The following is a 57,671-nucleotide window of genomic DNA, read 5'->3' on the forward strand; positions in this document are numbered from 1 at the left end:
TCACGATGATCGTGCCGTTCGTGGACCGGCTGGCCAAGGTCAACATGCAGATCGTCACGCTGCCGATCCCGGCGCAGGAGGGCATCACCCGGGACAACGTGACCGTGCGCGTGGACGCCGTCGTCTACTTCAAGGTCATCGACGCGGCGGCGGCGCTCGTCAACGTCGAGGACTACAAGTTCGCCGTGTCGCAGATGGCGCAGACGTCGCTGCGCTCGATCATCGGCAAGAGCGACCTCGACGACCTGCTCTCCAACCGGGAGAAGCTCAACCAGGGCCTGGAGCTGATGATCGACAGCCCGGCCATCGGCTGGGGCGTGCAGATCGACCGCGTGGAGATCAAGGACGTGTCGCTGCCGGAGTCGATGAAGCGCTCCATGGCCCGCCAGGCCGAGGCCGACCGCGAGCGCCGGGCCCGCATCATCAACGCCGACGCCGAACTCCAGGCCTCCAAGAAGCTCGCCGAGGCAGCCAAGGAGATGTCCGAGCAGCCCGCCGCACTGCAACTGCGGCTGCTGCAGACGGTGGTCGCCGTCGCCGCCGAGAAGAACTCGACGCTGGTGCTGCCCTTCCCGGTGGAGCTGCTCCGCTTCCTGGAGAGGGCCCAGGAACAGCACCCGCCCAAACCCCAGCTGGAGAAGTGACGGGTGCCGCGCGGTACGGACCGCGGCCTCGCGATCGTGGCCCTCGCGGCGCTGACGGGGCTCGTGTCGGCCTGCGGGGACGGCGGAGGGGGCACGTCCGTCCCCGCGCCCAGCGCCGCGCACCGCATCGCCGTGTCCAGTCCCGCCTTCGACGACGGCGGCACGATCCCGCGCCGCCACACCTGCGACGGCGAGGACGTCTCCCCTCCCCTGGCCTTCTCCGGCGTTCCCGCCACCGCCACCACCCTGGCCGTCCTGGTCCAGGACCCCGACGCCCCGCACGGCGCCTTCACCCACTGGCTGCTGTGGAACGCGGACGCGAGACGGACCAGCTGGCCGGCCGGGCAGGTGCCCACGGGGGCGGCACAGGGCCGCAACGGCTTCGGCAAGCAGGGGTACGGCGGCCCCTGCCCGCCCAAGGGCACCAGGGACAGCCCCCACCAGTACGTCTTCTCGGTCTACGCCACCGACCGCACCCTGCGCCTGCCCGCCGGCGCCTCGGCCGACGCGCTGAAGCGCGCGCTGACGGGCCACACCCTGGCAACAGGCACCCTGACGGGCCGTTACGGCCGCTGATCGCTGGCAACTCGCGCCCACAGACCGCAGGATCGAGGAAGACCGGACCGGAAGGGGTGTCCCGTGTCCCAGGACGGCAGGAAGCAGAAGGCCGCGACGGATCTCCGGACGCTGCTGCGCGTGCCCCGTGGCGAACAGATCGACCTGGCGGCGCACGACCCCCGGGCCGTCCCCGCCGGGCCCGGCGGCAAGTCCGCGGGCCGGGCGGCCACCGCCCGGCTGGGCAAGCGCCTCGCCGGCCTGCAGGAACGCCTCTGGGCCGCGGGCCTGACGGGCGACCGCCGCCGGGTGCTGCTGGTGCTGCAGGGCATGGACACCAGCGGCAAGGGCGGCACGATCAAACACGTGGTGGGGCTGCTCAACCCGGCCGGCTGCCGGGTGAAGGGCTTCCGCGCCCCCACCCCTGAGGAGCGCGAGCACCACTTCCTCTGGCGGATCGAACGCGAACTCCCCCGCCCCGGCGAAGTCGGCGCCTTCGACCGCTCGCACTACGAGGACGTCCTCGTCCCCCGCGTCCGCGCGCTGGTCCCCCGTGACGAGATCGAGCGCCGCTACGACGAGATCAACCGCTTCGAGCAGCGCCTGGTCGACGACCGGGTCACCGTCGTCAAGTGCTTCCTGCACATCTCCTACGAGGAGCAGTGCCGCCGCCTCCTCAGGCGCCTCGACCGCCCCGACAAGCGCTGGAAGTTCAGCCCCGGCGACATCGACGACCGCGCGCTGTGGCCCGCCTACCAGGAGGCGTACGAGATCGCGCTGCACCGCTGCTCGACGCCGTACGCCCCCTGGTACGTGATCCCGGCGGACCGCAAGTGGTACCGCGACTGGGCGATCGCCCGACTGCTCCTGGAGCACCTCCACGCGCTGGACCCGCGCTACCCGGAGCCGGACTACGACCTGGAGGAGTGCCGGGAGCGGCTGCTGAAAGGGGCTTGATGCCCGGCACGGGTGCGCCGGTCCGTAAATAGGGCGATTCGCCCCCTTATGTTCGTAGGGTGATCATTCGAGTACGACAAGTGGCGGCCGCCTGTGCGCTCGGCGCCGCCCTCACCGCCTGCGGGGCCCCCACCGCGCCCCATGCCGCCCACCCGGCACCCACGGCGACCGCCGCCCCCTCCAGGCCCCCGACGCTCGCCCCCGGCCCCACCGGTCTCACCCCCGTCTTCCGCAACGGCCCCCGCACCGACGGCCGGACGGTCGCGCTCACCTTCGACGCCGACATGACCGCCGACGAGGGCGCGCGGGCGGCACGCGGCGAACGCTTCGACAATCCGCAGCTCATCGCGACGCTGCGGGCGCTGAAGGTACCGGCGACCGTGTTCATGACGGGGCGCTGGGCCGACGAGTATCCGCTGCAGGCGCGGTCCATCGGCCGGGACCCGCTCTTCGAGATCGCCAACCACTCCTACAGCCACTACGCCTTCACCGGCGACTGCTACGGGTTGCCCACGGTGTCCGAGGACCACATGCGGGCGGACGTGGAGCGTGCGTACGCCGCCTTCCGCAGGGCCGGCGTGACGGACGCGATGCCGTACTTCCGCTTCCCCGGCGGGTGTTACGACCGAGCGGCCCTGAAGGCGCTCACCCCCACCGGCGTCACCGCCGTCCAGTGGGACGTGGTGAGCGGGGACGCGTTCGCCACGGACTCCGACGCGGTGGCCCGGCAGGTGCTGGAGGGGGTGCGACCGGGCTCGGTCGTCGTCATGCACTGCACCCGCAGCGCGGCCCCTGCGACCGAGCGGGCGGTGCGGAGAATCGTGCCGGAGCTGCGCGCGAAGGGCTACCGGTTCGTGAAGGTCTCCGAGCTGATCCGGGCCGCGGACGGGCAACGGTGAGCGGCTTACGCTGGAGACATGAGCGACGACGGTGACGGCTACTGCGCGATCGGCGACACCGCGAGACCGCCGGAGGCGGACGGGCCGCCGTACGCGGAGTGCGTGCTGTGCCGGGAGCCGACGGAGTATCCGGAGTCGTACAAGGGCATCACGCTGTGCCCTGTGTGTGAGTGGCAGGAGGCCCAGCGGGCCGCCTGTTCGGGGTGACCGGAGGGACGCGCGCCCGGCCCCTTAGGGTGGGCGGATGTGAGTCATACGTCGACGAGTGACAGTCCCTTCCAGTCCGAGCGCAACCCCCGTGACGAGGCGCCTCAGTTCGTGCTGCCCCTCGTCGTGCGGGTCGAGAAGGCCGCGCCGCCCGCTCGTACCGACGCCCTGGAGACCGCCGCGCGGGCCGTTCTGGTGATGCTCGCCGACGAGCGGTCCGTGGGCGACGGCGAGTGGGCCCAGGTCATGCGGGACTGGCAGGACGCCCGGATCCGGAAGGTGGTGCGCCGGGCCCGCGGGGCCGAGTGGCGGCGGGCCGAGGCGCTGGACGGGATCACCGTCGCCGGGAAGTCGGCCGAGGTGCGGGTGTTCCCGCCCGTTCCGCTCGACGGGTGGCCCAAGGACCTGGCCAGGCTGCAGGTGTCCGGTACCGATCTCGACGATCCGGAGCCGGTGGAGCGGGCCGAGCCGGGGGTGCCGGTGCTGTGGATGAACCCCGAGCTCGACATGTCGGCCGGGAAGGCGATGGCCCAGGCGGGGCACGGGGCTCAACTGGCCTGGTGGGAGCTGTCGGACGAGGAGCGGGCCGCCTGGCGCGACGCCGGTTTCCCGCTGGCCGTGCGGACCGCGGAGCCGGGGCGCTGGCGCGAACTGACCGGCAGCGGGCTGCCGTTGGTGCGGGACGCGGGGTTCACGGAGATCGCGCCCGGGTCGTGCACGGTGGTCGCCGATCATCCGGCGCTCCGCGCCCGTTGACCGACGCGGCTTTGCCTTCCGTTTGATTTCTTTTACCGCGCTTGAACATCGTGGTCCCGTCGCGCGTACCTCCTGGCGCCGGCCAACCACCAAGCAGCGACGCGCAGTCGGTTTCATCCGGGAGGCACCCTTGCGAGTGCGGATCAACGGTACGGCCTTTCTCATCGCGGCCCTCGTCGCCACCGTCGGAGCGTTGGCGTTCCCCGTCTGGTCGTACGCCGACCGCTCGGGCACGGGCCAGGCGAACCTGGCGGCGGGGACCGTGAACACCCAGTGGGGGCCGCTGACGGCCTCCGACCGCGATCTGATCGTGCGCGTGCGGCTGGCCGGACTGTGGGAGCTTCCCGCCGGACAGCAGGCCATGGAGCGGGCGCCGAGCCAGGCGATCAAGGAGGCCGGCGACCATCTCATCGTCGGCCACACCGACCTGGACAAGCGGGTGCGGATCGTCGCCGCGCAGCTGGGCGTGGAGCTGCCGAACCAGCCGAACGAGCAGCAGCAGGGCTGGCTGCGGGAGATGTCCGCGGCGAGCGGCGCGGAGTACGAGTACAAGTTCGTGAACCTGCTGCGGTCGGCCCACGGCAAGATCTTCCCGGCCATCGGCGCCGTCCGGAACTCCACCCGCAACACGCTCGTACGGCAGCTGGCCTCGGACGCCAACCAGACCGTGCTGGACCACATCACGATCCTGGAGAAGACCGGCAGGGTCGACTTCGACGCCATCGCCAACGACTCGGTGGCCGGCAGCACCGCGAGCCCCACCGGTCCCTCCGCGCCGGTGCCCGGCCAGGTGGCGCCCTCGGCACCGGCCGCCGAGGCCAGCGGTGACCTGGGGGCGACGTCCCGCCCGTCGCCGGGCGCGCCGGGCACGGTCAACACCGACCGGCCGGACCCGCAGGACTCGGCGGGCGTGCTGGGGTGAGACCGGCGGGTCCCGCGCCCGTTCCGCCCGAACCTCAAATGTTGCTCTGAAGGTGACCGGCGGGCGGTTCGGGTGCGGGCGCCGGGGCCATACCCCCGTCACGTTCTCGCGGGGAGACGGCAGGGAGGGGAAGACCATGGAGCGACTGGGGACGGGCATCGGATGGCGGCCGGAGATCGCCGACGCGGTGGAGCGGATGCCCGGCATCGACTGGGTCGAGGTCGTGGCCGAGAACGTGTGCCCGGGACATCTGCCCGAGTCGCTCGGGCGGCTGCGCGAGCGCGGGGTGACCGTGATCCCGCACGGTGTCTCGCTCGGCCTGGGCGGCGCGGAGCGGCCCGACGCCGGGCGCCTCGCGGCGCTCGCCGAACGCGCGGAGGCCCTCGGAGCCCCGCTGGTCACCGAGCACATCGCCTTCGTACGGGCCGGCGGCACCCGCACCGCCTCGCCCCTGCTGGAGGCCGGGCACCTGCTGCCCGTGCCCCGCACCCGGGACGCCCTCGACGTGCTGTGCGAGAACATCCGCGTCGCCCAGGACGCGCTGCCGGTGCCGCTCGCCGTGGAGAACATCGCCGCGCTGATCTCGTGGCCGGGCGAGGAGATGACCGAGGGGCAGTTCCTCTACGAACTGGCCGACCGCACCGGCGTGCGGCTCCTCGTCGACGTGGCCAACCTGCACACCAACCACGTCAACCGCGGCGAGGACCCGGCCAAGGCGCTCGCCGAGCTGCCCCTGGAGGCCATCGCCTACGTCCATGTCGCGGGCGGCTTCGAACGGGACGGCGTCTGGCACGACAGCCACGCCCACCCGGTCCCGGAACCCGTCCTCGAGGTGCTGGCCGACCTGGCGTCCCGGGTCTCGCCGCCGGGCGTGCTGCTGGAGAGGGACGAGAACTTCCCCGAACCGGCGGAGCTGGAGCGGGAGCTGGAGGCCATCCGGGGGGCACTGGAGAAGGGGGCCGCGGAACGGGGGGCCGCGCGGGCGACGGCCTCGGCGGCAGGGGATGCGGAGCCGGCGCGGGCGACGCGGCCCGGGGAGTCCACCGAGCCCGCCCGGCAGCGGCTCGCGCTCGCCCAGACCGCGCTGCTGTCCGCGCTGGTCGCCGGGACACCGGTGCCGGAGGGCTTCGACGGAGTGCGCCTCGGGGTGCAGGCACGGGCGCTCGCCGGGAAGCGGGCCGACGTGGTGGCGAAAATCGCACCCGAGTTGCCGGTGATCCTCGGCGAGCGGTACCGGAGCCTGTTCCTGGCGTACGCCCACGGGCACCCGATGACCGGCGGGTACCGGCGCGACGCGCTGGACTTCGCCGAGCACCTGCTCAGGTCGGAGGCCCTGGCGGAGGGCCCGGCGCGGCGGGAACTGCGCGCGTGGTGGCTGGAGCGGTCGGGGCCGGTGCCGCCTTCCCGCAGGCCCGTGGTCCGGGCGGTGCGAGCGGCGCGCAGGGTGCTGGCCCACCGGTGACCCCGGAGCGGTCGCCCCGCACCGCGAAGTAACATGCCAGTCCCGCACCCGATACCGACCAGCGTGCGGTGCCGTACCAGGAGGCACCATGCGACCGCGACCGCCCCTCAGGGGCCGAGGCATCATCAGTGGCACCGGCGTCATCATCGTCGGCCTGACGGCGACGCTGCTGGCACTGATCTTCCCCATCTTCTCGTACGCCGACCGTTCGGGCACCGGCGTGGACGTGCTCAGCGACCAGACGGTCGCCACGAGCTACGGGCCGCTGTCCGGGCTGGACCGGGACTTCGTCACCAAGGTCCGGCTGGCCGGCCTGTGGGAGCTGCCCGCCGGCCGGCAGGCGGAGCAGAAGGGCACCACCCCGGCCGTACGGACGGCGGGTGAGCACCTCGTCGAGGGGCACACCGCCCTCGACGAGCAGGTCCGGGACGTCGCCGGCAAGCTCGGGCTGCAACTGCCCGACCGGCCCAGCGACCAGCAGGAGCAGTGGCTCCAGACCCTGAACGCGGCGCAGGGCACGGACTACGACCGCGACTTCGTCAACATCGCGCGGCTGGCGCACGGCAAGGTGTTCTCGCTCGTCGCCGAGGTACGCGCCACCACCCGCAACTCGCTGGTGCGCTCCCTGGCCGACGACGCCAACACGACCGTCCTGGACCACATCAGGGCCCTGGAGGCCACCGGGTACGTCGACTGGGACGCGCTGGCCCGGGACATGGCCTCCGCGAGCACTCCCCCGCTGATCCCCTCCCCGGCCCCGCCCGGTCCGACCGCGGACCCCGCCCCGGCCGCCCCGCTCACCCCGGCGCCCTCGACGACGTACACGCTCCCGCCGGCCGAGTCCAGCCCGCCGCCGCAGCAGTAGTGCGCTTCCGGACAAGCGGAACGTCACGTACTGACAACACTCCGTCCGTATTGTGAACAGGGCATGGCGTTCGGGGAGGCCCTTGGCATAGAAACGCGGCATGTTCTGGGTCCTTCTCCTGCTGCTGGCCTGGGCCGTCGCGGGCACCGCGTGCACGCGGCTGTGCCTGGCCGCCGTCCGCTCCGCGGCCGACGACACGGATGCGCCCCAGCACGATCTGACGCTCTACGAAGCCGCCTTCCTGTCCGGCGGCCCCCGCCGGGTCGCCGATCTGACGATGGTCTCCATGGCCCGGCAGCGGCGGCTGCTGCTCGCCCACACCGGCTGGGCGACGGTGGTGGATCCGCGCGGGCGCGACGACATCGAGCGGTCCGTCATCGGGGCCATCGGGCCGGAGGGACAGAGCCGCATCGCCCCGGTGCGAGCCCGCGCGGCCTCCGCGGACGCCGTCGGCGACCTCGGCGAGCGCCTGGTCGACGCGGGACTGGCCGTGCCCGCCGACGCCCGCACCACGGTCGCGTCCGGGGTGCGCCAGGTGCGGCTCGCCGCACTGGCCGTCCTCGCGCTGGGCGCGATAGCTCTGCTGGTGCCCGCCCGGCCGGACATGCCCCGCGGGCTGGTCGCCCTGTGGTTCGCGCTGCCGCTCGCCCTGACGCTGAGCTGCCTGGCCATAGCCCGGGTCGAGGTCCACCCGTACTCGCGGTGGGCCTCCCCGGCGGGGCAGCGGCTGCTGGGCACCCTGGCCCGGCGGGCCGGCGGCGGCGACGACCGCACGTACCTCACCTCCGTCGCCGTACGCGGTGTCCGAGCGATCGGCGAACCGGACCTGCGAGCCGCCTTCACCCACCGCGACCAGCCCTAGGGCCCGCCGCCCGGACCGGCTCGGCGTCGCGGGCCCCGCGTGCCGGCGTGCATCGTGCGCCGGGGGCGCGTGGGGGCATTGGGGCCGACACCGGCGGGCGGTGCTTGCCTTCGTCGAGTGACGAACGAAACATCCCTTTTGTCGCCGCCGTGCACCGAAGGGATACGCGATGCGATCAGCCGCCCTCTACTCGGCCGCCGGATCCTTGCTCCTGACCACCCTCACCGCCGCCCCGGCCGGAGGTGCGTCCGTCGCCCCGGGGCTGGCCGAGCGGAGCGGCACGGCGGTGGCCGCCGCCCGGGCCATGGCCGCCGGAGTCGACTTCGGGAAGTGCTCCGACGCCCAGGACATGCCGGGCGGCCTGGAGTGCGGCACGGTGTCGGTGCCGCTCGACTACGCGAACCCGGACGGCAGACAGATCAAGCTGACCGTCAGCCGGGTGCGCGCGACGCACAAGGACCCGCACAACAGCAAGCGCCGGGTGCCCCGGCAGGGCGCCCTGGTCTACAACCCGGGCGGGCCCGGCGGCGACGGGCTGTACTTCCCGCTGGTCGGCTTCATGCCGCAGTGGAAACGCCTCGCGGCCGCCTACGACCTCGTCGGCTACTCACCGCGTGGAGTGGGCCGCTCGGCCCCGCTGTCCTGCCAGGACCCCAAGCGCTTCTACAAGGGGCCGTCGCTGTCGCCGACGTACCCCGACGCCTCGTACAAGAAGGAGCGCATCGCGCAGGCGAAGGCGTACGCGCGTGGGTGCGCGAAGCGGGCCGGGAGCGCGCTGCGGTACTACAACTCGCTCAACAACGCCCGCGACCTGGACGTCCTGCGGGCGGCCCTGGGCGAGGAGCGGCTGACGTTCATGGGGGCGTCGTACGGCACATACTTCGGCGCGGTGTACGCCACGCTGTTCCCCTCGCACGTGCGGCGCATGGTGTTCGACTCGGCGGTCGATCCCGATCCGGAGCGGGTCTGGTACCACGACAACCTCGCCCAGTCGGCCGCGTTCGAGGAGCGCTGGGCGGACTTCCGGGAGTGGATCGCCCGGCACGACGACGTGTACGGGCTGGGCGCCACGGCCGCCGCGGTGCAGCGCAGCTACGAGAAGGCGAGCGCGCGCCTCGCCGCCGAACCGGCCGGGGGCGAGGTGGGGCCGGCGCAGTTGCAGGGCGCCTTCCTGACGGCCGGGTACTTCGACGACTTCTGGCCGCAGCGGGCCGAGGCGCTCTCGGCGTATCTGAAGGGCGACCCGAAGCCGCTCGTCCAGCAGGCGGCGCCCGTGCGGGAGGCGGCCGCGGAGGCGGAGAACTCGAGCGCGGTGTACACGGCCGTGGAGTGCAACGACGCGCCCTGGCCGACGGACTTCCGGGTCTGGGACCGCGACAACACGCGGCTGGCGCGCGTGGCGCCCTTCGAGACCTGGGACAACGTATGGACGAACCTGCCGTGCGCGTACTGGGCGGCGCCGCGGCAGCGTCCGGTCGATGTGCGGACCGGCCCCGGCGAGCTGCCGCCCACGCTGATCCTGGCGGCCGAGCGGGACGCGGCCGCGCCGTACGAGGGGGCGCGGGAGCTGAACCGGCGGCTGTCGGGATCGGTGCTGGTGACCGAGCGGGACGCGGGGGCGCACGGGGTCGCGGGCGGGCCCAACCAGTGCGTCAACGCCTATCTGGACGCGTATCTGCTCGAGGGCAGGCTGCCGGTGCGGCGCGCGGCCTGCGCGCCGCACCGGGAACCCGAGCCGGTCGACCCGGCCCGGAAGGCGGCCCTGAGGCCCGCCCGTTGATCAGGCGAGGCCCGCGATGAGCTCCGCGACGTCCTTGCGGCGGCCCGTGTAGAACGGCACCTCCTCGCGGACGTGCCTGCGGGCCTCGGAGCCGCGCAGGTGGCGCATGAGGTCGACGATGCGGTACAGCTCGTCGGCCTCGAAGGCGAGGATCCACTCGTAGTCGCCGAGGGAGAACGAGGCGACCGTGTTGGCGCGGACGTCGGGGTAGCCGCGGGCCATCTTGCCGTGGTCGGCGAGCATGCGGCGGCGGTCCTCGTCGGGCAGCAGGTACCAGTCGTAGCTGCGCACGAAGGGGTAGACGCTGACGTAGTTGCGCGGCGTCTCGTCGGCGAGGAACGCCGGGATGTGCGAGCGGTTGAACTCGGCGGGGCGGTGCAGCGCCATGTTCGACCAGACCGGCTCCAGCGCGCGGCCGAGCTTCGTGCGGCGGAAGAGGTTGTACGCCTCCTGCAGCTGGTCGCTGGTCTCCGCGTGCCACCAGATCATGAGGTCGGCGTCGGCGCGCAGGCCGGAGACGTCGTACGTGCCGCGGATCGTCACGTCCTTCGCGGCGAGCTGGTCGAACAGCTCCTGGACCTCGTCGGCGTAGCCCGCGCGGTCCTCGGGCAGCACGTCCTTCAGCTTGAAGACGGACCACAGGGTGTAGCGGATGACCTCGTTGAGGTCCTTGGCCAGCTTGCCCTTGTTGGGGATGCGCGCGGCCTCGGTGGTGGGGGCGTCGTCACTCATGTCCCTCATTCTCCCGCTCCTCCGTGCAGGGACTGCACCGGGTTGGCGGTGAGCTCCTGCACACCGCCCAGGTCTCCGTCGAGCTGGTCCACGGCCGCGTACGCGCTCGCGATGCAGGCCGGGATGCCGACGCCGTCGTACTGCGCGCCGCAGACGGCGAGACCGGGCAGCTTGGCGAGGTGCTCGCGGACGCGGGCCACGCGCGCGTGGTGGCCGACCGGGTACTGGGGCAGGCCGTCGATCCAGCGGGTGACCCGCGTCTCGAGGGGGGTGGCGTCCAGGCCGGTGGCCGCATTCAGGTCGTGGCGGGAGACCTCCACCAGGCCGGCGTCGTCGCGCTGAAGGATCTCCGTCTCGCCGTAGCGGCCGACGGAGGTGCGCAGGACGACGACGTCCGGGTTCTCCTCGGCGATCCAGCCCCACTTCTGGGAGGCGAAGGTGGACGCCTTGATGGTGCGGCCGTCGACGGGCGGTACCAGGAAGCCGCTGCTGCCGTCCGGGAGGGCGGTGTCGGAGCGGCGGTAGGCGAGGGTGACCAGCGCCATCGACGCGTACTCGACGCCGGCGAGCTCGGCGGCGGCCTCGGGCGCTTCGGGGCGCAGCAGGCCGGCGGCGGCCGGGGCGGGAACGGCGACGATCACCGCGTCGGCCCGCAGGACGCGGTCCCCCGCGACGACCCGCCAGCCGCCGGAGGCCTCGCGGCGCAGCTCGGTGACCGGCGTGCCGGTGAGGATCTCGCCGCCCCGCGCGCGCACCGAGTCAGCGACGGCGAGCGGCAGGGTGCCGATGCCGCCGGTGATGCCCATGAAGACCGGCCCGCTCTGCCCGCCGGCCGACGTCTTCGCCTGGATCTCGCGCACGCCCTCGGTCAGCGAGGTGTGGGTCTTCGCGATCTGGAAGAGCTGCGGGACCGCCGAGCGCATCGAGATGCGGTACGCGTCGCCCGCGTACACGCCGCCGAGCAGGGGTTCGACGAGGCGGTCGACGACCTCTCGGCCCAGTCGCGCGGCCACGTACTCCCCGACCGCCACGTCGTCGCCGACCTCCGTGCGCGGCAGTTCGGCGTCGCGCTCGATACGGGCCAGGCCGTCGTCGGACAGGACGCCGGCGAGGGCGGACGCCGTGCCGGGGACGCCCATCACATGCCCCTTGGGCATGGGGCGCAGGGCGCCGCGGGTCCACAGGAAGGCCGTCGCGGTGGCCGGTGGCCGGAGCCGCTCCGCCAGGCCCACCTCGCGGGCCAGGCCGACCGCCTCCGGCCTGCGGGCCAGCATCGACTCGGCGCCGAGGTCCACGCGGGCGCCCGCGATCTCGCCGGGCAGCAGCTTGCCGCCGACCCGGTCCGACGCCTCCAGCACGGTCACCCGCGCGCCTCGCTGCAGCAGCCGGTGGGCGGCGGCCAGGCCCGCGATCCCGGCTCCGATGACGACGACCCGGCCCTCGGCCGGAGGTGATCCACTCATGGCTCCAGCCTCTCAGACGCCACCGACACCGACGCGAGGGCCATGTGGCCCTGAGGAGTCCCGACCGTGACCACATCGGAACCCGCCTTCGCCAACGTGCCGGACCGTCCGGGCGTCGAAGGAGCGTCATTTGTCACCGACCCTCGGGGGTGGACCCGCATGCGCGCACGACGTTCCGTACGACCTGTCCGGGCCGTGACCGGCATCCTGCTGGCCGCGGCGCTCGCGCTGACCGGATGCAGCGGTGCCGGCAGCGACTCGGGGGGCTCTTCCGCCGCCGACGGGGCCGCCAGGAGCGAGGCCAAGGGCTCCGCCCCCGGCGGTCAGAAGGACGCGTCCGGTGCCGCGGGGAACCGGACACCGAAGCTCACCGGGACCGACATCATCCGCACCGCCTCCCTCACCGTGCAGGTCCGGGACGTGCCGAAGGCCCTCGACGAGGCCCGCACCACCACCGAGAACGCGGGCGGCTACGTCGGCGACGAGACCACGACCCGGGATCCGCAGGGCCACGAGCGCACGCGCGTGGTGCTGCGCGTGCCGGTGGAGAAGTACGACGAAGTCCTGGCCGCCCTGCAGGGCAGCGGCAGGCTCGTCGAGCGCACCTCGAAGGCCGAGGACGTCACCGACCAGGTCGTCGACGTCGACAGCCGGGTCAGGTCGCAGCGGGCCAGCGTCGCCCGGATCCGCGAACTGATGGACCGGGCGACCAAGTTGAGCGACGTGGTCGAGCTGGAGGGCGAACTGGGCAGCCGGCAGTCCGACCTGGAGGCGCTGCTCGCGCAGCAGAAGTCCCTCCAGGACCGCACGAGCCTGGCCACCATCACGCTCTCCCTGTCCGGGACCCCGGCGAAGAAGGCCGCGAAGAACGACGACCCCGGCTTCGTGGACGCGCTGGCGGGCGGCTGGGGCGCGTTCGTGACGATGCTGCGCTGGCTGGCGGTGGCGTTCGGCGCGGTGCTGCCGTTCGCCGCGGTGGCGGCGCTGCTCGCGCTGGTGTGGCTGCGCCTGCTCCGGCCGGGCCGGCGGGAGAGCGGCGAGCGGGACTGAAATGCCCCGCCCCCGTAGCGTGTTCGCATGAGCATGAACGGTGCGAGGGAACGACTGGTGGTGATCGGCGGCGACGCCGCGGGGATGTCCGCGGCGTCACAGGCACGCCGGTCGAGGGGACCGGACGAGCTGGAGATCGTGGCGTTCGAACGCGGCCACTTCACCTCGTACTCGGCGTGCGGCATCCCGTACTGGGTCGGCGGCGACGTCTCCGACCGGGATCAGCTCATCGCACGCACCCCGCGGGAGCACCGCGAGCGGGACATCGACCTGCGGATGCGCACCGAGGTCACGGAGATCGACGTGGCGCGCGGCCGGGTACGCGCGCGTGACGCCGATTCCGGAGCCGAGTCCTGGACGTCGTACGACAAGCTCGTGATCGCCACCGGGGCCCGCCCGATCCGCCCGGACATGCCGGGCGCCGACGCCCCCGGCGTGCACGGGGTACAGACCCTGGACGACGGCCAGGCGCTCCTCGACTCGCTCACGCGCACGCGTGGCCGGCGCGCGGTCGTGGTGGGCGCGGGCTACATCGGCGTGGAGATGGCCGAGGCGCTCATCAACCGCGACTACGAGGTCACGGTCGTCAACCGCGGCAGCGAACCGATGTCCACCCTCGACCCGGACATGGGCCGTCTGGTGCACGAGGCCATGGAGGGCCTCGGCATCACGATGGTCAACGACACCGAGGTCACCAAGGTCCTCACCGGCGACGACGGCCGTGTCCGGGCGGTGGCCACCGAGGACGCCGAGTACCCGGCGGACGTGGTGGTCCTGGGCATCGGCGTCCGCCCCGAGACGTCCCTCGCGGCGGCCGCCGGACTTCCGCTGGGCGCCCACCGCGGCCTGCTCACCGACCTGGCCATGCGGGTCCGTGGCCACGAGAACATCTGGGCGGGCGGCGACTGCGTGGAGGTGCTGGACCTGGTCTCCGGCCAGGAACGCCACATCGCGCTGGGCACCCACGCCAACAAGCACGGCCAGGTCATCGGCACCAACGTCGGCGGCGGCTACGCGACCTTCCCGGGGGTGGTGGGCACCGCGGTCAGCAAGGTCTGCGACCTGGAGATCGCCCGTACGGGCCTGCGCGAGAAGGACGCGCGCAGGGTGGGCCTGCGGTTCGAGGCGGTGACCATCGAGTCGACGAGCCGGGCGGGCTACTACCCCGGCGCCTCCCCGATGACGGTGAAGATGCTCGCCGAGCGCCGCACGGGCCGTCTTCTGGGGGTGCAGATCGTCGGCCGGGAGGGCGCGGCCAAGAGGGTCGACATCGCCGCCGTCGCCCTCACGGCCGGGATGACGGTGGAACAGATGACGGCCCTGGACCTGGGCTACGCCCCGCCGTTCTCGCCGGTGTGGGACCCGGTGCTGGTGGCGGCCCGCAAGGCGTCGAAGGCGGTGCAGCGGCGCCCCTGAAGGGGCGCGGGGCCGTGTCGGTCCGCGGCCGCCGCGGGGCGCGAGCGACCCCGCGCGACCCGCACCCGGCAACGGGCCTTATGCCGACCCGTTGATCCGCTCGATGGCCTGCCGCGCCTGCTCCGCCGGGGGCCGCGGCGGCAGGGAGGACACGGAGGCCGTGGAGGTGACGGCGGGCGGCTGCTCCCCCGCGGGCTTCGCGTGCGCGGCGCTGCGCACGGTTCGCAGCCGGTGGCTCACCGCCTCGTCCAGGGTCACCGGCCGCTGCATCTGGGAGGCCAGCCGCCCGGCCTCCTGACCCAGCCGGGCCACGTCCTCCCACGGCAGCCTCACCACCAGGGAGAGCTCGGCCTCGCCGTCGGGGAGCGCCTGCATCGCAGGAGTAACTCGGTCGTTCATCGCCTGTTCCTCACGTCGTCCCCGCGGCCCGCCTTCCCCGTGCCGCGGACGGTTGACGAGACATACGCACGCGCGCGTGCGGGTGTTCACCGATTCGCCGAGCCCATCGGGGGCACTAATCCCTTGTGGTCATCCCCGTTCATGATGTGAACCCGGTGCGCCGCACCCCCTGGGTGACGTACGCGCTGATTGCCGCGAACGTCTTGGTGTTCCTGTCCACGCCCGGCATCGCCGGCTCCGTGGCGGGCGGCAGCGACCTGTCGCAGACGTGCCATCTGCAGGCGTTCCTGGACCACTACGCGGCGGTGCCGCGGGAGTTGATCCACCATCAGATGCAGCGGCTGGTCCCCACCGGTGACATCGGCAGAAGCGCGAGCGGCCATGTCGGCTGCGTGGTGGCCCCTCCGGGCTACGACAAGTCGCCGCCGCTGTCCGTCCTCACGGCGATGTTCCTGCACGGCAGCTGGCTGCACCTGCTGGGCAACATGCTGTTCCTGCTGATCTTCGGCAACAACGTCGAGGACCGCATGGGCCACATCCGCTTCACGCTGTTCTACGTCGTCTGCGGCTATGCGGCGGGCTACGGCTTCGCCGTCCTCAACGCCGACTCGGCCGACCCCCTGATCGGCGCCTCGGGAGCCATCGCGGGCGTGCTGGGCGCCTATCTGGTGCTGTATCCCAAGGCCCGGGTGTGGGTGCTGGTGCCGTTCCTGATCTTCCTGCCGCTGAGACTGCCGGCCTGGCTGGTGCTCGGCTTCTGGTTCGTGCTGCAGGCGTTCTACTCGGCGGGCGAGGGCGTCTCCGCAGCGGGCACGGTGGCGTACGCGGCGCACGTCGTGGGCTTCCTCGCCGGCATGGTGCTCGCCCTGCCCCTCAAGGCGGGTACTCCCCCGCCGCCGGAGCCGCGCGGCCTGCTGTTCGGCAGGCGCGCCCAGCCCCGGCACACGTGGTGAGTCAGCGCGCGGTCTGCGTGTGGACGTAGTCCACGAGCCGGGTCAGCGAGTCCGGGTCGGTGGACGGCATGACGCCGTGGCCGAGGTTGAACACGTGGCCCTCCAGTCCGGCGGCCGCGTCCAGCACCTCGCGGGTCTTGGCCTCGACGGCCTCCGGGGTGGTGAACAGGATCGTCGGGTCCAGGTTGCCCTGCAGCGCCTTGCCGGGGCCGACCCGGCGGGCGGCCTCGTCCAGCGGGACGCGCCAGTCGACGCCGACGACGTCCGCGCCGGCCTCGCCCATGAGGTTCAGCAGTTCGCCGGTGCCGACGCCGAAGTGGATGCGGGGGACGCCGTAGCCGGCGACGGCGTCGAAGACCTTCGCGGAGGCCGGCATCACCGAGCGGCGGTAGTCGGCGGGGGCGAGGGAGCCGACCCAGGAGTCGAACAGCTGGATCGCGGAGGCGCCGGCCTCGATCTGCACCTTGAGGAAGGCGGCCGTGATGTCGGCGAGGCGGTCGAGCAGGTCGGCCCAGAGTTCGGGGTCGCCGTACATCATCGCCTTGGCGTTCTCGTACGTGCGCGACGGGCCGCCCTCGATGAGGTAGCTCGCGAGGGTGAAGGGCGCGCCCGCGAAACCGATCAGCGGGGTGGTGCCGAGTTCGCGGGTGAGCAGGCCGATGGCCTCGGTGACGTAGGAGACGTCCTCGGGGGTGAGGTCCCGCAGCTGGGCGAGGTCGGCGCGGGTGCGGATCGGGCGGTCGACGACCGGGCCGACGCCGGGCTTGATCTCCAGGTCGATGCCGATGGCCTTGAGCGGGACGACGATGTCGCTGTAGTAGATCGCCGCGTCCACGTTGTGGCGGCGCACCGGCTGGAGGGTGATCTCGGTGACCAGCTCGGGGCGCATGCAGGACTCGAGCATCGGGATGCCCTCGCGGACCTTGCGGTACTCGGGCAGCGAGCGCCCGGCCTGCCGCATGAACCACACGGGGGTGTGCGGCACGGGTTCGCGCCGGCAGGCCCGGAGGAAGGCGGAGTCGTACGTCGCGGAGGTCTGCGGGGTGTCGTTGGCGCTCACGGGGCAAGTCTGACATGACGCCCGGGGAACTCCCGCCCGGGTGTCTTGCCCTGCGCCGAGCCGCGATTCCCCTAATCTTCCCGCATGGCTGCGGCTCAAGGACGACTGTCGGACGGCGCTGACGGAATGGACGACACCCAGGAGGGGGACGGGGATGGCATCGGTGCGGCTCCGCCGGCTTTTCAGGCCGCGGTGCAGGCCCTGCGCGGCAGTCGGCTGAGGCCGCAGATCGAGGTCGAGGCGACCCGCGCGCCGAAGCGGCTGGCGCCCTTCGCCTACGCGCTGGAGGCGACCGTCGTCGACGGTGAGCAGGACCTGGCCGACGGCCGGCTGGTGCTGCTGCACGACCCGGCCGGGCATGACGCCTGGCGGGGCACGTTCCGGCTGGTGACGCTGGTGCGGGCGGAGCTGGAGCCGGAGATGGCCGCGGACCCGCTGCTGCCGGAGGTGTGCTGGTCCTGGCTGACCGGGGCGCTGGCCGCGCGCGGGCTGTCGTACGGCGAACCGAGCGGGACCGTCACGCGCGCGAGCTCGCACTACTTCGGCGGGCTCGCGGAGCGCCCGGCCGCCTCGCAGATCGAGATCCGCGCCTCCTGGACGCCCCGTGAGGGCCTGGGCGGCGTTCCCGACACCGCGGCGCACCTGGCGTCGTGGTGCGATCTGCTGGCCCAGGTGGCGGGCCTGCCGCCGGCCGGGCCGGGCGACGCGTCGGTGGTGACGCTGCCGCAGCGGCGCGGGCCGCAGCAGTCCCGCTGATTCAGACGTTCGAGTCCACGGTGGCCGTTTGACCGTCACTTTGTCGATACGGCCACATTCAGTCAGGAATGAATCCTCGAACGAACCGATTCGTTCACCGAACGATCGACCACCTGTCCGATTTGAACTGATTGTTTCTCACTAAATCGTGATCTTTCTCTAAAGGACTCCAGGTTTGGTGCCGAAGACGGTTGTGACCTTGGAAAGCCGTCCCGCCCCCCAGGAGGCCTGGTGTCCGTTCTCCTCGAGCAGCCCGCAAGCCTGGTCGCCTACCGCCCGAACAAGCCGACCGCCATGGTGGTCGTGGCCGACCCGCGCGTCCGCTCCACCGTCACCCGCCACCTGTGGGCGCTCGGTGTGCGCGATGTCATCGAGGCCTCGTCCATCGCGGAGGCTCGTCCCCGCATCGGCAACCCCCGCGACATCTGTGTCGCCGACGTCCACCTGCCCGACGGCTCGGGCCTCACCATCCTCTCCGAGACCCGCGCGGCGGGCTGGCCCAACGGCCTGGCCCTGTCCGCCGCCGACGACATCGGCGCCGTGCGCAACGCCCTCGCGGGCGGCGTGAAGGGCTACGTCGTCACCGGCACCCGCACCAACGTCGGGCTCCCCACCCGACCCGGTGCCGCCCCCATCGGTGCCGCCGCGGCCCGTATGCACCGCCGCCCCCCGGGTGCCCCGAGCCACCCGGGCGGCTACCGCGAGCTCTCCGGCCGCGAGGTCGAGGTGCTCAGACTGGTGGCGGAGGGCCAGTCGAACAAGGCGATCGGCGTCTCCATGGGCCTGTCCGCGCTGACCGTCAAGAGCCACCTCGCCCGCATCGCCCGCAAGCTCGGCACCGGAGACCGGGCCGGAATGGTCGCCGTGGCCCTGCGTACCGGCATCATCCACTGAGTCCGACACCCCGCGAAGTTCACGCACGTGAACCAGAGCTGTCACCTGGCTGACTGGTTTGCGACCCCCCGGCGCCTGCCGACGGAACGTTCCGTCGGCAGGCGCCGTCCATACACGGATACCCTTGACATGTGACCGACGCCCAAGACACCGCAGCAGACGTTTCACTGCGAACCACCGGAGGCGCCCCTCCGGACGACGGCGGATCTTCTGCAGCGGAGGCGCCGATCCCCCTGCTGGAGCCGCGCGAGGGCATTCCGCCCGTCGTCGCCGACGCGGACGCGCTCGCCCGGGTGATCGCCGCGTTCGCGGCCGGCACCGGGCCCGTCGCCGTCGACGCCGAGCGGGCCTCCGGCTACCGCTACGGCCAGCGCGCCTATCTGGTGCAGCTGCGCCGCGAGGGCGCGGGGACCGCACTGATCGACCCCGTGGCCTGTCCCGATCTCTCCGGTCTCGGCGAGGCGCTGTCGGGCGTCGAGTGGGTGCTGCACGCCGCCACCCAGGACCTGCCCTGTCTGCGCGAAATAGGCATGATGCCGACGCGGCTGTTCGACACCGAGCTCGCGGGACGGCTGGCCGGCTTCCCCCGGGTCGGCCTCGGCGCGATGGTCGAGGGCGTCCTGGGCTTCGTACTGGAGAAGGGGCACTCCGCCGTCGACTGGTCGACGCGGCCGCTGCCCGAGCCGTGGCTCAGGTACGCGGCACTGGACGTGGAGCTGCTGGTCGATCTGCGGGACGCCCTGGAGAAGGAGCTGGACCGGCAGGGGAAGCTGGAGTGGGCGCGGCAGGAGTTCGCGGCGATCGCGGCCGCGCCGCCCGCCGAGCCGCGCAAGGACCCCTGGCGCCGGACGTCCGGGATGCACAAGGTGCGCCGGCGCCGGCAGCTCGCCGTCGTGCGGGAGCTGTGGCAGACCCGCGACCGGATCGCCCAGCGGCGGGACGTCTCGCCGGGCAAGGTGCTCAGCGACGCGGCCATCGTCGAGGCGGCGCTCGCCCTGCCGGCCGACGTGCAGGCGCTCACGGCGTTGAACGGCTTCGGCAACCGCATGGGGCGGCGGCAGCTGGAGCAGTGGCAGGCGGCGGTGGACCGGGCGAGGGCGCTGTCCGAGTCCCAGTTGCCGGCGCCCGGGCAGCCGGTGACCGGGCCCCCGCCGCCGCGGGCCTGGGCCGACAAGGACCCGGCCGCGGCCGCGCGACTGTCGGCCGCCAGGGCCGGGGTGTCGGCGCTGGCCGAGCGGCTGAACATGCCGCAGGAGAACCTGATCTCGCCGGACACCGTGCGGCGGGTCTGCTGGGAGCCGCCGAAGGCCGTGGACGCCGAGACGGTCGGGGGCGCGCTGGCCGGGCACGGGGCGCGGGGCTGGCAGGTCGAGCAGGTCACGCCGGTGCTGGTGGCCGCGCTGTCCGCCGGCGCCCCGCCCTCCTGAGCACTCCTCACCTGGTCGCTCCCCGTGTGAAGCCGTTGTAGATGTACCGCTGCAGGCACAGGAAGACGACCAGCGTGGGGAGGATGACCAGGATCGCCCCCGCCGAGATCGTCTCCCAGTGGGCACCGAACGGGCCCTTGAAGCGGAACAGGGACGTCGAGATCACGCCAAGATCCTGGTTCGGCATGTACAGGAAGGGGATGTAGAAGTCGTTGTAGACGGCGATCCCCTTCACGATCACCACGGTCGCGATCGCCGGCTTGAGCAGCGGGAAGATGATCCGCCAGTAGATCGTGAACGCGTTCGCGCCGTCCAGGCGGGCCGACTCGTCGAGGCTCACCGGGATCGAGCGGACGAACTGCAGGAAGATGTAGATCGAGACGATGTCCGTGCCCATGTAGAGGGCGATCGGGGCCCAGCGGGTGTCGAACATGCCGAAGCCGGTGACGATCCGGAAGGTCGCCACCTGGGTGGTGACCCCGGGGACCAGGGCGGCGATCAGGAACAGGGCCACCACCGGCTTCTTGAAGCGGAAGGTGAACCGGTCGATCGCGTAGGCCGTCATCGAGCCGATGAGGACCGTGCCGCCGACGGAGACGACCAGGATGAAGGCCGTGTTGCCGAACGCGGAGAGCATACGGCCGTCCTGGAACGCCGTGACGTAGTTGTGGAAGTTGAGCAGGTCGTGGGGCAGGCTGAGCGCCCCCGTGTCGTTCGACGTCTCCTGTTCGGTCTTCAGGGAGGTCAGCAGGACGACGACCAGCGGCAGCAGGACGACCACGCTCGCCGCGACCAGGGACAGGTAGACCAGGGTGCGGGCCACCGCTCGGCGTGTCATACGAGATCCACCTTGTCGTCGGGGACGAGGCGCCGCTGGATCCAGGTCACCAGGAGGATGATCAGCAGCAGGACGACGGCGGCCGCGGAGGCCAGGCCCGTCTTGTTGAACTGGAAGGCCAGCTTCACCGTCTGGATCACGAAGGTCTCGGTGCCGGTCGCCCCGCCGGTCATGATGTACGGGATCTCGAAGACCGACAGCGACCCGGAGACGGACAGGATCACGCTGAGGCTCAGCACCGGCCTGATGCCGGGCGCGATGATGTGCCGGAACTGCTGCCGGCGGTTGGCGCCGTCCAGTTCGGCGGCCTCGTACAGCTCCCCCGGGATGGACTGGATCGCGCCCAGGAACAGCACGAAGTTCAGGCCCGTGTAGCGCCAGACGGAGACCCCGGCCAGGGAGACGTTCGCGGAGACCGGGGTGCCCAGCCACGCGTGGTCGGAGTGGACGCCGAAGAGCGCGAGGACCGAGTCGAGGGTGCCGCCGTCCTGGAAGAAGTAGAGGAAGACGAAGCCGATCGCCACCCCGTTGATCAGGTACGGGAAGAACAGCACGCCCTTGAAGAGGTTCCGGAAGCGGACGTCGAAGCTGAGGATCGTGGCGAAGTAGAGGGCGACGCCGATCTGGACCACGGAGGCGGCCAGGTAGTAGCCGCTGACCCAGAAGACCTCGAACAGGTCGGGGCGGGTGAACAGTTCGGTGTAGTTGCCGATGCCCGTGTAGTGCAGTTCGGGGCTGAGTCCGTCCCAGTCGGTGAAGCTGTACGCCAGCATGTTGACGATCGGCGCGTAGGTGAAGGTGATCAGGAAGGCGAGCGGGACGAGGAGGAACAGCCAGGGGGTCAGGCCCCGCCACACGCGTGCGGCGCGCGGGGCGGGGGCCGGGAGGGGCGCGGTGGGCGGCGGTGCCATGGGGGCCCGCTCGGGCGCCTCGGGGGTGGTGTCCGTCATCTCAGGACCCCACGGTCTTCTGCGCCTCGGTCCACTTCCTGCTCAGGCCGGCCAGGAAGGAGTCCAGGCTGCCCTTCCTGGCGCCGCGCGCGAGGTCGACCAGGTCCTGGCGGTAGTCGGGCTTGTTGATGCCGACCTCGGACTGGTCGTCGATCGCCTTGACCTGGGCGCCCTTGGTGTCGTCGAGCTCGATGAGCCGCACGCCCTGGTCCTCGTAGGGCTTCAGCACATCGGGAAGCGGGGCGTTCTTCAGGGGGGAGATCGCCAGGTTGTCCCTGTCGTAGCCGGACTTGTCGGTGAACCAGTCGATCCAGGCGCGGGCCGCCTCCTTGTGCTTGGAGTGGACGTTGACGGCCTGGTTGTAGTCGGGGCCGACGACCGCGCAGAACGTGCCGTTCACCTGGGCGGGGAACGGCATGAAGCCGATGTCGTCGGGGTTCGCCCCGGCCTTCTTCGCGGCGTCCTGGAACTGGACGATCGCCCAGGTGCCGAGCCACTGCGTGGCGATCTTCCCCTTGGCCAACTGCGGCTTGGACAGCTCCCAGTTGGTGGTCGTCGGGTCCTTCTCGGCCAGGCCCTGGTGCACGATGTCGTACAGCAGGGTGTCGCCGACGCGCAGGTCGCTGCCCTTCGCCCAGGGGTCCCCGTCGGCCAGCTTCGTGGTGGCCCCGGTGTCGCAGCCGACCGAGCCGTTGACGAAGGTCCACGACGTCAGCGGCCACTGCGCGGCGAAGTTGGTGTAGTACGGGACGGCGTCCGTCCTGGACTTGATCGCCTTGAGGTCGCCGAGGAACTCGGCAGGTGTGGTGGGCCACTTGGTGACGCCGGCCTCGCGCCAGACCTTCTTGTTGTAGACGAAGCCGGGGGTCACGCCGATCGGGCTCTGGCCGTAGACCTTGCCGTCCACCGCGGTGAAGTCCGTGAAACGGTACTTCCTGCCGCGCTCCGCCCGCGTGCCGAGCGAGGCGAAGAACCTGGGGTAGTCGCTCTTCTTCACCACGCCCGGGATCATCAGGACGTCGCCGTAGTTCTCCGTGTTCATGCGGATCTTGACGTCGGCCTCGTAGTTGGTGAGGGCCTCGAACTCGACCTTGACCTTCGGGTACGTCCTGTTGAACGCGGCGGCGTATTTCTTCATCGTGCCGTCCTGCACGAGGTCGGTGCGCTGGGTGAGGACCTTGATGGTTCCGCTGACCTTCGACGGGTCGTCGGGCGCCTTGGCGTCCGCGCCCTTGGAGGCGGCTCCGGTGCCGGTGCAGGCCGTGAGGACGAGAGCGGCTCCGGCCGCGATGGCCAGGACTGTACGGCGGGACATGTGCATCAGCTCCGTTCATGGTTCGCGTTCATGGGACGGACGAGCACGAGCGGGTTGGCTGGTTCGGAACTCTGACAACGTTTTCTTAACCGGTAAAGTCTGTATTCCGCCAAGGCTGTCGAAAGCTTTTCGCTGACTGGACTGAAACGGTTTAGGGAGTGTGCATGCTGGAGGCGACACCGCTCACCGAGGGATGGGTCCTGCGGCACGAAGGGGAGGGACTTCCGGCAGCGGTGCCGGGCTGTGTGCACACCGACCTGCTGGCGGCCGGGGTGATCCCGGACCCCTTTCTCGGTGCGAACGAGACCGAGGTGGCGTGGGTCGCGCGGCGGGAGTGGACGTACGAGACCGAGCTGCGGGGCGGGGCGGAGGGCCACGAGCAGACCGACCTGGTCTTCGACGGGCTCGACACGGTCGCCGAGGTGACGGTCGACGGGCAGGTGCTGGGCCGGACCCGGAACATGCACCGCTCCTACCGCTTCGACGTCACCGGGCTTCAGGGGCGGCTGTCGGTGCGGTTCGTCTCCGCCTACGCCGAGGCGGAGGCGGTGCGCGGGCGGGTGGGCGAGCGGCCGGCCGCCTATCCGGAGCCGTACCAGTACGTGCGCAAGATGGCCTGCTCGTTCGGCTGGGACTGGGGTCCCACGCTGGTGACGGCCGGAATCTGGCGGCCGGTGCGGCTGGAGTCCTGGTCCACCGCCCGGATCGCCCGGGTGCGGCCCCTGGTGACGGTCGAGGACGGCGTGGGCGTGGTGGAGCTGCACGTCGAGGTCGAGCGCAGCCGGGTGGAGGCGCCGCTAGCCGTGGAGGCGACGGTCGGCGGGGCCCGGGTGCGCGGGGAGATCGAGGGGACGGCGGGGGTCGTCCGGCTCCGGGTGCCGGACGCGCGACTGTGGTGGCCGCGCGGGTACGGTGAACAGCCGCTGTACGACATCGAGTTGACGCTCGTGCACGACAGGGACGCGCTGGACGTGTGGCGGCGCCGGGTCGGCTTCCGGACCGTGCGGCTGGACACGTCCGCGGATGCGCACGGCACCCGCTTCACCCTGGTCGTCAACGGCGAGCGGCTCTTCGCGCGCGGCGTGAACTGGATCCCGGACGACGTCTTCCCCTCACGCGTGACGCGGGAGCGCTACCGGGAGCGGCTCGGGCAGGCCGCCCGCGCCGAGGTGGACCTGGTGCGGATCTGGGGCGGCGGAATCTACGAAAGCGGGGACTTCTACGATGCCTGCGACGAACTGGGGCTGCTGGTCTGGCAGGACTTCCCGTTCGCCTGCGCCGCCTACCCGGAGGAGCAGCCGCTGCGGGGCGAGGTGGAGGCCGAGGCGCGGGAGAACGTCGTACGGCTGATGCCGCATCCGTCGCTGGTGCTGTGGAACGGCAACAACGAGAACCTGTGGGGGTTCCGGGACTGGGGATGGGAGGCGCGGCTCGCCGGGGACTCCTGGGGCGAGGGCTACTACCTGGGCGTACTGCCGCGTGTGGTGGCCGAGCTGGATCCGACCCGGCCCTATACGGCGGGCAGTCCCTGGTCGGGGTCGTGGGAGCGGCACCCGAACGATCCGGCGCACGGCACGCACCACTCCTGGGAGGTGTGGAACCGGGCGGACTACGGCGAGTACCGGCGTGAAGTGCCGCGGTTCGTGGCGGAGTTCGGCTGGCAGGCGCCGCCCGCGTACGCCACGCTGCGGCGGGCGCTGCCGGGCGAGGAACTCGCCCCGGACTCCCCCGGCATGCTGCACCACCAGAAGGCCGACGACGGCAACGGCAAGCTGGAGCGGGGGCTGGCCCGGCATTTCGCCCTGCCGAAGGGGGACTTCGACCGCTGGCACTATCTGACTCAGGTCAACCAGGCGCGCGCGGTGGCCGCCGGGATCGAGCACTGGCGGTCGCACTGGCCGCAGTGCGCGGGCACGGTCGTGTGGCAGCTCAACGACTGCTGGCCGGTGACGAGTTGGGCCGCGATCGACGGGGACGGCCGGGAGAAGCCGCTCTACCACGAGTTGCGGCGGCTGTACGCGGACCGGTTGCTGACGGTGCAGGCGCGGGAGCCCGGACTGGTGCTGGCCGCCGTCAACCAGGCCGGGCGGGCGTGGACGGGCACGGTGACGCTGCGCCGGATGTCCGTCCAGGGCACGGTGGTCGCCGAGGCGGGCGTGGAGTTCCGGGCGGAGCGGCGCGCCGTCGCCCGCGTGGCGGTGCCGCGGGAGCTGGAGCCGGCCGGGCCGAAGGAGTTCCTGGTGGCCGACGCGGACGGACTGCGGGCGCTGTGGTTCCCGGTGCCGGACCGTGAAATGGCCTACCCGCGACCGGAGTTCGACGTGGCGGTGGCACCGGGCGCGGTGCGGGTGACGGCCCGCACCCTCGTACGGGATCTGCTGCTGCAGGCCGACCGGCTGCGGCCGGAGGCTCGCGCCGACCGGGGGCTGATCACGCTGCTGCCCGGGGAGCGGGTGACCATCGGGGTCAGCGGCTGGGAGAATCCCGACCCGGACGCCGCCCGCGCCGCCCTGTACTGCCTGGAGCCGACCGCATGACGACCTCGCGCGTCACCATCAAGGACGTCGCCGCGCGTGCCGGTGTGTCCAAGGGGGCGGTGTCGCTCGCCTTCAACCACAAGCCGGGTCTGTCGGAGTCGACCCGGGACCGGATCTTCGAGGCGGCCCGGGAGCTGGGGTGGGCGCCGAACTCGACCGCGCGCACGCTGGCGGGGTCCCGGGTGGACGTCGTGGGGCTGGCGATCTGCCGGCCCGCGCGGCTGCTGGGGCTGGAGCCCTTCTACATGGAGTTCGTCTCCGGGGTGGAGAGCGTGCTGACCGAGCGGTCCTGCTCGCTGCTGCTGCGGCTGGTGCGGAACGTGGAGGAGGAGGTCGGGCTGCTGGATTCGTGGTGGCGGGGGCGGCAGGTCGGCGGCTCGATCCTGGTCGACTTCCGGCTCGACGACCCCCGCGTGGCCTCGGCGGAGCGGCTGGGGATGCCGGTGGTGGCGGTCGGGCATCCGTCGCTCACCGGTTCGCTGACGTCGGTGTGGACCGACGACGCGACCGCCGTCACGGAGGCGGTGCGGTATCTCGCGGCGCTCGGGCACCGGCGGATCGCGCGGGTGGGGGGCGCGGCGGCGCTCGGGCACACGGCGACCCGGACGGCCGCGTTCGACGAGGCGGCGCGGGCCCTGGAACTCGCGGGGGCCTGGCAGGTCACCACGGACTACTCGGGGGAGTCGGGGGCGCGGGCCACCCGTTCGCTGCTGACGGCCGCCGCTCCCGACCGGCCCACGGCGATCGTCTACGACAACGACATCATGGCGGTGGCCGGGCTGTCGGTGGCGGCGGAGATGGGGCTGAGCGTGCCGGCGGACGTCTCGCTGCTGGCGTGGGACGACTCCCAGCTGTGCCGGCTCACCCATCCGACGCTCTCCGCCATGAGCCATGACGTGCACGGATTCGGGGCGGACGTGGCGCGTACGCTGTTCGGCGTGATCACCGGGAAGGGACCCGGGTCGCATCCGGTGCCCACTCCGGTCCTCACTCCCCGGGGGTCGACCGCCCCTCCGCGGATGTGACCTTCGCCGCTGTGTCCGTCAGGGGTGTGCAGTTACGTTACCCGCAAGTAGCATGGGCCTGAGCGCGCGCTCAGCGCGGTCGCAGCAGTGCAGATCCCGCACCCTGGAGGAGAGCCATCGTGCCTCGTACCGTCAGGGACGTCGTCTTCGTAGACGGCGTCCGTACCCCGTTCGGCAAGGCGGGCCCGAAGGGCATCTACCACGAGACCCGTGCCGACGACCTCGTCGTGAAGGCGATCCGGGAGCTGCTGCGCCGCAACCCCGGTCTCGACCCGAAGAAGATCGACGAGGTGGCGATCGCCGCGACCACGCAGATCGGTGACCAGGGCCTCACCATCGGCCGCACGGCGGGCATCCTCGCCGGTCTGCCGCAGTCGGTACCCGGCTACTCCATCGACCGCATGTGCGCGGGCGCGCTGACCGCCGTGACCACGGTCGCCGGTTCGGTCGCCTTCGGTGCCTACGACATCGCCATCGCCGGTGGTGTCGAGCACATGGGCCGCCACCCCATGGGCGAGGGCGTGGACCCCAACCCGCGGTTCGTGAGCGAGAAGCTGGTCGACGAGTCCGCCCTGTTCATGGGCATGACCGCCGAGAACCTGCACGACCGCTACCCGCAGATCACCAAGCAGCGCGCCGACGAGTACGCCGTGCGCTCCCAGGAGAAGGCCGCCAAGGCGTACGCCAACGGCAAGATCCAGGCAGACCTGGTCCCGATCTCGGTGCGCCGCACGAACCCGGAGGCCGGTGAGACCGGCTGGGGCCTGGTCACCGCCGACGAGCCGATGCGCCCGGGCACGACCCTGGAGAACCTCTCCGGACTCAAGACCCCGTTCCGCGTCCACGGCCGGGTCACCGCCGGTAACGCGGCCGGTCTGAACGACGGCGCCACCGCCTCGCTGATCGCCTCCGAGGAGTTCGCCCGCGAGAACGACCTCCCGGTGAAGATGCGCCTCGTCGCGTACTCCTTCGCGGGTGTCGAGCCGGAGGTCATGGGCTACGGCCCGATCCCGGCCACCGAGAAGGCCCTCGCCCAGGCGGGTCTGTCGATCTCCGACATCGGCCTGTTCGAGATCAACGAGGCCTTCGCCGTCCAGGTCCTGGCCTTCCTCGACCACTACGGCATCGCCGACGACGACGAGCGCGTCAACCAGTACGGCGGCGCCATCGCCTTCGGTCACCCGCTGGCCTCCTCCGGTGTGCGTCTGATGACGCAGCTGGCCCGCCAGTTCGAGGAGCAGCCCGAGGTCCGCTACGGCCTGACGACCATGTGCGTCGGCTTCGGCATGGGCGCGACGGTCATCTGGGAGAACCCGAACCACAAGGACGCCGGAGGCAGCAAGTGAGCACCACTGAGCTCTTGAAGGGTGCGGCCGAGCTGTTCCCGGACGAGGTAGTCACCCAGGCGCACGTACGCCACCTGGACCTGCCGTTCAACGCGGGGCGCTTCGCGCTCATCACGCTGGACAACGGCTTCGACCACACCAAGCCGACCACCTTCGGCCCGGCCTCGCTGGCGAACCTCAACACCGCCATCGACCAGGTCGAGAAGGAGGCCGCGGCCGGCGAGATCGTCGGCGTCGGCATCACCGGCAAGCCGTTCATCTTCGCCGTCGGCGCCGACCTCAAGGGCGTCGAGCTGCTCAAGGAGCACAAGGACGCGCTGGCCATCGGCAAGGGCGGCCACGAGGTCTTCAAGCGCCTCGGCGGCCTCGCGGTGCCGACCTTCGCCTACTACAACGGCGCCGCGATGGGCGGTGGCGTCGAGGTCGGTCTGCACTGCAAGTACCGCACGGTGTCCGCGGCCCTGCCCGCCTTCTCGCTCCCCGAGGTCTTCCTCGGCCTGGTCCCCGGCTGGGGCGGCTGCACCCTGCTGCCGAACCTGATCGGCGCCGACAAGGCCGTCTCGGTGATCATCGAGAACTCGCTCAACCAGAACAAGCAGCTCAAGGGCGTCCAGGTCTACGAACTGGGCATCGCCGACGCGCTGTTCGAGGGCGCGGACTTCCTGGAGCAGTCGCTGCTGTGGACGGCGTCCGTCCTCAAGGGCGAGATCGTCGTCGAGCGCCCGGTCATCGACCGCGGTGAGGCCTGGGACCAGGCCGTCGCCAAGGGCCGCTTCATCGCGGACTCCAAGGTGCACGGCGCCGCCCCGGCCGCCTACCGCGCCCTGGACATCATCGCCGCCGCCAAGAACGGCGACCTGCAGCAGGGCTACGACGCCGAGGACCAGGCGCTCGCCGACCTGATCATGGGCGGCGAACTGCGGTCCGGCATCTACGCGTTCAACCTGGTGCAGAAGCGCGGCAAGCGTCCCGCCGGCGCCCCGGACAAGAGCCTGGCCCGCCCGGTCACCAAGGTCGGCGTGGTCGGCGCGGGCCTGATGGCCTCGCAGCTGGCGCTGCTCTTCCTGCGCCGCCTGGAGGTGCCGGTCGTGCTGACCGACATCGACCAGGAGCGCGTCGACAAGGGTGTGGGCTACGTCCACGCCGAGATCGACAAGCTGCTCGGCAAGGGCCGTATCAACCAGGACAAGGCCAACCGCCTCAAGGCGCTGGTGACCGGTGTGCTGGACAAGGCCGAGGGCTTCGCGGACGCCGACTTCATCATCGAGGCCGTCTTCGAGGAGATCGGCGTCAAGCAGCAGGTGTTCGCGGAGGTCGAGGCGGTCGCCCCGGCGCACGCGATCCTCGCCACCAACACCTCCTCGCTGTCGGTGACCGAGATGGCGTCGAAGCTGAAGAACCCCGAGCGGGTCGTCGGCTTCCACTTCTTCAACCCCGTCGCGATCCTCCCGCTGCTGGAGATCGTCCGCGGCGAGCAGACCGACGACGCGTCGCTGGCGACCGCGTTCGCCGTGGCCAAGAAGCTGAAGAAGACCGCGGTCCTGGTCAAGGACGCCCCGGCGTTCGTCGTCAACCGCATCCTCACCCGCTTCATGGGCGAGATCCAGAACGTCATCGACGAGGGCACCCCGGTCGCCGTCGCCGAGAAGGCGGTGGAGCCCCTGGGCCTGCCGATGTCCCCGCTGGTCCTCCTGGAGCTGGTCGGTCCCGCGATCGGCCTGCACGTCTCGGAGACCCTCAACCGGGCCTTCCCGGACCGCTTCACGGTCTCCCCGAACCTCGCGGCCGTCGTCAAGGCGGGCAAGCGCGGCTTCTACGTCTACGACTCCGGCAAGCCGGAGCTGGACCCGGAGGTCGCCGCGCTGCTCAAGCAGGGCGACTCCGTCCTGACCGAGGAGCAGGTCCGCGAGCGCGTCCTGGACGCCGTCGCCCAGGAGATCGGGCTCATGCTCGACGAGGGCGTCGTCGCCGAGGCCCAGGACATCGACCTCTGCCTGATCACGGGCGCCGGCTGGCCCTTCCACCTGGGCGGCATCACGCCGTACCTGGACCGCGAGGGTGTCTCCGAACGTGTGAACGGCAAGAAGTTCCTGGCTCCGGGCGTGGCGTCGGTTCCGGCGTAACACCCGAGGGCAACTGAAGAGGGCCTCCGCCGCCGGGCGGAGGCCCTCTCTCTTTTCGTGGGTTCTCCTACGACAGCCACGGCCCCAGCGGGCTGCCCGCGGCCGGGGACAACTGGCGCCGGACGTGCAGCCGGCCGTCGGTGCCGAGGACCGTGACGACCACGGCGCCCGTCGCGTCGTAGGCCATCGCCGGTGCGCTCGCGAACATCTCGCCCGACTCGTGCCAGTGGGTGCCGGAGACGTCCTTGTCCCGGTCGGGCATCGAGGTGACGAGCCGGCCCCGGCTGCCCCGGTGGGCGAGGAACGCCTCGCGGGCGCCGCGCTCCGGTGCCCACAGGGCGGCCACGGCACCGGTGCCACCGTGGCCCCCGAGGCCCGCCCCGGAACCGGGCCAACGACCGTCGGCGTGCTGGCGGTAGGCCATCACCTGCTGGGTGCCGGCCTCGCGGAAGTACAGGCAGGTGCGGCCGCCGCCGGAGTCGACGGCGGTGATGCCGCCGGTGGCGGGGCGGCCCGTGCGCAGGGTGTCGTCGAGGACGAAGGGGCCGCCGGGTTCGGGCTGGTGCCAGCGCCACACGGAGTTCTTGCCGGGCACGTACAACTCGACGGTCCCACGCTCGGTGACCAGGGCAGAGCCCGTGTCCTGGACGAACCGGCCGCCGAGGTTCTCCCACGGCAGCCAGGTGCCGTCGGCCTCCCGACGGCGGCAGGCGACGCCCTGGTCGAAGTCGCGGACGAAGACGTACAGCCGCCCGCCCCCGTCCACCGCTGCCGAGGGCACGCCCAGTTCCCGCTGGCGGCGGCCGTCGCCGTGCGCCCAGTCGGGGTTCTCCAGGGTCTGCCAGCCGCTGAAGCCGTTGCCGCCGGGGTCCTGCGCGGTGTGCACGACGTCCACCGTGACCCCGCCGCCGACGACGTTCTGGCGGCGCAGGCCGACCAGTTCTGCCGGGCCGCCGGGCAGGCCCGTCACCGCGAGCGTCGGCGCGATCCAGCCGTCACCGAGCACGTAGGGGCCCTTCCACTCGCCGCTCGCCGGCCCGGTCTCGGTCCAGAAGGCGAGCCGTCCCGCCAGCACGGCGAAGGCGTTGAGCCGCCCGCCCGGGCCGAGCCGCAGCCAGTTCGTGGCCGGCGAGTAGCGGTAGGCGGCGCTCATCATGTGGGTGCTGCGGTACGGGTTGGGTCCGAGCTGGCGGTCGCCGCAGGTCTGGCAGGTGCCGTGCGGACAGACCGTCGGCGCGTCGACACCGGCGTACGTCGCCAGGTACTCGCCCTTCTCGCCCACCGCGGCCGAGTCGAGGTTGAAGCCCCAGAAACGGTTGGCGTAGCCGCGGTAGTGCTCCACCACCGGACTGTGGCCGGCCTCCCGGTGCCGGGCGAGGGCGGCGAGCGCGAACTGGGTGACCGTCGCGTGGTCGACGTGGTCGGAGCAGACGAACTCCTCGCGCCCGCCGTCGTGTTCGGGGTCGGGGTCCATGGTGCGCACCAGCGTGGGGCGGACATGGCCGAGGAGCGCCGTCAGCGCCTCGATCAGCTGCTCGCGGGTGATGTGCTGGGCCTCGCCGACGGTGCAGCCGTGCACCGGCAGCGTGGCCTGGGTGCGCAGCGCGCCCTCCCACAGGTGGTGCAGCCGGGTGCGGGTGCCTCGCTCGGTGGGGGCGCCCATGTGCAGCTGGAGGAAGTACAGGCACACGTCGTCGTGGCCGACGAGGGTGAACCGTTCGGCGGCGAACCCGGGGACCAGGTCGACCGGTTCGCGCCGCCACGGCCGGTCGCGGTCGCCGGTGGCCATCCGCGCGTACGCGGAGCGCAGGCCGCAGCCGCGCTCGGTGCTGTAGCGGGCGAAGTCGGGTGCCACGGCGGCGCGTTGGGGCTCGTTGGTGTCGACGTTGATGCCGTCGGCCTCGCCCGCGGTGACGACCACCGTGGTGATCCGGTCGCCGTCCTGCAGGGAGCGCACCAGGTCGGGGTTCATGAAGTACAGGTCGTCGTCCTGGTGGGCGACGATGTGCAGGATGGAGCGGGTGGATTCGGTCATCGGCCCTCCTCGGCCGTCGGGGTGGGCAGGGCTCACCGGTCGACCACGTTCATGGCCATGGCACCGGAGGCCGAGCAGTAGGGCCGCACCCACACCGGGCGCGCCGGGTGGACCACGGCGTACGGCGAGGGCTCGTCGCCGACGAGTGGGACGGACGGGTGGACATAGGCGGCCTTGACGTCGGCGAAGTCCTCCAGCAGGTGGCAGATGCGCACCTTTCGGCGGTCGAACGGGTCGGGCTGCAGCCACCAGTCCCAGTCCTCCCAGCGCTCCAGGCGGTGGTCGACGACATGGCGCAGCGGCGCCTCGGCGCGGAACGCCTGCCGGCCGAGGACCTCGACGGGCACGGAGAAGGTCCGCGTGTGGTGGCCGCGGCGGCTGACGACGAACAGCGCGCCGGGCTCGATGCGGCGTCCGCCGGTCAGCACGCCCCTCAGGGTGATCGCGCCGTCGGCTGCCTCGACCCGGGTGCACTCGGCGTGCTCCTCGCGCAGGACGGTGCGCAGCATCAGGCGCCCGTTGGGCTGGGCGTAGGGCAGGTTCCAGCCGATCGGTCCGGCCGGGGGGCGGCCGACCGTGCGGGCGCGGGCGTCGATGAGGGCGCGGGTGTCGCGGACGCCGGCCTTCATGTGGACGGGCGAGGACTTGGCGGCGCTCATCGTCACCTGCCAGCGCCCGTCGCCGAGTTCGTCGAGCGCGGACGGGGTCAGCACGGCGGTGTAGCGGGTGCCGCCGTTCTCCAGGTCCTTGCGGGAGGTGCGCAGCGGCAGGTCGGGGCGGGGGTCGCCGTCGGCCGGCTTGTGGCGCAGCACGAACTGCCAGCGGCGGCGGCCCTCGCCGGGCCCGTCGGCGCTGAAGCGCAGCCAGCCCGCGTCGTCGGCGGTGACGTCGACGGTGGCCGTGCCCAGGGAGACGGGGGGCACCGTGAGGTGCCGGACGCCGGTGCGGCGAGTGGCCGCCGGAGCCCGGTAGCCGCGCTCGGTGGCGGCGCGGCGGCGGGCGGCGTCCTCGAACACCTCGACGTAGCGGTCGGCGACGGCTGCGGGGTCGTAGCGGGTGGCGTTGCGCAGGGCGGCGGCGCCCATGGCGCGGCGCAGGGGTTCGTCGGCCATCAGGCGGCGCAGGCCGTGGGCGATGCCGTCGACGTCGCCGTTGGGCACCAGGAAGCCGTCCTCGCCGTCCCGCAGGATCTCGCGCGGGCCGACGGGGCAGTCGGTGGAGACCACGGGCAGTCCGCAGCGCATCGCCTCGACCAGGGTCATGCCGAAGGACTCCGCGCTCGACGTCACGGCCGCGATGGAGCCCTTGGCCCACTCGGACTCGATGGGTGAGAAGCCGCCCATCAGCAATGCCCGCCCGGCCAGGCCGAGTTCGGAGATCAGGGCGCGCAGCTTGCCGGCCTCGCCGCCGTCGCCGTAGATCCGCAGCTGCCAGTCGGGGAACTCCTCGGCCAGCGTGCCGAAGGCCCGGACGAGGAGGTCGTAGCGCTTGATGTGGTGCATGCGGCCGGCGCTGACGACGACCTTGCGCGAGCAGTCGGAGGGCTCGACGGAGGGCCGGGGCACGCTGTTGGGGATGCCCGTCACGGGGACGCCGGGGACGGGCGTGTTCTCCGTGAAGGAGCCGGCGTCGGCCTCGGTGACCGTGGTGATGGCGTCCAGCCGAGGGTAGACGCGGGCCATCTCGGCGCGCACGGCCGGCGGGATGGCCAGGTGGGTCATGTGCTCCTGGGCGACGCGCAGGGCGCCGTCCCGGGTGTGCGCGGCGACGAAGAGGTTGAGGCTGGGCCGGGTGCCGACGACGACGTCGGCGGTGGTCCTCTGCAGTTCGCGGATGATGCGGCCGTCGGTGAACCTGCTGTACTGCGCGTAGAACTCCTCCTGGCGCGGCACGACTTCGCTGGGTTCGCCGCTGCCGGCCGCGGTGCGGTCGGCGGAGCCGGGGCGCAGGTCGACGAGGGCGCGCACACCGACGCGCGGGGAGATCCCGAACTTCGGGGCGGCGGCCCGCCGGAACACCGAGACGATCTCCACCTCGTGGTGGACGGAGAGGGCCTCGGCGAGGTTGATGACCGTGCGGTTGGTGCCGCCGATGCCGTAGATGTTGTTGATCAGGAAGGAGATCCTCACCGGACCTCACGCTCCTTCCGCTCGTCCTTTCGCTCGAAGGGGGACGGCACGGGGTAGTAGGACTTCAGGAACCGGCTGAGCATCGCCGTCTGGCGGTCGACGTCGTGGCCGTCGGAGAGCGTGTCGTTGATGCAGAACGCCTGCCGGTCGCGCCGGGCCAGCAGGATGCCGAGGCGGCGCTGGATCTCGGGTCGGGCGAGGTCGAGGTAGGCGAAGGCGATGTTCGAGGGCACGGCCCGGCCGGTGAAGTAGGCGTAGTAGTGGTACAGCGACGACGGGATGGAGATGTCGCCGGCGCTGCGGAACCGGCTGTGCGAGGTGCGCCGGTGCTCCTCGGCGAACTCGCGCTCGATCTCCGCCAGCACGCTGCGCCGCAGCGCGTAGGGCGCGTGCCGCAGCTTCTGCACGATGGCGGTGCCGAAGTGGTCCTGCAGCAGCCGCCGGTTGTTCTTGCCGGCCGCGTCGACCGGCCGGTCCACGGGGGTCGGGGCCCAACGGGGCACCTGGGAGGGGGAGAAGAAGGTGCGGGTCATGCCGTTGGAGAGGAAGAAGTCCTGGGGCGTGACGGGGCTGCCGAGGAACATGTCGTCGTTGAAGTACAGGAAGTGCTCGGACAGGCCCTTGATGTGGTGCAGACGGCTCTCGATGGCGTGCGAGTTGAACGTGGGCAGCGCCGCCGGGTCGTCGAAGATCTCCGAGTGGTCGACGACCGTGAGACGCGGGTGGCCGTCGTTGAGCCAGGCCGGGCGCTGACGGTCCGTCACCAGGAAGACATGGCGCACCCATGGGGCGTTCTGCTCCAACGCGCGCAGGGAGTAGCGCAGTTCGTCGCGGCTGATGTAGCGGGCGGCGTTCGCGGACTCGGAGTGGTAGCCGCCCTCGCCGAAGGCGCCGCGGCGCCGCTGCCACTGGGGGTCGCTGCCGTCGACCCAGGTGTAGACGACGTCGACGGGGAAGCGGACGTCCTCGGGCAGCGGGTCGGCACAGGGCCGGATGGTGCGCACCGAGCGGGTACGGCGGGTGTGCAGGGCGGCGAAACCGGTGAGCCGGCTGACGGGAACGGTGACCCGGGGCTCGTCGAGGGCGACGTCCTCGGTGACCCGGTTGGGGCGCGGCGCGAGCAGGCGTCCGTCCTCGGGCCGCCAGAACTCGATGTCGCAGCCGTGCTCCAGGCCGAGGACCAGCGAGGCGGCCGGGTCGCTCCACACCATGCCGACCCGCAGGACGGCGGACTGCCGGGCCAGCCGCAGTCCGGGACGGGAACCGGCCGGCACGGTGCGGCCCTGCGCGGCCTCGCCCCGGCAGGCCCGCAGATAGACGGGGCCGCGCTCGGCGCACCGCCGGAGCACCCGGCCGACGAGGTCGCGGTCGGCCTCGGCGACGGCCAGGCAGGAGCGGAAGTCGGAGGTCCCGCGCACCGCGAAGTAGTCGACGCCCGCCTCTTCCAGGGCGGTGACGACGAGTTCGAGGTTGGCCTCGCGCAGACCGAGCGGTGACACCGTCGGCCGTACCAGCGCGACCCGCGCGCCGTGTCCGGCGAGCGCGACCAGCCGCTCGCCCGCGCCGGACAGGTGCGGCCAGCGGCGTCTGGCCCGGGCGCCGCGGATCATCCGGGCGCCCAGGTTCACGGTGTGCAGCCGGCGCAGCAGCTGCTTGAGCGCCATGCGCAGCCGGAGCGGAACACGGCGTGCGATACGGCGTCTGAGGCCGGCGGGAACCAGGGTGCGGTACACGCCGACCGCTGCGGAGGCCTCTGGGTTGCCCATACTCACGGCTGGTTGTCCGCCTCGTCTGCGTCAGTGGTCCGGCCGCCCTCGAAGATGCTCGGGACGGGGTAGTACCGGTGCAGCCACGCCACCGCGACCCTGGTGCCGCCGCGGGCACGGGCCTCATCGGTGCCGAGGCCGAACAGCTGGATCTGCTGGGTGTCCCGGCGCACCAGGAGCCGCTCCAGACGGGTGGCGATGCCGGGCATCGCCGCGTGCAGCGCCACCCAGGCCTCGCCGGAGGGATCGGCCAGGCCGGTGGTGTGCCCGAAGTGATGGGCCACGCCGTCCAGCGGGTGGGTGCCGGGCACGCCGGGCAGCAGCTGCGGGTCGTCGAGCGGCAGCGGCGCCGCGCCGGCCGCGGCCAGCCGGGCCAGGGTCTCGGTGCGGTACGGCTGCGGGCCGTGCGCGTAGCCGTGCGCGGCCACCCGGCTGGTGGCCGAGTAGGCGGCGCGGGTCCACGGGGCGAAGGACTCCCGGGCGTTCCACGTGCCGCGCCGGGGGCGGGTCGTGCCGCTGGGGGTGAAGTAGTCGAAGGGGCGCACCGGGCGGCCGAGCAGGGCGCCGGGCCGCAGCAGCAGGAAGTGCTCGGCGACATCGGGCAGCCGGTGCAGGTGCCACTCGGATCCGGGCCGGGCGCGGACCACGGTGAGCCGGTCGTCCGGCGTGAGCCAGGCCGGCGGCTCGGCCTCGGCGACCACGTGGACGACGTCCACCCAGGGCGCGTACTGGTGCAGGGAGCGCAGCGCGGCGCGCAGCAGTTCCTCGCCCCAGGCGGTGGCGTGCTGCCACAGCAGCACGGCGTCGACGGGGAAGGTGATCTCCTCCAGCCGGGGGACGTCGAAGGTCTCCAGCGTGATCGTCGGCTCCAGGTCGCCGTCGATGTCGCTGTAGCCGGACAGCCGCTCCAGGCCGATCTCGATGCCCTGCGCGTCGCTGGGCACCGCGCGCTGGACGCGGTTGGGGCGCGGCCCGATCAGCCGTTCGGCGGCCAGGTCCGTGTTGGCGGTCCAGAACTCGATCTCGATGCCCTGGTCCTCGCCCACCCAGAGGTTCTCGGTGGGTTCGGTGCGCAGCCAGGTGAGCCGGACGACCTTCGCCTTGCCGTAGTGCTTCCACGCCTTGACGTGGCTGCCCGGGATCCGGCCGGTGTCGTTCTGGGCGGGCGACACGGAGACGACGTATCCCGTGTGCTCCTCCAGCAACGCGCGTAGCACCCGGCGGACGGCGCCCTTGTCCTTGTGGTCGACGGCCAGGCAGATACGGCGGTCGTCGAGCGCGGGCACCGCGAACCAGGGGATCTCGGCCGCGTCGAGGGCCTGGGTCACCAGGTCGTGGTCGAGCCGGCGGGCCAGGTCGGCGCTGAGGCCGGTGTGCACATGGCCGACCCTGCCGTCGGGTGTCTGCGTCCGGCGCTCGGAGCCGCCGAGCCCCGCCCTGCGCACCCGGCGCAGGGCACGCCGGTGCAGCCGGGCCTCGCGGCGGCTGAGGGTGCGGGCGAGGCGGCGTTTGACCTTGCGCCGTACTCCCACCGGGAGGGTGGTCGCGGCGGCGGAACGGACGGGCTGGGGGACGAGGCGTTTGTAGACGTTGACCGCGGAGCTCATGGACGTCGGGTCCGGCACGTCATGAACTCCGTTTCATCGTTCGTACGGGCTGGGGGTGGGGAAGTACGCGTTGAGGAAGCCGTCCAGGAGCTCCTGCTGGGCCTCGATGTCCTCCGGTGTGGAGAAGGCGTCGTTGAGGCAGAAGGTGTCCTGGTCCCGGCCGTCGAGCAGCCGTTGCAGGCGGTCCGCCAGGTCCGGCACGGCCAGCTGGAGGTAGGTGAAGGGCATCGAGCCCGGTTGCGCCCGGCCGGTCAGCGCCGCGTAGTACAGCGCGAACGACGAGGTCGGCGACAGGTCGGTCATGGCGCGGAAGCGGCTGGCGGCGGTGCGTGCCCAGGCCTCGGGGAAGTCCCGTTCGGCCTCCTCCATGGCGGAGCGGCGCAGGGCGTACGGGATGTGCTCCATGGGCTGGGTGATCACTCTGCCGAAACGATTCATCAATAGCGCCCGGTTGTTCTTGCACGCGGCGTCCACCGGAGTGTCGGTCTCCACCACCGGCCCCTGCGGGATGCGGTTGCGCGAGGGGAAGTAGCGGGCCGTGCCGCTGGGCGTGAAGAACGCGTGCGGGGCCACCGGGCGGCCGACGAACATGTCGTCGTTGAAGTACAGGAAGTGCTCCGCCAGGCCCTCGATGCGGTGCAGCTGCGACTCGATGGCGTGCGAGTTGAACACCGGCAGCACCGACCGGTCGCGGAAGATCTCCCGGTGCGTGGCGATGCGCAGTCCCGGCACGTCCTCGCGCAGCCAGGCGGGGACCTGGTCGTCGGTGACGACGTAGACGTTGCGGATCCACGGCGCGAACAGGTGCAGCGAGCGGATCGAGTAGCGCAGTTCGTCGCGGCTGATGAAGCGGGCGTCGCTCGCCGACTCGGCGTGGTAGACCTCGCCCTTCGCCTGCGCCTTGCGCCGCTGCCAGGCCGGGTCGTTGCCGTCGACCCAGGTGTAGACGGCGTCGACCGGGAAGGCGATGTCGTCCGCGCAGTTCACCAGGAACTCGGGCCGGGTGGCGAGGGCCGGCGCCAGGCGCTGCGGGGTCCAGTCCGATACGAACCGACTGAACAGTCTGGCGGCGCCGAGCACGTTCGGGGCGTCGGCGGCGACCGCCCAGGTGGCGCGGTTGGCGCGCGGCGCGAGGAGGTAGGAGCCGTCGCGCTGCCAGAACTCGATCGCGCAGCCGTACTCGTGCCCGAGCAGCAGATGGCGCTCCGGGTCGGTGCGGTACCAGCTGATCCGCAGGATCCGGGCGGCGGAGACCTCGCGCCAGGCCTTCGGGTCGCGGGTGGAGACGGGCCGGGCCGGCCGGGGCGCGTCCGGGTCGATCACGCTGAGGTGCCCCGGGAACTGGCCGAGTCCTCGGAAGACCACGCTCAGCACCCGCTCGCGGTCCTCCTCGGCGACGCCGACCACCGTGCCGTGGTCGTCGGTGCCGCGGACGGCGAAGTGGGCGACGCCGGCGGTGTCCAGCAGCGCGGTGAGAGCCGAGCGGTTGGCCTCGCGGGCCGAGAGCGGGGTCAGTCCGGGTTCGACGTAGACGTCGCCGTGTTCCGCGGTGACCGTCGTGGGCCCCGCCTGGGCGGACCGCCGTACGGCGCCGTCCCCCGCATTCCCCGCGGGGCCCGACGACCGCCGCAGAGCCTGATCGAATACGGCCGTCACGCCGCTCGCCCCCCACGGGCCGACGCACGCACCAGCACAGCCACCCCTCCCCGTCTCCTCACCCGGCAGGACCGAGGTGAGTACCAGGTGGCCGCTCGCCCTCGTGCCCCCCGGCTCGATGTGCGACCACGTAAGGCGATGGCAAAAGGCCGCCGCCGGTTCATACCGAATATTTAACCTTCACAGGACCGGCACATCATCAGCAAGCGCTCACACTGCTGTCAAGAACAGACAGAAATGACAGAAAACACATACAACCCTTGCGTCTCATTGAACGTCTGATGACCGGTGGGCGACTGCCCGCCGCCGCAGACTGGCTCGGTCTCTCCCCCCACGCATGCCCTGAGCCACTGGTCGAGGAGAGAGGACCGACGCACATGACGCACGCCCTGACGGAGACGGGCCCGGAGGGATCACGGCGCGCGCCGTCGGGCCGCCGGGGCAGGACGCCGAGGAAGCGCCGCCGCGTGTGGCGCTGGATCGCGCTGAGCCTGGTCCTGCTCCTGGTGGCCGCCGGAGGCGTCGGCTACTGGCTGTACAGCGATCTGAACGGCAACATCAAGGGCGTCGACCTGGACAAGGCGATCGGCGACGACCGGCCCGAGAAGCTGCCCACGTCCGGGCAGAACCTGCTGGTCCTCGGCTCCGACTCGCGCGCGGGCGCCAACGGGAAGCTGAGCGGGGACACCGCGGCCGGGGCCCGCTCCGACACCGCGCTGGTGATCCACATACCCGAGGGCCGCCGCCAGGCCGTCGCCGTGAGCATCCCGCGCGACACCCTGGTGACGCGGCCCGCGTGCACGGCCAAGGACGGCTCGGCGCTGCCGTCGGCGAAGCGCGTGATGTTCAACTCGGTGTACTCGCTGGCCGGGCCCGCGTGCGTGGTCAAGACCGTGGAGCGGATGTCGGGCGTCCGCATGGACCACTTCGTCGAGATCGACTTCGCCGGCTTCAAGGGGCTGGTCGACGCGATCGGCGGGGTGACCGTCACGGTCGACCGGGACATCCACGACCACAACAGCGGCCTGGACATCACCGCGGGCACCCACAAGCTCGACGGCACCCAGTCGCTGCAGTTCGTCCGCACCCGGCACGGCGTCGGCGACGGCAGCGACCTGGGCCGCATCGGTCTGCAGCAGCAGTTCCTGATCGACCTGCTGAGCGAGATCAAGAAGCAGGACCTCCTCGGCAGCCCGACGAAGTCCTACCGGATCGCCGACAAGCTCACCGAGTCCCTCACCACCGATTCGGGCCTGGCGTCCCTCACCAAGCTCGCCGAGTTCGGCCGCAGCATGAACGGCATCGACCCCTCCACGATGGAGACGATCATGCTTCCGGTGCGGTACGACACCCAGGACCCCAACCGCGTGATCGCCGCCCAGCCCCAGGCCGGGCAGTTGTGGCAGGCCCTGCGCAAGGACGAGGAGATCCCGGCCTCCGCGAAGAAGTCACCGGCCACGGGGGGCTCGACGAGGACGGGGGCGTCGACGTCCTGAGGGGCGGGCCTGACTTCGGGCGGGCAAGGGGGTGCCCGGAGGCAGAGCGGCTCTGACTTCGGGCCGGCGAAGGGGTGCCCGGAGGCGGACGGGCGTGGAGGGTGCTCGGTGTCCCCCCGGGCGCGGGGCTCTTCAGTGATGGCCGCGCTGGCGTTGGCCCGGCGTCCCGGGGGCGCTGGCCGGAGGCGGACGGGCGAGGGGGTGCCCGGGGTCCCGACGGCGCCCGTCGGAGGCGGACGGGATGGTGCCGGCCCGGGGTCCCGGGGCCCCGGGGCGCTCGCCGGAGGCGACGGGCCAGGGCATGCCCGGGGGCCCGGGCGGGGCACGCTTCAGCGGTGGCCGCAATGGCGCCGGTCCGGAGTCCCTGGTGGCACTCGCCGGAGGCGGACGGACGACGGCTGCCCAGTGTCCCGGGGGGGCCGTCAGATGGCGGACGGGCCAGGGGTGCTCGGTGTCCCTGGGGCCCCGCCAGAGGGCGGACGGGTCAGGGGTGCTCGGTGGCCGAGCCGCTCGCCGAGGCGGACGGGATGGTGCCCGGCCGGTGCCCCGGCGAACGCTCGCCGTAGGCCGACGAACCAGGATTGCCCAGTGCCCCGGGCAGGGGTTCGTCAGAGGCGGATCGATGGGTTCAGGTTCAGGCCGGGGGCGTCCGACTGGCGGGCTATGTGCAGGGCACCGCCCGGGGCCAGCGCGGCGAGGACGACGCGGCCGTGGGCGTCCTGGGCGAGGGCCGGGGCGCCGACGCAGTGCTCACCCGTCGGCGACCACCACAGGCCGCCCTGTTCGTTCTCGGTGCCGCACACGGCGAGCATGACCTGGCCGTCCATGTCGCGGTGGGCGAGCACCGTGCAGTCGTAGCCGTCCAGTGCCGCGCGCAGCGTCGCGACGGGGCTGCCCGCCGGGGCGCCGCCCAGCGGGATCAGCCAGCCGCCCGGCCGGTGGGCGACGAGTCCGCCGGTGTCCCGGTCGGCCCAGTAGAAGGTCGCCCGGTCCGGGGCGGTCTCCAGCGCCGCCGCCGTACCGGGGGCCACCCGCAGCGCGATGTTCGGCTCCTGCCGGAAGTCGCCGTCGGGCTCAGCCTGCCGCCACCACATGGCATCGCGCTCGCCGCCGGCCAGCACCTCGATCCGCCCGGAGCCGTGGGCGACCACGGCGAGCCCGTCCTGCACCCCGCTGCCCTTGAGGTCGGCCCAGGGCTCCCACTTGCCGGTCGGCGCCTCGCGCCGCAGCATCAGCCCGCGGCCCGCGTTGCGCACGAGGACGTGCACGCGGCCCGACGCGCTCACGGCGCCCACCGGGACGCCGAAGCGGGCGGCCTTCTCCCGGTCCTGGTGCGGGTTGCCCAGCGACCGCCACTCGGTGACCGGACGTCCGGTCTGGTACTGGATGGCGTGCACGATGTCGACGGCGGCGGGCCCGTCGCCCTTGCGCCGCTCGCGCCGGCCCAGGAAGTGGACGTAGGCGTCCGGCCCCTGGACCACCGACAGATGCGTGAGATCCGGCACCGGGAAGAACTCGGGCCCGGTCCACTGCGGGCCGCCCGGGTGGGTCTCGGTCCAGCGCAGCAGTCCGCCGCGGGCGCGGGCGTACGCGGTGAGCCTGCCGTCCTTGCCGAGCAGCAGCCAGCGGCCGTCCACGGTCGCCTCGGCCGCGTGCCGCTCGCCCCGCCCGTGCTCGTGCACGACGACGCGGTCCGCGCCTCTGCGTCGGGCGGCGCCGCGCCCGGATCCGGTCCGCATGACGTGGCCCGCCCCTTCCCTGACGCCCGGCGCGGCCGAGGTGCCGAACCCCCGGGCACCTGCTGCACGGGGGAGGCCGAGCGCGCCCATCATAAGTCGAACATTTGACGAACACAGCGTGACGACGGCGTGCCCACCTGGGCCGGAGGCGACGGCGACGCCAGCCTCCTCCTCCGTCACACCTCCCGCCACGCCTCCAGCGCCAGCCCCGGCTCGTCCTTGCGGCGGGTGAGGAGGAGTCGGCCGGTCGACGGGGACGACGTGGCCGCCACCACCCGGTCGTCCTCGTCCACCGCGAGGGAGACCCCGGCGTCCGACGGGAGGGAGGGGCCGGACTCGGCCCACCAGGCGCCGGCCGACTCCTGCTCGGTCGGGTAGGCGGCGAAGGCGACCCGGCCGCTCGCCGAGCGCTGGGCGAGCAACGTGCAGTCGTAGCCGTCGAGTTCGCAGCGCACGGCGGAGACCGGGCCGGGCCCGGCGGAGGGCAGCAGGGCGACCGGTTTGGCGCCGGGCCGCCACGCGCACAGGTCGCCCGACTCGTCGGTGTAGAAGAGGGTGGTGCTCTCGGCGGAGGTGGCGAGCGCGTACAGCGTGCCCGCGCGGACCGGTGCCTCGATCGCCTCCTCCAGGACGGGCTGCGCGCCGGGCTCCTCCTGACGCCAGTGCAGGACCCCGCCGGACACGGCCGCGAAGAGCTCCACGCGCCCCGACTCCCCCGTCGCCGCCGCCAACTCGTCCTGCACGTCACGCCCCTTGAGGTCCCGCCAGGGGTCCCAGCCGCCCTTCTCCTTCTGCGCGACCATGCTCACCCCGCCGCCCCCGTTGCGGACGAAGACATGGGCGCGGCCCTGGGCGTCGACCGCGACGGCGGGCATGCCGGTCAACGGCCCCTTCTTGTCGGGGTGCCCGATCGGGTTCCAGTCCAGGGCGGCGAGCCGGGGCCGGAAGTGGGTGGAATGCACGAGCCCGCTCTCACCCGCCGTCGTGGGCCGCCAGGAGACGAGGTGCGCGTAGGAGTCGCCGCCCTGACCGATCGCCAGGGACGGCCGCAGCTTCTGTTCGCCGCCGACCTTGCGCACGGGCGTCCAGGTGCCGCCGGGGGCCCGTTCCGCCCGGCACAGGACGGCGTCGTCCGTCGGAAGGTAGACACTGAGCCGGCCGTCACGGCCGCGCAGGAGCCAGTCGCCGTTCACCAGTTCACTTTAAGCGGGCCGCTACGACGACCCTCGATCGGGCCCCGCGTGGCACGTGGCGCCGACGGGCACGTCCGGGCGTGGAGGGGGCAGGCTGTACCTCGGCAACCGCAAACGACAGACGTGAGAAGGAAGCCGACCTCATGACCGACCAACTCACCGTGAGCGTCCTCGGCACGGGCATCATGGGCGCCGCCATGGCCCGCAACCTCGCCCGCGCCGGGCACACCGTCCGCGCCTGGAACCGAACCCGCGCCAAGGCCGAGCCGCTCGCCGCCGACGGCGCGCACATCGCCGACACGCCCGCCGAGGCCGTGGAGGGCGCCGATGTCGTCCTCACCATGCTGTACGACGGCCCGGCCGCCCTGGACGTGATGCGCGAGGCGGCCCCCGCGCTGCGCTCCGGCGCCGCCTGGGTGCAGTCGACCACCGCCGGCATCGAGGCCATCGGCGAACTGGCCGCCTTCGCCGCCGAGCACGGGCTGGTCTTCTACGACGCCCCGGTGCTCGGCACCCGCCAGCCCGCCGAGGCCGGACAGCTGACGGTGCTGGCCGCCGGCCCGGCCGCGGGACGGGCGGTCGTGGAGCCGGTGTTCGACGCGGTCGGCGCCCGCACCGTGTGGACCGGCGAGGACGGGGCGGCCGGCACCGCCACACGGCTGAAGCTGGTCGCCAACAGCTGGGTGCTCGCCGCCACCGCGGCGGCCGGCGAGGTCCTCGCCCTGTCGCAGGCCCTCGACGTCGACCCGGCGCGGTTCTTCGACCTCATCGCGGGCGGCCCGCTGGACATGGGCTATCTGAAGGCGAAGGCGGGGATGATCCTGGAGAACCGCCTCTCCCCCGCCCAGTTCGCGGTGACCACGGCCGCCAAGGACGCCCGCCTCATCGTGGCGGCCGGCCGGGAGAACGGGGCCCGCCTGGACGTGGCCGCCGCGAGCGCCGAGCGTTTCGAACGGGCGGCCGCGCAGGGGCACGGCGACGAGGACATGGCCGCCGCGTACTTCGCCAGCTTCGACGACAAGCGGGCGGACTGAGCGGGCCCTTTCCCCCGACTGTGCGAACCTGGCCGCATGAGTGACAGCGACCCCCTGCTCGTGATCGTCGACGCCGCGAACGTCGTCGGGTCGGTGCCCGACGGATGGTGGCGGGACCGGCGGGGGGCCGCCGAACGACTGCGCGACCGATTGGCGGCGGACGGGCTCCCCGGGCACGCCGGGCCGGTGGAGATCGTGCTGGTGGTGGAGGGGGCGGCCCGGGGGGTGGAGTCCGTCCCCGGGGTCCGCGTGGAGGCGGCCCCGGGGAGCGGGGACGACCGGATCGTGGAACTGGTGGCGTCGGCAAGCGGCCGCGCCGTCCTGGTGGTCACGGCGGACCGGGAACTGCGGCGGCGGGTGCGGGAGTTGGGCGCCGAGGTCGCCGGTCCCCGGACGGTCAGGCCCTGACGTCAGGGGTGTCGGCCGACTGCTCCTGGTGAGCGAGACGGCTGTGCGTACGCCCGTAGAAGAAGTACACGGCGAACCCGATGACCATCCAGATGGCGAACCGCAGCCAGGTCTCGGCCGGCAGGTTCAGCATCAGCCACAGCGAGGCCAGCACCGACACGATCGGCAGCACCGGGACCCACGGGGTGCGGAAGGAACGCTCCAGGTCGGGGCGGGTGTTGCGCAGGATGATCACGCTGATCGCGACGACGATGAAGGCGAAGAGCGTGCCGATGTTCACCAGTTCGGCGAGTTCGCTCAGGCTGGTGAAGCCGGCGACGATCGCGATGATCACGCCGAGCAGGATCGTGGGCCGGTAGGGCGTGCGGAACTTCGGGTGGGTGTGGGAGAAGAACCGGGGCAGCAGGCCGTCGCGGCTCATCGCGAAGAACACCCGGGACTGGCCGAGCAGCAGGATCATGCAGACCGTGGTCAGGCCGATCGCGGCGCCGAAGCTGATCAGGCCCGCGAACCAGGGGTGCCCGGTGGCCTTGAAGGCGTCGGCGAGCGGGGCGTCCACGGACAGCTTGCTGTACTTCTGCATGCCGGTCACCACGATCGACACGGCGACGTACAGCGCGGTGCAGATGATCAGGGAGCCGATGATGCCGCGCGGCACGTCCCGCTGCGGGTTGCGGGTCTCCTCGGCGGCGGTGGCGACGACGTCGAAGCCGATGAAGGCGAAGAAGACCACGGACGCGGCGGTGAAGATGCCCATCACGCCGAAGTTGGAGGGCGCCCAGCCGAACATCAGCTGGATCAGCGGGGCCTTGAGGTTCCCGCCCGCCTCCACCGACTGCGCCTTGGGGATGAACGGGTCGTAGTTGCCGCTCTTGATGAAGAAGGCGCCCGCGATGATGACGACCAGGACGACGGCGACCTTGATGGCGACGACGACCGAGGTGACGCGCGCGGAGAGCTTCATGCCGACGACGAGGATGGCGGTGAGCAGCAGGACCAGGGCGGCGGCGAGGATGTCGAAGCCGAACCCGGAGGCGCCGTCGCGGCCGCTGAGCGCCTCGGGCAGATGCCAGCCTGCGTTGTCCAGCAGGGAGTGGATGTAGCCGGACCAGCCGACGGCGACCACCGCCGTGCCGAGCGCGAGTTCCAGCACCAGGTCCCAGCCGATGATCCAGGCGGGCAGTTCGCCCAGGGAGGCGTAGGAGAAGGTGTACGCGGAGCCCGCCACGGGGACCGTGGAGGCGAACTCGGCGTAGCACAGGGCGGCGAGCGCGCAGACGACGCCGGCGACGACGAAGGACAGGGAGACGGCCGGGCCGGCGGTGTTCTTGGCGGCCGTGCCGGTCAGGACGAAGATGCCGGTGCCGATGATGACGCCGACGCCGAAGACCGTCAGGTCGAGCGCGGACAGGGATTTCTTGAGCGCGTGCTCCGGTTCCTCGGTGTCCTGGATGGACCGCTCGACGTTCTTCGTCCTGAAGAGGGTGCTGCTCACGGCGTACCTCCCACGCTTTCTCGTCCTCGCCATGATCGAGAGGGGGCTTAAGGCGTATGCCCCGGCGCGCGCGGATTCACGCGGATGGGCCGCTTCCACCACCCCTGGCGGGGTGAGAAAGCGGCCCGTCCGGTCGTACGGCGGTGTCAGTCGCGGGCGGGTTCCACCTCGGCCGCGGCGCTCCGGTCGAACCGGCCGTCCAGCTTGGAGACCAGGCCGGTGACCTGGCGGGCGATGTCCGGGGCGGTGAGGCCGATCTCCGTCATCACCTCGGCGCGCGAGGCGTGGTCGAGGAAGCGCGGCGGGATGCCGAAGTCGCGCAGCGGCACGTCGACGCCCGCGTCGCGCAGGGCCTGCGCGATCGCCGAGCCGACGCCGCCGACGCGGGAGTTGTCCTCGACGGTGACGACCACGCGGTGCCGATCCGCGAGCGGGGCCATGGCCTCGTCGACGGGCTTGACCCAGCGCGGGTCGACGACGGTGGTGGAGATGCCCTGCCGGTCCAGGAGGGCGGCGATCTCCAGGCACATCGGCGCCAGGGCGCCCACGGAGACCAGCAGCACGTCCGGGCGGTCCGTGCCGGGCTCGCGCAGCACGTCCATGCCGCCCACGCGGCCCACGGCCGGTACGGCGGGGCCCACGGCGCCCTTGGAGAAGCGCACCACGGTCGGCGCGTCCTCGACGGCCACGGCCTCGCGGAGCTGGGCGCGGACCTGGTCGGCGTCGCGCGGGGCGGCGAGCCGGAGGCCGGGGACGACCTGGAGGATCGACATGTCCCACATGCCGTTGTGGGAGGCGCCGTCGGTGCCGGTGACGCCCGCCCGGTCCAGCACGAAGGTGACGCCGCACTTGTGCAGGGCGACGTCCATGAGGACCTGGTCGAAGGCGCGGTTGAGGAAGGTGGCGTAGACGGCGAAGACGGGGTGCAGGCCGCCGTGGGCAAGGCCGGCGGCGGACACGGCGCCGTGCTGCTCGGCGATGCCGACGTCGTAGATCCGGTCGGGGAAGGCGTCCGCGAACTTCTTCAGACCGACCGGCTGGAGCATCGCCGCGGTGATCGCCACGATGTCCTCGCGCTCCTTGCCGAGCTGGACCATCTCGTCGCCGAAGACGGAGGTCCAGTCGGCGCCGGAGGCCTTGATCGGCAGGCCGGTGTCGGGGTGGATGGGGCCGATGCCGTGGAAGCGGTCGGCCTCGTCCTGGAGGGCGGGCTGGTAGCCGCGGCCCTTCTCGGTGAGGCAGTGCACGATGACGGGGCCGCCGAAGCGCTTGGCGCGGGCGAGGGCCGACTCCAGGGCCTCGATGTCGTGGCCGTCGATGGGGCCGACGTACTTCAGGCCGAGGTCCTCGAACATGCCCTGGGGGGCGATGAAGTCCTTCAGGCCCTTCTTGGCGCCGTGCAGGGTCTCGTACAGCGGCCTGCCGACGACCGGGGTGCGGTCGAGGATGTCCTTGGTCCGGGCGAGGAAGCGCTCGTAGCCGTCGGTCGTGCGCAGGGTCGCCAGGTGGTTGGCGAGGCCGCCGATGGTCGGGGCGTAGGAGCGCTCGTTGTCGTTGACGACGATGACGAGCGGGCGGTCCTTGGCCTCGGCGATGTTGTTCAGCGCCTCCCAGGCCATGCCGCCCGTGAGCGCGCCGTCACCGATGACCGCGACCACGTGGTCGTCGCGCCTGCGGACCTGGTTGGCCTTCGCCAGGCCGTCGGCCCAGCCCAGCACGGTGGAGGCGTGGCTGTTCTCGATGACGTCGTGCTCGGACTCGGCCTGCGAGGGGTAGCCGGACAGGCCGCCCTTCATCTTCAGCCGGCTGAAGTCCTGGCGGCCGGTGAGCAGCTTGTGCACGTAGGACTGGTGACCGGTGTCCCACAGCACCTTGTCCTTGGGCGAGTCGAACACGCGGTGCAGGGCGATGGTGAGCTCGACGACGCCCAGGTTGGGGCCGAGGTGGCCGCCGGTCTTGGAGACGGCGTCGACGAGGAAGGTCCGGATCTCCTCTGCCAGCTGGTCCAGCTCCTCCAGGCTGAGCCGGTCCAGATCGCGCGGTCCCCTGATGCGGGTCAGCAGCGGCACCCGTGCCTCCTTGCAGTAAAAGCTGATCGAGCTGTTGCCGGGCTTGTCGAGTCTAATGTTCCGCCTTTGCGGACGGTGCCCGGGCGGTGCGTCGTAGGTCACGCGATCGGCTCTACCCACGATCGCACTTTTCTACGACATGACTGTGCCCGGCACCGCCGTTGGTGCCGGGCACAGGTCTCGGGAGGGGTGTTACGCCCGGCCCGCCGCCTTCTGGCTCCTGCGGGAGACGGAGTCGATGACGACGGCGCCCAGCAGCACCGCACCGGTGATCATGTACTGGATGGACGTGTTCATGTTGAGCAGGTCCAGGCCGGTCTGGATGGACTGGATGACCAGCATGCCCAGGAGGGCGGACCAGACCGAGCCGCGGCCACCGAACAGCGAGGTACCGCCGATGACGGCCGCCGCGATGGCGAGCATCAGGGTGTTGCCGCCGCCGGCGCTCAGCGTGGCGCTCGCGGTCTGGCCGGCGAAGAACATACCGCCGATCGCCGCGAAGCCGCCGGAGATGGCGAACACGGTGATCCGGATCATCGGCACGTTGATACCGGCACGGCGGGCCGCCTCGATGCCGCCACCGACCGCGAAGACCTTGCGGCCGTAGGTCGTACGGCGCAGCACGAAGTCCACGATCACCAGCGCGGCGAGGAAGATCACCAGCGCGTTGGAGACACCGGAGGCGTCGTTCAGCACGAACGCGGCGAGGAAGGACGCCACCGCGAGCACGCCGACGCGCAGCAGGATCTCCACGGTCGGCCGGAACGGCACGCCGGCCGCCTTGCGGCGCCGCTGCTCACCGAAGTTGCCGACCAGGGACAGCACGACCCCGAGGCCGGCCAGCAGGTAGGCGCCGATGATGGCCTGGTCCATGAAGAACGAGCTCTGGCCGAGCAGGTGGACCGGACCGGTGTCGGACGGGATGTTGATGGTGCCGCTGGAGCCCAGCAGCCACAGCATCAGGCCGTTCCAGCCGAGGAAGCCGGCCAGGGTGACGACGAACGCGGGCACGCCGATCTTGGCGAAGAACCAGCCCTGCAGGCCGCCGATGCCGATACCGACGAGGACCGCCAGGACCAGCGACAGCCAGGGGTTCACGCCGTGTTCCACCGCGAACACGGCGAACAGGGTGGAGGACAGACCGCTGACCGAACCGACCGACAGGTCGATCTCGCCGAGCAGCAGGACGAACACCAGGCCGATGGCGAGCATGCCGGTGGCCGACATGTAGTAGCTGATGTTCGAGACGTTGTCCGCGCTGAGGAAGCGGTCGTTCTGGAGCTGGAAGATCGTCCAGATGATGATCAGGCCGATGACCACCGGCAGCGAGCCGAGCTCACCGCCCTTGACCTTGCGCGTGAACTCGGTCCAGTAGCCCTTCAGGCCCTCCTCGCGGATCAGCAGACGCGGGTCCACGACGGAGACCGGGGCAGCGGTGGGGTCGTCCGCGGGTGCGACGGTGTCCTGCACCTCGGGATCGACCTTGGAAACCTTGGATGTGTCGCTCACTGTGCCGCCTCCGCGCTGCGACGCCCCGCACGACGGGTCACGGCATTGTCCGTGGCACCGGTGATCGCGGAGATGATTTCTTCCTGACTGGTGTCCTTCACCGAGAAGGAACCGTTGTTCCTGCCCAGCCGCAGTACGGCGACGGTGTCGGCGACCGCCTTCACGTCCGCCATGTTGTGGCTGATGAGGATGACGGCGAGGTTCTGCTCGCGCAGCCGCTCGACGAGGTCGAGGACCTGGGCGGTCTGCTCGACGCCGAGGGCGGCGGTGGGCTCGTCGAGGATGACGACCTTGGGCTCACCGATCAGGGCGCGCGCGATGGCGACGACCTGACGCTGACCACCGGAGAGGCTCGCGATCGGGATGCGAACGCTCGGGATGCGGATGGAGAGCGTGCTCAGCAGCTCGCGGGCTTTCTTCTCCATCGTGACCTCGTCGATGACGCCGCGGTGCAGCAGCTCGCGTCCGAGGTAGAGGTTGCCGACCACGTCGAGGTTGTCGCACAGCGCGAGGTCCTGGTAGACCGTCGCGACGCCGAGTCCCTGGGCGTCGTGCGGCCTGTTGATGCTGACCGGCTTGCCCTCCCACTCGATGACGCCCTCATCGATGGGGTGGACGCCGGCGATCGTCTTGACCAGCGTGGACTTTCCGGCGCCGTTGTCGCCGACCAGGGCGACCACTTCGCCGGCGTGGACCTCCAGTTCGACATCGGTGAGGGCCTGCACCGCACCGAATCGCTTGGAGACTCCGCGCAACGCCAGCACGGGCGTAGCGGACACGTGAACCATCTCCTTCGCCGCCTGACCGGCGGGGATGCCGCGCTTGGGGTAGGGCGCGGAGGGGTGTGCCGTAAGCACTTGTTTACAAGGGGCTGTGCCGTTGGCACTGATTTACAAGTCGAACATGCGCGCGCCCGGTGCCTCTTGGCAACGGCTGCGTCCACCATGCTTCCGTCCGGCACCCGCCCCGCAGCGGGGTATGAAGGCGGCGCGGGTGCCGGACAGGTTCGGTGCCTGCGGTGTGGGGCGCGTTCCGGTGAGGATCGCGCCCCGGGCTCGGGCCCGTCCGTCGGACGGGCCCTTGCGGCTTACTGCAGGCCGGCCTTCTTGCACGCGGCGGCGAAGTCCGCGGTGCAGATCTGGGAGACGGTGTACAGACCGTCCTTGACGACCGTGTCCTTGATGTTCTTGACGGTCACCGAGACCGGGGTCAGCAGCTTGGCCGGGACCTTGTCGCCCGAGCCGCTGGTGACCGTGGTGTCGGCCAGGGACTTGATGTCCTTGCCCTGGAGCAGGTTGACCGCGAGCTCGGCGGCGGTGTCGGCCTCCGGCTTGTAGGCCTTGTAGACCGTGGAGGACTGGGTGCCGGCGACGATCCGCTGGATGCCCGCGAGCTCGGCGTCCTGACCCGTCAGCGGGATGCCGCTGATACCGGCGCCCTTGAGGGTGTTGGCGATACCACCGGCCATGCCGTCGTTGGCGGCGTAGACGCCGGCGATGTTCTTGGCGCCGAGCTGGGTGATGGCGGCGGACATCTTCTGCGCGGCGACGGTGTCCTTCCACAGACCCGACTGCTCGTAGGCGATGTTCACCTTGCCGTCGAGTGCCTCGTGCGCGCCCTTCTTGAACTGACCGGCGTTCGGGTCGGCGTCGTCACCGTTGATCATGACGATCTTCGAGGACTTCTTCGCCTTGGAGCCGAGGGCGTCCAGCAGGGCCTGGCCCTGGAGCTGGCCGACCTTGACGTTGTCGAAGGAGACGTACGCGGAGACCGGGCCCTGGGCCAGACGGTCGTACGCGACGACCTTGACGCCCTTGCTCACCGCGGACTGGATGGAGGACTTGATGGCGGCCGAGTCCTGGGCGGAGACCACGATGACCTTGACGCCCTTGGTGACCATGCTGCTCATCTGCTGAGCCTGCTTGGCCGGGTCGGCGGCGGCGTTGGCGTAGGAGACGGTGCAGTCGCCGCACAGCTCCTTGACCTTGGCCTCGAAGTACGGCTTGTCGAACTTCTCGTACCGCGCGGTGACGTTGTCGGGCAGGAGCAGGCCGATCGACTTGCTGCCGGAGCCGGAGCTCTGGCTGCTGCCGTCGCTGCTCTTCTTGTCACCGGCCTTGCCACAGGCGGCGACCGAGACGGCGAGTGCCGAGATCGCTACGGTCACGGCTGCACGACGCATGAGCGTGTTCACTTGAGAAACCTCCCTGACGAGGCCGCGTCGTTGCGGCCGAGGTGGCTGGAAGTCAACTCGGCCGCACGTGCGACGTCAAGAAGTAAATACTTAACGAGATGGCAACGACGTCCTGCGTTTTCTAAGTGAAGGCAGGCGCAGATGCGTGCAGCGTGCTGTCCAAAAGGGTCGAATCACCCATCTCGCTCAGGGCGAGGGCGAGTGCTCCGAGCACCTCCGCACGACCTCCAAGTGCCCCGGGAAGCACGGACAGTTGGCGTGCCGCACTGGGGATCGCATAGCGGCCGACGGACTCCCGTATCGGCCCGAGCACCAGCTCACCGGCCTCGGCGAGATCGCCACCGAGAACCACCCGGCTCGGGTTCAACAGATTGCAGAGATTGGCGACTCCAGAACCGATGTGGCGGCCGACGTCGGCGATCACCCGACGGCAGCCCGGGTCTCCGTCCCTGGCCAGCCGCACGACGCCTTCCATCGTCAGATCGGTGCCGTGACTGGACTGGAGCAGCGGCAGCACATAGCGCGCGGCCGCGAAGGTCTCCAGGCAGCCGCGGTTTCCACAGCGGCAGACGGGGCCGGATTCATCAAGAGTAATATGACCGATTTCTCCCGCTGTGCCACCTGGGCCGCGGTAGATCTTGCCGTTGATCACCAGACCGGCACCGACACCGCTGGCGACCTTGATGTAGGCGAGGTCGCGCACGCCCCTGCCGCTGCCCCAGACCAGCTCACCGAGGGCGCCGAGGTTGGCGTCGTTGTCCACGTGCACGGGCACGCCGAGCCGCCCCCGCAGCTCCTCGGCGGGCTTGGTGCCGGTCCAGCCGGGCAGGATGGCGGTGGAGCCGAGGGTGCCCGACTCGACGTCGATGGGACCGGGCACGCCGAGGCCCACCCCGGCGATTTTCGACCGGTCCACGCCCGTTGCGCTGATCAGGCGATTGACCAGCTCCTCGGCCCGGTCGAAGCCCTGCGCCGAGGACGCGTCCACGTCCAGCGGCTCGGACTCCTCCGCCAGCACCTGGTGGGCGAGGTTGCCGACCGCGACGCGCAGATGCGTGTGCCCGAAGTCGACGCCGATGACGATGCCGGCGTCCCCGCTCAGGGAGACGCTGCGGGCCCTGCGGCCACCCGCCGACGTGGGCGTGACCTCGACCGTTCCGCCGTCCTTGAGCTCACGGACGATGTTGGAGACCGTGGCGGCGGACAGCCCCGTGGTCCTCGCGATCTCCGCCTGCGTGAGCGACCCGGCCAGCCGGACGGCCCGGACGACCCGCTCCAGGTTGGCTCGGTGCAGTGACGACTGCGACCCCGGAGTCTCCACGACGACCTCCTGCGCGCGGGACCGCTTCGATGAGGCCCCGTCTATGTCCAACTAGTGAACTCTAAGCTGAGCCGTTCGGGTCGCCTCCCGTCAAGAGGTTGAACCGTTTCCGGGTACGTGGCCGCAGGCACACACACGTTCGCGCGCCGTGCCCGAAATGCGGGAACGGCGCGCGGTCGGGCGGTTTCGGAGCGCTACTTCAGCGTGGCCGAGGTGAGGCCCGCCTGAACCTGGCGCTGGAAGGACAGGTACACCACCAGCATGGGGATCATGGCGATCGTGACGCCCGCGAAGAGCACGGGGAGGTCGGAGGCGTACCCCTGCTGCTGTTGCAGCTGGATGAGCCCCTGGGTGAGCACGTAGCGCTCCGGGTCGCCGCCGCTCTGCGGCTGCATCAGGACCGTCGGCAGGATGAACTGGTTCCACTGCCCGAGCGTGTTGAAGATGCCGACGCTGATCAGGCCCGGCTTCGCCATCGGCAGCATCACCTGGAAGAAGGTCCTGGTGTGCGAGGCGCCGTCCAGGACCGCCGCCTCGAAGACGGCCGTGGGCAGGGTACGGAAGAAGGCGTGCATGAAGAACACCGTGAACGGCATCGAGTAGGCGATGTAGACCAGGATGAGCCCCTGGTAGGTGTTCAGCATGTCCAGCCGCTTGACCATGAAGAACAGCGGGACGAGGGCGAGGAAGACCGGGAACATCGCGCCGGCGACGAAGAAGTAGTACAACAGCCGGTTGCCCCAGAACTGGTACCTCGCCAGGACGTACGCGGCCATGGAGCCGAACAGCATGGTCAGCGGCACCGAGAAGACCAGCACGATGACCGTGTTGAGGAAGTAGTCGCCGATGCCCTTGCTCCAGGCCCGGTGGAAGACGTCCAGGGACCAGTTGTGCGGCCAGCCGAAGGCGGAGCCGCCGATCTGGGCGTCGGTCTTGAAGGCGCTGATCACCAGCCACAGCAGCGGCAGCACGATCAGCAGGGCCCACAGGGCGAGGAAGCCGTGGGAGAAGACGTTCAGGACGACACCCTCGCCGCGCTGCTCGCCGGGGCGGTCGGGCCGCGGGGCGACCGGCCGCTCGACGGGGGCGGCGGGGGTTTCCTTGATGGGGGCGCTCATCGTCATGTCTCCCGCTCAGAACTCGATGCGCTCGCGGCGGGTGACGCGCAGCGTGAAGACGGACAGGATCAGGGTGAGCAGCAGCATGATCACGCCCATGGCGCAGGCGTAGCCGCTCTTGCCGTAGTAGAGGAAGTTGCGCATCATCACGGTCGCCATGACGTCGCTGTGGTGGTCGGGGCCGCCGCCGTAGGCACCCATGTTCTGGGTCATCGAGGAGACCAGGACGAACATGTCCATCGCGATGATGCCGAGATACACCCAGGCCGTCTGCACGGTGTCCCACAGCAGCGGCAGGGTGATGCGGAAGAACGACTGGTTCCGGTTCGCGCCGTCGATGAGCGCGGCCTCGTAGATGTCCTTCGGAATGGACTGCATGGCCGCCGAGAACAGCACCAGGTAGAAACCGACGCCCTGCCAGATCACGGCGACCATCAGCGCCCACAGCACCATGTTCGGCTCATTGAGCCATTCGATGGGATTGTTCGGGTCGACGAGATGGATTTTGATCAGGGCGCCGTTGAGCAGGCCTCCGCCGTCACTGCGGTACACCGCGTTGAACAGCACGGCGAGAATCGCCAGCGACAGCACCTGCGGGAAGAAGTAGACCACTTTGTAGAACTTCGATCCGGCGACGCCCTGGACCCCGCCGGCCCTGCTGCGACCGCCCGCGTTCAGCATGAAGGCGAAGAACAGGGCGAGCAGGATCGTGATCACCGGGATGAAGACCAGGAACTGCAGGTTGTGCCAGATGGCCTGCATGAAGACGTCGTCCTGGAACAGCGTTCTGTAGTTGTCCAGTCCGACGAACTTGAAGGTCTGCGACTGCCCCTTCCAGTCGGTCAGTGAATAGCCGAACGTCTGGATGTACGGCCAGATCACGAAGACCACGTAGAGCAACACGGGAATGAAGAGGAACCCCGTGACGAACCTGTACTGCCCTTTGCGCATACCTGCCCCTGACATTCCGGTCTGTGCAGCGCCCCGAAAGGGGCGCGGGGAACTGCGCGACAAGCCACGAACGACCCGCGGCCGCCCTGCGACGCACAGCCCCCACGACGCCCTCGTGAACTACTCGTGCCGGTTCTTCTTGGATGCAGGGTCCTTCGCCTGCTTGTCGACGGCGGCCTGACACCGCTTCAGCCATTCCTTCGGCTGGATGCGCTTGGCCATGAGCTCATTGGAGGCGTTCTGGATGGCCGTGTCCATCTCGCTGTACCAGTCCGGGTACAGGTAGCGGAAGGTGTTGTCGCCGGCCGCCTTGGACGCCTCGACCGTGGACTGCGTGCCGGGACGCAGCTTCACGCTCGCGTCGACGCCGTCCTTGAGGATGGTGAGCGAGTTGGCCTCCTTGGCGAAGAGCGTCGACCACTCCTTGGAGAGCATGTGCCGCATGAACTCCTTGGCACCGGGGAGGTTCTTGGCCTTGGCGGGGATGATGAAGGGCTCGCCGGAGCCGGCCCGGATCGCCTCGAAGGGCATCTTGCTGCCGGGCAGCAGGGGCATCGGCAGGAACTTCATGTCGAAGTCGGAGGGCGTCTGCTTCAGCTGCTCGTTCTCCAGCCAGGAGCCGCAGGTGATGAAGGCGGCTTTGTACTGGTTCCAGCGGGTCTGCGACTCGGTGTGGGTGAGGCCGTTGGTGCCCGGCATCAGCAGGCCCTTCTCCACGACCTCGTAGATCGCCTCGACGCCCGCCTGCGCCGCGGCGGAGCCGACGAACGCCTTCGGGTCGAGGTTGTCGATCGCCTTGACGGCGTCGAGGCCGCCCTTCTTGGCGATCATGTCCATGATGGCGACATTGATGTAGTACGGGTACTTGCCCTGGTGGGCGAGGCCGCCGATGCCGTCCTTCTTGGCCGCCTGGCAGACCTTGATGAAGTCGTCCCAGGTCTTCGGCGGCTCCCAGCCCTTGTCCTTGAAGAGCTTGCCGGAGTACCACAGGCCCCAGACCGTGTAGATGTAGTTGAGGGCGACGACCTTGCCCTCCTGGATGCCCGGGTCGAGGGTGCCGGGGATGAGCATGTCCCGGACCTTCTTGCCCGGGTCGTCCACGGACGGGGCGTCGAGGACCGGGGCGAGGTCGAGGAGCTGCCCGTTCTTGTACAGGACGTCGACCTTGATCTGCTGGGCGCCCGAGTCGTCGACGATGTCCGGCGGGTTTCCGGCGTTGAAGCGGGGCTGGAGCTTGCCGGTGATCTCCTGGGTGCCGGTGTGGGTGGAGGTGACGCCGAGCTTCTGCTTGAAGTTCGCCTCCCACGCCTTGGCGTAGTCGTCGCCGTAACCGCCCTTGAAGATGACGACGTCGAGCTTGCCGTTCTTCTCGACGCCGAAGGGGTTCGACTTGGAGGTCTTGCCCTGGTTGTTGTCGCTCGAGTTGTTGTCGCTCCCGCCACCGCTCGCACAGGCGGACAGAAAGCCCATCGCCGGTACGGAGATCAGGCCGAGCGCGGCCGAACGCTTGATCAGATCGCGGCGGCCGACGTCCGCGGTGCCGTTGTTCTCGTTCTCGCCGGAAGTGGATCCCATGCTCAAGTCCTCGCCTTCTCCAGGACTCAGGCGGTGAACCGGATCCTCCCCGGCACCGCGGTCAGGTCAAGCAGGGTCGTGCAGGAAGTGCGGACAGCAAAGTACGGATCGTGTGAATCGCCGACAGGTATAGTCCACTTCCCGCCAACGGAGCAAGATCGAATGCAAGGTTGGCCATGGGTC

At 71.4% G+C, this 57,671-nt stretch carries 47 protein-coding genes (1 of these 47 cut by a window edge); 24 read left to right on the top strand and 23 right to left on the bottom strand.

Going from position 1 to position 57,671, the window contains the following annotated elements; translation table 11 throughout:
* The 11 genes from ACIGDI_RS28910 to ACIGDI_RS28960 form a co-directional block, all read left to right on the top strand.
* Positions 1–644 carry the 3' portion of a slipin family protein gene (locus ACIGDI_RS28910; RefSeq protein WP_399902516.1) on the top strand. Its footprint begins 148 nt before the window's first position, so the window shows 644 of its 792 coding nt (coding positions 149–792); the start codon falls outside the window, past its left edge; its stop codon occupies positions 642–644.
* Between the two features lie 3 nt (positions 645–647).
* A complete protein-coding gene (locus tag ACIGDI_RS28915) occupies positions 648–1,220 on the top strand; it encodes a YbhB/YbcL family Raf kinase inhibitor-like protein (protein WP_399902519.1) in 573 nt (190 codons plus the stop codon).
* 63 nt (positions 1,221–1,283) lie between these two features.
* Positions 1,284–2,156, top strand: a complete 873-nt coding sequence (locus ACIGDI_RS28920; protein WP_399902522.1) for a PPK2 family polyphosphate kinase — start codon at positions 1,284–1,286, stop codon at positions 2,154–2,156.
* Positions 2,157–2,215: 59 nt separating this feature from the next.
* The gene (locus ACIGDI_RS28925; protein WP_399902523.1) at positions 2,216–3,055 is read left to right on the top strand and encodes a polysaccharide deacetylase family protein; all 840 of its coding nucleotides are present in this window, start codon (positions 2,216–2,218) and stop codon (positions 3,053–3,055) included.
* 18 nt (positions 3,056–3,073) lie between these two features.
* Entirely contained in the window at positions 3,074–3,262 is a 189-nt protein-coding gene (locus ACIGDI_RS28930) for a hypothetical protein (protein ID WP_399902526.1), read from the top strand.
* A 39-nt stretch (positions 3,263–3,301) separates the two neighbouring features.
* Entirely contained in the window at positions 3,302–4,018 is a 717-nt protein-coding gene (locus ACIGDI_RS28935; protein WP_399902529.1) for an aminoacyl-tRNA hydrolase, read from the top strand.
* Positions 4,019–4,148: 130 nt separating this feature from the next.
* On the top strand, positions 4,149–4,940 hold the full coding sequence (locus tag ACIGDI_RS28940; protein ID WP_399902532.1) for a DUF4142 domain-containing protein: 792 nt from the start codon (positions 4,149–4,151) through the stop codon (positions 4,938–4,940).
* Positions 4,941–5,076: 136 nt separating this feature from the next.
* Positions 5,077–6,402 (top strand): DUF692 domain-containing protein, encoded by a 1,326-nt coding sequence (locus ACIGDI_RS28945; RefSeq protein ID WP_399902535.1) that lies wholly within the window; start codon positions 5,077–5,079, stop codon positions 6,400–6,402.
* 88 nt (positions 6,403–6,490) lie between these two features.
* The gene (locus ACIGDI_RS28950) at positions 6,491–7,267 is read left to right on the top strand and encodes a DUF4142 domain-containing protein (RefSeq protein WP_399902537.1); all 777 of its coding nucleotides are present in this window, start codon (positions 6,491–6,493) and stop codon (positions 7,265–7,267) included.
* A 100-nt stretch (positions 7,268–7,367) separates the two neighbouring features.
* On the top strand, positions 7,368–8,129 hold the full coding sequence (locus ACIGDI_RS28955; protein ID WP_399902540.1) for a TIGR04222 domain-containing membrane protein: 762 nt from the start codon (positions 7,368–7,370) through the stop codon (positions 8,127–8,129).
* A gap of 169 nt (positions 8,130–8,298) precedes the next feature.
* The gene (locus tag ACIGDI_RS28960) at positions 8,299–9,909 is read left to right on the top strand and encodes an alpha/beta hydrolase (protein WP_399902543.1); all 1,611 of its coding nucleotides are present in this window, start codon (positions 8,299–8,301) and stop codon (positions 9,907–9,909) included.
* Here ACIGDI_RS28960 and hemQ read toward each other — a convergent pair whose 3' ends face one another.
* On the bottom strand, positions 9,910–10,641 hold the full coding sequence (gene hemQ / locus ACIGDI_RS28965; RefSeq protein ID WP_200704984.1) for a hydrogen peroxide-dependent heme synthase: 732 nt from the start codon (positions 10,639–10,641) through the stop codon (positions 9,910–9,912).
* A gap of 5 nt (positions 10,642–10,646) precedes the next feature.
* A complete protein-coding gene (gene hemG, locus ACIGDI_RS28970; protein WP_399902546.1) occupies positions 10,647–12,104 on the bottom strand; it encodes a protoporphyrinogen oxidase in 1,458 nt (485 codons plus the stop codon).
* A 159-nt stretch (positions 12,105–12,263) separates the two neighbouring features.
* Here hemG and ACIGDI_RS28975 point away from each other — a divergent pair, with 159 nt between their 5' ends.
* Both ACIGDI_RS28975 and ACIGDI_RS28980 read left to right on the top strand, forming a co-directional pair.
* The gene (locus ACIGDI_RS28975) at positions 12,264–13,154 is read left to right on the top strand and encodes a DUF4349 domain-containing protein (RefSeq protein ID WP_399902549.1); all 891 of its coding nucleotides are present in this window, start codon (positions 12,264–12,266) and stop codon (positions 13,152–13,154) included.
* 27 nt (positions 13,155–13,181) lie between these two features.
* Positions 13,182–14,570: an FAD-dependent oxidoreductase gene (locus ACIGDI_RS28980; protein ID WP_399902552.1), complete on the top strand. Its 1,389-nt coding sequence runs from the start codon at positions 13,182–13,184 to the stop codon at positions 14,568–14,570.
* 78 nt (positions 14,571–14,648) lie between these two features.
* Here ACIGDI_RS28980 and ACIGDI_RS28985 read toward each other — a convergent pair whose 3' ends face one another.
* Positions 14,649–14,969: a hypothetical protein gene (locus ACIGDI_RS28985; RefSeq protein WP_142143345.1), complete on the bottom strand. Its 321-nt coding sequence runs from the start codon at positions 14,967–14,969 to the stop codon at positions 14,649–14,651.
* 125 nt (positions 14,970–15,094) lie between these two features.
* On the opposite strand from ACIGDI_RS28985, the gene ACIGDI_RS28990 reads away from it, so the two are divergent.
* Positions 15,095–15,922 (top strand): rhomboid family intramembrane serine protease, encoded by an 828-nt coding sequence (locus ACIGDI_RS28990; protein ID WP_272176295.1) that lies wholly within the window; start codon positions 15,095–15,097, stop codon positions 15,920–15,922.
* Position 15,923: 1 nt separating this feature from the next.
* Here ACIGDI_RS28990 and hemE read toward each other — a convergent pair whose 3' ends face one another.
* The gene (hemE, locus tag ACIGDI_RS28995) at positions 15,924–16,982 is read right to left on the bottom strand and encodes a uroporphyrinogen decarboxylase (protein ID WP_399902556.1); all 1,059 of its coding nucleotides are present in this window, start codon (positions 16,980–16,982) and stop codon (positions 15,924–15,926) included.
* 126 nt (positions 16,983–17,108) lie between these two features.
* Between hemE and ACIGDI_RS29000 the strand changes: the two genes are divergently transcribed.
* The 3 genes from ACIGDI_RS29000 (at position 17,109) to ACIGDI_RS29010 (ending at position 20,059) form a co-directional block, all read left to right on the top strand.
* The gene (locus ACIGDI_RS29000; protein ID WP_200704987.1) at positions 17,109–17,738 is read left to right on the top strand and encodes a DUF3000 domain-containing protein; all 630 of its coding nucleotides are present in this window, start codon (positions 17,109–17,111) and stop codon (positions 17,736–17,738) included.
* A gap of 231 nt (positions 17,739–17,969) precedes the next feature.
* Positions 17,970–18,632 carry a response regulator transcription factor gene (locus ACIGDI_RS29005; RefSeq protein ID WP_200704978.1) on the top strand — a complete coding sequence of 221 codons (663 nt, stop codon included), beginning with the start codon at positions 17,970–17,972 and terminating at the stop codon, positions 18,630–18,632.
* 131 nt (positions 18,633–18,763) lie between these two features.
* Positions 18,764–20,059, top strand: coding sequence for a ribonuclease D (locus tag ACIGDI_RS29010; RefSeq protein ID WP_399902559.1), 1,296 nt, complete (start codon positions 18,764–18,766; stop codon positions 20,057–20,059).
* A 7-nt stretch (positions 20,060–20,066) separates the two neighbouring features.
* Here the strand turns inward: ACIGDI_RS29010 and ACIGDI_RS29015 are convergent, their stop codons facing one another.
* From ACIGDI_RS29015 to ACIGDI_RS29025, 3 genes are read right to left on the bottom strand one after another with little or no spacing between them, the layout of a single operon-like run.
* Positions 20,067–20,897, bottom strand: coding sequence for a carbohydrate ABC transporter permease (locus ACIGDI_RS29015; protein ID WP_399902562.1), 831 nt, complete (start codon positions 20,895–20,897; stop codon positions 20,067–20,069).
* Positions 20,894–21,847, bottom strand: a complete 954-nt coding sequence (locus ACIGDI_RS29020) for a carbohydrate ABC transporter permease (protein ID WP_399902565.1) — start codon at positions 21,845–21,847, stop codon at positions 20,894–20,896. The genes ACIGDI_RS29015 and ACIGDI_RS29020 overlap by 4 nt, the downstream gene beginning before the upstream one ends.
* A gap of 1 nt (position 21,848) precedes the next feature.
* Complete coding sequence (locus tag ACIGDI_RS29025; RefSeq protein WP_399902568.1) at positions 21,849–23,162, bottom strand: extracellular solute-binding protein; 1,314 nt, start codon at positions 23,160–23,162, stop codon at positions 21,849–21,851.
* Between the two features lie 164 nt (positions 23,163–23,326).
* Between ACIGDI_RS29025 and ACIGDI_RS29030 the strand changes: the two genes are divergently transcribed.
* The 4 genes from ACIGDI_RS29030 to ACIGDI_RS29045 all read left to right on the top strand — a co-directional run bounded on the left by ACIGDI_RS29030 (position 23,327) and on the right by ACIGDI_RS29045 (position 30,193).
* Positions 23,327–25,699 (top strand): glycoside hydrolase family 2 protein, encoded by a 2,373-nt coding sequence (locus ACIGDI_RS29030; RefSeq protein WP_399902570.1) that lies wholly within the window; start codon positions 23,327–23,329, stop codon positions 25,697–25,699.
* On the top strand, positions 25,696–26,724 hold the full coding sequence (locus ACIGDI_RS29035; RefSeq protein ID WP_399902573.1) for a LacI family DNA-binding transcriptional regulator: 1,029 nt from the start codon (positions 25,696–25,698) through the stop codon (positions 26,722–26,724). The genes ACIGDI_RS29030 and ACIGDI_RS29035 overlap by 4 nt, the downstream gene beginning before the upstream one ends.
* 119 nt (positions 26,725–26,843) lie before the next feature.
* Positions 26,844–28,070: a thiolase family protein gene (locus tag ACIGDI_RS29040; protein ID WP_399902576.1), complete on the top strand. Its 1,227-nt coding sequence runs from the start codon at positions 26,844–26,846 to the stop codon at positions 28,068–28,070.
* Positions 28,067–30,193 carry a 3-hydroxyacyl-CoA dehydrogenase NAD-binding domain-containing protein gene (locus ACIGDI_RS29045; protein ID WP_399902579.1) on the top strand — a complete coding sequence of 709 codons (2,127 nt, stop codon included), beginning with the start codon at positions 28,067–28,069 and terminating at the stop codon, positions 30,191–30,193. Before ACIGDI_RS29040 ends, ACIGDI_RS29045 begins: the two co-directional genes overlap by 4 nt.
* Before the next feature lie 67 nt (positions 30,194–30,260).
* Here the strand turns inward: ACIGDI_RS29045 and ACIGDI_RS29050 are convergent, their stop codons facing one another.
* From ACIGDI_RS29050 to ACIGDI_RS29070, 5 genes are read right to left on the bottom strand one after another with little or no spacing between them, the layout of a single operon-like run.
* Positions 30,261–32,228, bottom strand: coding sequence for a hypothetical protein (locus tag ACIGDI_RS29050; RefSeq protein WP_399902581.1), 1,968 nt, complete (start codon positions 32,226–32,228; stop codon positions 30,261–30,263).
* 32 nt (positions 32,229–32,260) lie between these two features.
* Positions 32,261–34,357, bottom strand: a complete 2,097-nt coding sequence (locus ACIGDI_RS29055) for a glycosyltransferase family 4 protein (RefSeq protein ID WP_399902584.1) — start codon at positions 34,355–34,357, stop codon at positions 32,261–32,263.
* On the bottom strand, positions 34,354–36,129 hold the full coding sequence (locus tag ACIGDI_RS29060; RefSeq protein ID WP_399902587.1) for a stealth family protein: 1,776 nt from the start codon (positions 36,127–36,129) through the stop codon (positions 34,354–34,356). The genes ACIGDI_RS29055 and ACIGDI_RS29060 overlap by 4 nt, the downstream gene beginning before the upstream one ends.
* The gene (locus ACIGDI_RS29065; protein ID WP_399902589.1) at positions 36,126–37,748 is read right to left on the bottom strand and encodes a sugar phosphotransferase; all 1,623 of its coding nucleotides are present in this window, start codon (positions 37,746–37,748) and stop codon (positions 36,126–36,128) included. Before ACIGDI_RS29065 ends, ACIGDI_RS29060 begins: the two co-directional genes overlap by 4 nt.
* Positions 37,749–37,763: 15 nt before the next feature.
* On the bottom strand, positions 37,764–39,386 hold the full coding sequence (locus tag ACIGDI_RS29070) for a stealth family protein (RefSeq protein WP_399902591.1): 1,623 nt from the start codon (positions 39,384–39,386) through the stop codon (positions 37,764–37,766).
* Positions 39,387–39,763: 377 nt separating this feature from the next.
* On the opposite strand from ACIGDI_RS29070, the gene ACIGDI_RS29075 reads away from it, so the two are divergent.
* A complete protein-coding gene (locus tag ACIGDI_RS29075; RefSeq protein WP_399902594.1) occupies positions 39,764–40,882 on the top strand; it encodes an LCP family protein in 1,119 nt (372 codons plus the stop codon).
* Between the two features lie 608 nt (positions 40,883–41,490).
* Here the strand turns inward: ACIGDI_RS29075 and ACIGDI_RS29080 are convergent.
* On the bottom strand, positions 41,491–42,621 hold the full coding sequence (locus tag ACIGDI_RS29080) for a hypothetical protein (protein ID WP_399902597.1): 1,131 nt from the start codon (positions 42,619–42,621) through the stop codon (positions 41,491–41,493).
* Between the two features lie 176 nt (positions 42,622–42,797).
* Positions 42,798–43,814, bottom strand: coding sequence for a hypothetical protein (locus ACIGDI_RS29085; protein ID WP_399902599.1), 1,017 nt, complete (start codon positions 43,812–43,814; stop codon positions 42,798–42,800).
* A 143-nt stretch (positions 43,815–43,957) separates the two neighbouring features.
* Between ACIGDI_RS29085 and ACIGDI_RS29090 the strand changes: the two genes are divergently transcribed.
* The gene (locus ACIGDI_RS29090; protein ID WP_399902602.1) at positions 43,958–44,848 is read left to right on the top strand and encodes an NAD(P)-dependent oxidoreductase; all 891 of its coding nucleotides are present in this window, start codon (positions 43,958–43,960) and stop codon (positions 44,846–44,848) included.
* A gap of 36 nt (positions 44,849–44,884) precedes the next feature.
* Entirely contained in the window at positions 44,885–45,256 is a 372-nt protein-coding gene (locus ACIGDI_RS29095; protein WP_399902604.1) for an NTP pyrophosphohydrolase, read from the top strand.
* Here the strand turns inward: ACIGDI_RS29095 and ACIGDI_RS29100 are convergent.
* The 9 genes from ACIGDI_RS29100 to ngcE all read right to left on the bottom strand — a co-directional run bounded on the left by ACIGDI_RS29100 (position 45,246) and on the right by ngcE (position 57,488).
* On the bottom strand, positions 45,246–46,751 hold the full coding sequence (locus ACIGDI_RS29100) for an amino acid permease (RefSeq protein WP_399902607.1): 1,506 nt from the start codon (positions 46,749–46,751) through the stop codon (positions 45,246–45,248). The two genes, ACIGDI_RS29095 and ACIGDI_RS29100, sit on opposite strands and share 11 nt — an antisense overlap.
* 146 nt (positions 46,752–46,897) lie before the next feature.
* On the bottom strand, positions 46,898–48,820 hold the full coding sequence (dxs, locus tag ACIGDI_RS29105; protein WP_399903088.1) for a 1-deoxy-D-xylulose-5-phosphate synthase: 1,923 nt from the start codon (positions 48,818–48,820) through the stop codon (positions 46,898–46,900).
* A gap of 192 nt (positions 48,821–49,012) precedes the next feature.
* Positions 49,013–50,329, bottom strand: coding sequence for a sugar ABC transporter permease (locus ACIGDI_RS29110; RefSeq protein WP_399902610.1), 1,317 nt, complete (start codon positions 50,327–50,329; stop codon positions 49,013–49,015).
* A complete protein-coding gene (locus ACIGDI_RS29115; protein ID WP_200697963.1) occupies positions 50,326–51,117 on the bottom strand; it encodes an ATP-binding cassette domain-containing protein in 792 nt (263 codons plus the stop codon). The genes ACIGDI_RS29110 and ACIGDI_RS29115 overlap by 4 nt, the downstream gene beginning before the upstream one ends.
* Positions 51,118–51,416: 299 nt before the next feature.
* The gene (locus ACIGDI_RS29120) at positions 51,417–52,511 is read right to left on the bottom strand and encodes a sugar ABC transporter substrate-binding protein (protein ID WP_399902613.1); all 1,095 of its coding nucleotides are present in this window, start codon (positions 52,509–52,511) and stop codon (positions 51,417–51,419) included.
* 133 nt (positions 52,512–52,644) lie between these two features.
* Entirely contained in the window at positions 52,645–53,844 is a 1,200-nt protein-coding gene (locus ACIGDI_RS29125) for an ROK family protein (protein WP_399902616.1), read from the bottom strand.
* A gap of 194 nt (positions 53,845–54,038) precedes the next feature.
* A complete protein-coding gene (locus ACIGDI_RS29130) occupies positions 54,039–54,962 on the bottom strand; it encodes a carbohydrate ABC transporter permease (RefSeq protein WP_399902618.1) in 924 nt (307 codons plus the stop codon).
* 15 nt (positions 54,963–54,977) lie between these two features.
* Entirely contained in the window at positions 54,978–55,913 is a 936-nt protein-coding gene (locus ACIGDI_RS29135) for a carbohydrate ABC transporter permease (RefSeq protein ID WP_399902622.1), read from the bottom strand.
* A 120-nt stretch (positions 55,914–56,033) separates the two neighbouring features.
* Complete coding sequence (gene ngcE / locus ACIGDI_RS29140; protein ID WP_399902625.1) at positions 56,034–57,488, bottom strand: N-acetylglucosamine/diacetylchitobiose ABC transporter substrate-binding protein; 1,455 nt, start codon at positions 57,486–57,488, stop codon at positions 56,034–56,036.
* Positions 57,489–57,671: the final 183 nt, after the last annotated feature.

Origin of the sequence: Streptomyces sp. NPDC085900 (assembly GCF_044540925.1) — a bacterium.
Classification (GTDB): Bacteria; Actinomycetota; Actinomycetes; order Streptomycetales; family Streptomycetaceae; genus Streptomyces; species Streptomyces gilvifuscus.

Coding starts and splice junctions, on each gene's coding strand:
- ACIGDI_RS28930 (WP_399902526.1), top strand. CDS start 3,074: ATGAGCGACGACGGTGACGGCTACTGCGCGATCGGCGACACCGCGAGA.
- ACIGDI_RS28945 (WP_399902535.1), top strand. CDS start 5,077: ATGGAGCGACTGGGGACGGGCATCGGATGGCGGCCGGAGATCGCCGAC.
- ACIGDI_RS28950 (WP_399902537.1), top strand. CDS start 6,491: ATGCGACCGCGACCGCCCCTCAGGGGCCGAGGCATCATCAGTGGCACC.
- ACIGDI_RS28955 (WP_399902540.1), top strand. CDS start 7,368: ATGTTCTGGGTCCTTCTCCTGCTGCTGGCCTGGGCCGTCGCGGGCACC.
- ACIGDI_RS28960 (WP_399902543.1), top strand. CDS start 8,299: ATGCGATCAGCCGCCCTCTACTCGGCCGCCGGATCCTTGCTCCTGACC.
- hemQ (WP_200704984.1), bottom strand. CDS start 10,641: ATGAGTGACGACGCCCCCACCACCGAGGCCGCGCGCATCCCCAACAAG.
- hemG (WP_399902546.1), bottom strand. CDS start 12,104: ATGAGTGGATCACCTCCGGCCGAGGGCCGGGTCGTCGTCATCGGAGCC.
- ACIGDI_RS28975 (WP_399902549.1), top strand. CDS start 12,264: ATGCGCGCACGACGTTCCGTACGACCTGTCCGGGCCGTGACCGGCATC.
- ACIGDI_RS28980 (WP_399902552.1), top strand. CDS start 13,182: ATGAGCATGAACGGTGCGAGGGAACGACTGGTGGTGATCGGCGGCGAC.
- ACIGDI_RS28985 (WP_142143345.1), bottom strand. CDS start 14,969: ATGAACGACCGAGTTACTCCTGCGATGCAGGCGCTCCCCGACGGCGAG.
- ACIGDI_RS29000 (WP_200704987.1), top strand. CDS start 17,109: ATGGACGACACCCAGGAGGGGGACGGGGATGGCATCGGTGCGGCTCCG.
- ACIGDI_RS29015 (WP_399902562.1), bottom strand. CDS start 20,897: ATGACACGCCGAGCGGTGGCCCGCACCCTGGTCTACCTGTCCCTGGTC.
- ACIGDI_RS29020 (WP_399902565.1), bottom strand. CDS start 21,847: ATGACGGACACCACCCCCGAGGCGCCCGAGCGGGCCCCCATGGCACCG.
- ACIGDI_RS29025 (WP_399902568.1), bottom strand. CDS start 23,162: ATGTCCCGCCGTACAGTCCTGGCCATCGCGGCCGGAGCCGCTCTCGTC.
- ACIGDI_RS29030 (WP_399902570.1), top strand. CDS start 23,327: ATGCTGGAGGCGACACCGCTCACCGAGGGATGGGTCCTGCGGCACGAA.
- ACIGDI_RS29035 (WP_399902573.1), top strand. CDS start 25,696: ATGACGACCTCGCGCGTCACCATCAAGGACGTCGCCGCGCGTGCCGGT.
- ACIGDI_RS29050 (WP_399902581.1), bottom strand. CDS start 32,228: ATGACCGAATCCACCCGCTCCATCCTGCACATCGTCGCCCACCAGGAC.
- ACIGDI_RS29075 (WP_399902594.1), top strand. CDS start 39,764: ATGACGCACGCCCTGACGGAGACGGGCCCGGAGGGATCACGGCGCGCG.
- ACIGDI_RS29080 (WP_399902597.1), bottom strand. CDS start 42,621: ATGCGGACCGGATCCGGGCGCGGCGCCGCCCGACGCAGAGGCGCGGAC.
- ACIGDI_RS29090 (WP_399902602.1), top strand. CDS start 43,958: ATGACCGACCAACTCACCGTGAGCGTCCTCGGCACGGGCATCATGGGC.
- ACIGDI_RS29095 (WP_399902604.1), top strand. CDS start 44,885: ATGAGTGACAGCGACCCCCTGCTCGTGATCGTCGACGCCGCGAACGTC.
- ACIGDI_RS29115 (WP_200697963.1), bottom strand. CDS start 51,117: ATGGTTCACGTGTCCGCTACGCCCGTGCTGGCGTTGCGCGGAGTCTCC.
- ACIGDI_RS29120 (WP_399902613.1), bottom strand. CDS start 52,511: ATGCGTCGTGCAGCCGTGACCGTAGCGATCTCGGCACTCGCCGTCTCG.
- ACIGDI_RS29130 (WP_399902618.1), bottom strand. CDS start 54,962: ATGAGCGCCCCCATCAAGGAAACCCCCGCCGCCCCCGTCGAGCGGCCG.
- ACIGDI_RS29135 (WP_399902622.1), bottom strand. CDS start 55,913: ATGCGCAAAGGGCAGTACAGGTTCGTCACGGGGTTCCTCTTCATTCCC.
- ngcE (WP_399902625.1), bottom strand. CDS start 57,488: ATGGGATCCACTTCCGGCGAGAACGAGAACAACGGCACCGCGGACGTC.